The sequence below is a fragment of the Luteimonas qiangzhengi genome (assembly GCF_039548515.1).
Taxonomy (GTDB): Bacteria; Pseudomonadota; Gammaproteobacteria; order Xanthomonadales; family Xanthomonadaceae; genus Luteimonas.
Window position 1 is genome coordinate 110,235 of record NZ_JBCLVE010000005.1, and the last position, 56,857, is coordinate 167,091.

53 protein-coding genes (2 of these 53 only partly in view) are annotated in these 56,857 nt (G+C 67.7%); 15 read left to right on the top strand and 38 right to left on the bottom strand.

What is annotated here, in order from left to right; translation table 11 throughout:
* Positions 1-147 carry the final stretch of a ribosome assembly RNA-binding protein YhbY gene (yhbY, locus tag WCE59_RS04550; RefSeq protein ID WP_343257529.1) on the top strand. 159 nt of this gene lie to the left of the window's left edge, so the window shows 147 of its 306 coding nt (coding positions 160-306); its start codon lies beyond the left edge, outside the window; it ends in the stop codon at positions 145-147.
* Positions 148-181: 34 nt separating this feature from the next.
* Complete coding sequence (locus WCE59_RS04555) at positions 182-553, top strand: Mth938-like domain-containing protein (protein ID WP_343257530.1); 372 nt, start codon at positions 182-184, stop codon at positions 551-553.
* Positions 554-638: 85 nt separating this feature from the next.
* Here WCE59_RS04555 and WCE59_RS04560 read toward each other — a convergent pair whose 3' ends face one another.
* The 3 genes from WCE59_RS04560 to surE form a co-directional block, all read right to left on the bottom strand.
* The gene (locus tag WCE59_RS04560; RefSeq protein ID WP_343257531.1) at positions 639-1,388 is read right to left on the bottom strand and encodes a peptidoglycan DD-metalloendopeptidase family protein; all 750 of its coding nucleotides are present in this window, start codon (positions 1,386-1,388) and stop codon (positions 639-641) included.
* 92 nt (positions 1,389-1,480) lie between these two features.
* The gene (locus tag WCE59_RS04565) at positions 1,481-2,161 is read right to left on the bottom strand and encodes a protein-L-isoaspartate(D-aspartate) O-methyltransferase (protein ID WP_343257532.1); all 681 of its coding nucleotides are present in this window, start codon (positions 2,159-2,161) and stop codon (positions 1,481-1,483) included.
* Entirely contained in the window at positions 2,158-2,940 is a 783-nt protein-coding gene (gene surE / locus WCE59_RS04570; protein WP_343257533.1) for a 5'/3'-nucleotidase SurE, read from the bottom strand. Before surE ends, WCE59_RS04565 begins: the two co-directional genes overlap by 4 nt.
* 91 nt (positions 2,941-3,031) lie before the next feature.
* Between surE and WCE59_RS04575 the strand changes: the two genes are divergently transcribed.
* Positions 3,032-3,577, top strand: coding sequence for a Smr/MutS family protein (locus tag WCE59_RS04575; protein WP_343257534.1), 546 nt, complete (start codon positions 3,032-3,034; stop codon positions 3,575-3,577).
* Positions 3,578-3,600: 23 nt separating this feature from the next.
* Here the strand turns inward: WCE59_RS04575 and truD are convergent, their stop codons facing one another.
* The 8 genes from truD to WCE59_RS04615 all read right to left on the bottom strand — a co-directional run bounded on the left by truD (position 3,601) and on the right by WCE59_RS04615 (position 11,101).
* Positions 3,601-4,659, bottom strand: a complete 1,059-nt coding sequence (truD, locus tag WCE59_RS04580; protein ID WP_343257535.1) for a tRNA pseudouridine(13) synthase TruD — start codon at positions 4,657-4,659, stop codon at positions 3,601-3,603.
* A complete protein-coding gene (gene ispF, locus WCE59_RS04585) occupies positions 4,656-5,147 on the bottom strand; it encodes a 2-C-methyl-D-erythritol 2,4-cyclodiphosphate synthase (RefSeq protein ID WP_343257536.1) in 492 nt (163 codons plus the stop codon). The genes truD and ispF overlap by 4 nt, the downstream gene beginning before the upstream one ends.
* A gap of 616 nt (positions 5,148-5,763) precedes the next feature.
* Positions 5,764-6,447 (bottom strand): 2-C-methyl-D-erythritol 4-phosphate cytidylyltransferase, encoded by a 684-nt coding sequence (gene ispD, locus WCE59_RS04590; protein WP_343257537.1) that lies wholly within the window; start codon positions 6,445-6,447, stop codon positions 5,764-5,766.
* Positions 6,444-6,776, bottom strand: a complete 333-nt coding sequence (gene ftsB, locus WCE59_RS04595; RefSeq protein WP_343257538.1) for a cell division protein FtsB — start codon at positions 6,774-6,776, stop codon at positions 6,444-6,446. Before ftsB ends, ispD begins: the two co-directional genes overlap by 4 nt.
* A gap of 12 nt (positions 6,777-6,788) precedes the next feature.
* Positions 6,789-8,075 carry a phosphopyruvate hydratase gene (gene eno, locus WCE59_RS04600; protein WP_343257539.1) on the bottom strand — a complete coding sequence of 429 codons (1,287 nt, stop codon included), beginning with the start codon at positions 8,073-8,075 and terminating at the stop codon, positions 6,789-6,791.
* A gap of 45 nt (positions 8,076-8,120) precedes the next feature.
* Positions 8,121-8,954: a 3-deoxy-8-phosphooctulonate synthase gene (gene kdsA, locus WCE59_RS04605; protein ID WP_343257540.1), complete on the bottom strand. Its 834-nt coding sequence runs from the start codon at positions 8,952-8,954 to the stop codon at positions 8,121-8,123.
* Positions 8,955-8,988: 34 nt separating this feature from the next.
* The gene (locus tag WCE59_RS04610; RefSeq protein WP_343257541.1) at positions 8,989-10,671 is read right to left on the bottom strand and encodes a CTP synthase; all 1,683 of its coding nucleotides are present in this window, start codon (positions 10,669-10,671) and stop codon (positions 8,989-8,991) included.
* A gap of 172 nt (positions 10,672-10,843) precedes the next feature.
* On the bottom strand, positions 10,844-11,101 hold the full coding sequence (locus WCE59_RS04615; protein WP_343257542.1) for a hypothetical protein: 258 nt from the start codon (positions 11,099-11,101) through the stop codon (positions 10,844-10,846).
* Between the two features lie 306 nt (positions 11,102-11,407).
* Between WCE59_RS04615 and parE the strand changes: the two genes are divergently transcribed.
* Entirely contained in the window at positions 11,408-13,297 is a 1,890-nt protein-coding gene (gene parE / locus WCE59_RS04620; protein ID WP_343257543.1) for a DNA topoisomerase IV subunit B, read from the top strand.
* A gap of 35 nt (positions 13,298-13,332) precedes the next feature.
* Here parE and hutG read toward each other — a convergent pair whose 3' ends face one another.
* The 5 genes from hutG to WCE59_RS04645 all read right to left on the bottom strand — a co-directional run bounded on the left by hutG (position 13,333) and on the right by WCE59_RS04645 (position 18,561).
* On the bottom strand, positions 13,333-14,109 hold the full coding sequence (hutG, locus tag WCE59_RS04625; RefSeq protein ID WP_343257544.1) for an N-formylglutamate deformylase: 777 nt from the start codon (positions 14,107-14,109) through the stop codon (positions 13,333-13,335).
* 31 nt (positions 14,110-14,140) lie between these two features.
* A complete protein-coding gene (gene gorA / locus WCE59_RS04630; protein ID WP_343257545.1) occupies positions 14,141-15,505 on the bottom strand; it encodes a glutathione-disulfide reductase in 1,365 nt (454 codons plus the stop codon).
* The gene (locus WCE59_RS04635) at positions 15,502-16,749 is read right to left on the bottom strand and encodes an NAD(P)/FAD-dependent oxidoreductase (RefSeq protein ID WP_343257546.1); all 1,248 of its coding nucleotides are present in this window, start codon (positions 16,747-16,749) and stop codon (positions 15,502-15,504) included. Before WCE59_RS04635 ends, gorA begins: the two co-directional genes overlap by 4 nt.
* Positions 16,750-16,758: 9 nt before the next feature.
* The gene (locus WCE59_RS04640) at positions 16,759-18,000 is read right to left on the bottom strand and encodes a DUF418 domain-containing protein (protein ID WP_343257547.1); all 1,242 of its coding nucleotides are present in this window, start codon (positions 17,998-18,000) and stop codon (positions 16,759-16,761) included.
* A gap of 81 nt (positions 18,001-18,081) precedes the next feature.
* Positions 18,082-18,561 (bottom strand): FKBP-type peptidyl-prolyl cis-trans isomerase, encoded by a 480-nt coding sequence (locus tag WCE59_RS04645; RefSeq protein ID WP_343257548.1) that lies wholly within the window; start codon positions 18,559-18,561, stop codon positions 18,082-18,084.
* Between the two features lie 73 nt (positions 18,562-18,634).
* Between WCE59_RS04645 and WCE59_RS04650 the strand changes: the two genes are divergently transcribed.
* Together WCE59_RS04650 and WCE59_RS04655 are read left to right on the top strand one after the other, a co-directional pair.
* A complete protein-coding gene (locus tag WCE59_RS04650) occupies positions 18,635-19,216 on the top strand; it encodes a C40 family peptidase (RefSeq protein ID WP_449284105.1) in 582 nt (193 codons plus the stop codon).
* A gap of 149 nt (positions 19,217-19,365) precedes the next feature.
* On the top strand, positions 19,366-20,052 hold the full coding sequence (locus tag WCE59_RS04655; protein WP_343257549.1) for a C40 family peptidase: 687 nt from the start codon (positions 19,366-19,368) through the stop codon (positions 20,050-20,052).
* 66 nt (positions 20,053-20,118) lie between these two features.
* Here WCE59_RS04655 and pdeM read toward each other — a convergent pair whose 3' ends face one another.
* From pdeM to WCE59_RS04685, 6 genes are all read right to left on the bottom strand, one after another.
* Positions 20,119-20,808, bottom strand: coding sequence for a ligase-associated DNA damage response endonuclease PdeM (gene pdeM, locus WCE59_RS04660; protein WP_343257550.1), 690 nt, complete (start codon positions 20,806-20,808; stop codon positions 20,119-20,121).
* Positions 20,801-23,281 (bottom strand): ligase-associated DNA damage response DEXH box helicase, encoded by a 2,481-nt coding sequence (locus WCE59_RS04665; protein ID WP_343257551.1) that lies wholly within the window; start codon positions 23,279-23,281, stop codon positions 20,801-20,803. The genes pdeM and WCE59_RS04665 overlap by 8 nt, the downstream gene beginning before the upstream one ends.
* Complete coding sequence (locus WCE59_RS04670; protein ID WP_343257552.1) at positions 23,281-24,906, bottom strand: ATP-dependent DNA ligase; 1,626 nt, start codon at positions 24,904-24,906, stop codon at positions 23,281-23,283. Before WCE59_RS04670 ends, WCE59_RS04665 begins: the two co-directional genes overlap by 1 nt.
* Positions 24,906-25,931 carry a ligase-associated DNA damage response exonuclease gene (locus tag WCE59_RS04675; RefSeq protein WP_449284111.1) on the bottom strand — a complete coding sequence of 342 codons (1,026 nt, stop codon included), beginning with the start codon at positions 25,929-25,931 and terminating at the stop codon, positions 24,906-24,908. Before WCE59_RS04675 ends, WCE59_RS04670 begins: the two co-directional genes overlap by 1 nt.
* Positions 25,928-26,413 (bottom strand): pyridoxamine 5'-phosphate oxidase family protein, encoded by a 486-nt coding sequence (locus tag WCE59_RS04680; RefSeq protein WP_343257554.1) that lies wholly within the window; start codon positions 26,411-26,413, stop codon positions 25,928-25,930. Before WCE59_RS04680 ends, WCE59_RS04675 begins: the two co-directional genes overlap by 4 nt.
* 72 nt (positions 26,414-26,485) lie before the next feature.
* Positions 26,486-27,748, bottom strand: coding sequence for a dicarboxylate/amino acid:cation symporter (locus WCE59_RS04685; RefSeq protein WP_343257555.1), 1,263 nt, complete (start codon positions 27,746-27,748; stop codon positions 26,486-26,488).
* Positions 27,749-27,882: 134 nt separating this feature from the next.
* On the opposite strand from WCE59_RS04685, the gene WCE59_RS04690 reads away from it, so the two are divergent.
* The 3 genes from WCE59_RS04690 to WCE59_RS04700 are packed head-to-tail and all read left to right on the top strand — an operon-like array spanning position 27,883 to position 31,612.
* The gene (locus WCE59_RS04690; protein WP_343257556.1) at positions 27,883-29,568 is read left to right on the top strand and encodes an alkaline phosphatase; all 1,686 of its coding nucleotides are present in this window, start codon (positions 27,883-27,885) and stop codon (positions 29,566-29,568) included.
* A gap of 56 nt (positions 29,569-29,624) precedes the next feature.
* Positions 29,625-30,410, top strand: a complete 786-nt coding sequence (locus WCE59_RS04695) for a 3-hydroxybutyrate dehydrogenase (RefSeq protein ID WP_343257557.1) — start codon at positions 29,625-29,627, stop codon at positions 30,408-30,410.
* Complete coding sequence (locus WCE59_RS04700) at positions 30,407-31,612, top strand: patatin-like phospholipase family protein (RefSeq protein WP_343257558.1); 1,206 nt, start codon at positions 30,407-30,409, stop codon at positions 31,610-31,612. Before WCE59_RS04695 ends, WCE59_RS04700 begins: the two co-directional genes overlap by 4 nt.
* Positions 31,613-31,633: 21 nt before the next feature.
* Here the strand turns inward: WCE59_RS04700 and WCE59_RS04705 are convergent, their stop codons facing one another.
* The 3 genes from WCE59_RS04705 to WCE59_RS04715 all read right to left on the bottom strand — a co-directional run bounded on the left by WCE59_RS04705 (position 31,634) and on the right by WCE59_RS04715 (position 33,343).
* On the bottom strand, positions 31,634-32,266 hold the full coding sequence (locus WCE59_RS04705; RefSeq protein ID WP_343257559.1) for a DUF2799 domain-containing protein: 633 nt from the start codon (positions 32,264-32,266) through the stop codon (positions 31,634-31,636).
* Between the two features lie 102 nt (positions 32,267-32,368).
* Positions 32,369-32,851: a YajQ family cyclic di-GMP-binding protein gene (locus WCE59_RS04710; protein ID WP_343257560.1), complete on the bottom strand. Its 483-nt coding sequence runs from the start codon at positions 32,849-32,851 to the stop codon at positions 32,369-32,371.
* 75 nt (positions 32,852-32,926) lie between these two features.
* A complete protein-coding gene (locus tag WCE59_RS04715) occupies positions 32,927-33,343 on the bottom strand; it encodes a CopD family protein (RefSeq protein WP_343257561.1) in 417 nt (138 codons plus the stop codon).
* 94 nt (positions 33,344-33,437) lie between these two features.
* On the opposite strand from WCE59_RS04715, the gene WCE59_RS04720 reads away from it, so the two are divergent.
* The 4 genes from WCE59_RS04720 to WCE59_RS04735 all read left to right on the top strand — a co-directional run bounded on the left by WCE59_RS04720 (position 33,438) and on the right by WCE59_RS04735 (position 36,767).
* Positions 33,438-34,031: a class I SAM-dependent DNA methyltransferase gene (locus WCE59_RS04720; RefSeq protein ID WP_343257562.1), complete on the top strand. Its 594-nt coding sequence runs from the start codon at positions 33,438-33,440 to the stop codon at positions 34,029-34,031.
* 95 nt (positions 34,032-34,126) lie between these two features.
* Positions 34,127-35,395 (top strand): polyhydroxyalkanoate depolymerase, encoded by a 1,269-nt coding sequence (locus WCE59_RS04725; RefSeq protein ID WP_343257563.1) that lies wholly within the window; start codon positions 34,127-34,129, stop codon positions 35,393-35,395.
* Between the two features lie 35 nt (positions 35,396-35,430).
* The gene (locus WCE59_RS04730) at positions 35,431-36,381 is read left to right on the top strand and encodes a peptidylprolyl isomerase (RefSeq protein ID WP_343257564.1); all 951 of its coding nucleotides are present in this window, start codon (positions 35,431-35,433) and stop codon (positions 36,379-36,381) included.
* A 92-nt stretch (positions 36,382-36,473) separates the two neighbouring features.
* A complete protein-coding gene (locus tag WCE59_RS04735; protein WP_343257565.1) occupies positions 36,474-36,767 on the top strand; it encodes a hypothetical protein in 294 nt (97 codons plus the stop codon).
* A 162-nt stretch (positions 36,768-36,929) separates the two neighbouring features.
* Here the strand turns inward: WCE59_RS04735 and WCE59_RS04740 are convergent, their stop codons facing one another.
* From WCE59_RS04740 to WCE59_RS04780, 9 genes are all read right to left on the bottom strand, one after another.
* The gene (locus WCE59_RS04740) at positions 36,930-38,726 is read right to left on the bottom strand and encodes a carboxypeptidase-like regulatory domain-containing protein (RefSeq protein ID WP_343257566.1); all 1,797 of its coding nucleotides are present in this window, start codon (positions 38,724-38,726) and stop codon (positions 36,930-36,932) included.
* The gene (locus WCE59_RS04745; RefSeq protein WP_343257567.1) at positions 38,723-40,936 is read right to left on the bottom strand and encodes a hypothetical protein; all 2,214 of its coding nucleotides are present in this window, start codon (positions 40,934-40,936) and stop codon (positions 38,723-38,725) included. Before WCE59_RS04745 ends, WCE59_RS04740 begins: the two co-directional genes overlap by 4 nt.
* Positions 40,933-42,111, bottom strand: coding sequence for a BatA domain-containing protein (locus WCE59_RS04750; RefSeq protein ID WP_343257568.1), 1,179 nt, complete (start codon positions 42,109-42,111; stop codon positions 40,933-40,935). Before WCE59_RS04750 ends, WCE59_RS04745 begins: the two co-directional genes overlap by 4 nt.
* Positions 42,108-42,995: a DUF58 domain-containing protein gene (locus WCE59_RS04755; RefSeq protein ID WP_343257569.1), complete on the bottom strand. Its 888-nt coding sequence runs from the start codon at positions 42,993-42,995 to the stop codon at positions 42,108-42,110. Before WCE59_RS04755 ends, WCE59_RS04750 begins: the two co-directional genes overlap by 4 nt.
* A gap of 15 nt (positions 42,996-43,010) precedes the next feature.
* Complete coding sequence (locus WCE59_RS04760; protein WP_343257570.1) at positions 43,011-44,018, bottom strand: AAA family ATPase; 1,008 nt, start codon at positions 44,016-44,018, stop codon at positions 43,011-43,013.
* Positions 44,019-44,034: 16 nt separating this feature from the next.
* Positions 44,035-44,733, bottom strand: a complete 699-nt coding sequence (locus WCE59_RS04765) for a DUF4159 domain-containing protein (RefSeq protein WP_343257571.1) — start codon at positions 44,731-44,733, stop codon at positions 44,035-44,037.
* Between the two features lie 55 nt (positions 44,734-44,788).
* Positions 44,789-46,117, bottom strand: a complete 1,329-nt coding sequence (locus WCE59_RS04770; RefSeq protein WP_343257572.1) for a TldD/PmbA family protein — start codon at positions 46,115-46,117, stop codon at positions 44,789-44,791.
* A 24-nt stretch (positions 46,118-46,141) separates the two neighbouring features.
* Entirely contained in the window at positions 46,142-47,776 is a 1,635-nt protein-coding gene (locus WCE59_RS04775) for a TldD/PmbA family protein (protein WP_343257573.1), read from the bottom strand.
* Between the two features lie 165 nt (positions 47,777-47,941).
* Entirely contained in the window at positions 47,942-49,576 is a 1,635-nt protein-coding gene (locus tag WCE59_RS04780; protein ID WP_343257574.1) for a TldD/PmbA family protein, read from the bottom strand.
* A gap of 149 nt (positions 49,577-49,725) precedes the next feature.
* Here WCE59_RS04780 and WCE59_RS04785 point away from each other — a divergent pair, with 149 nt between their 5' ends.
* Both WCE59_RS04785 and WCE59_RS04790 read left to right on the top strand, forming a co-directional pair.
* The gene (locus tag WCE59_RS04785; protein WP_343257575.1) at positions 49,726-52,086 is read left to right on the top strand and encodes an FdhF/YdeP family oxidoreductase; all 2,361 of its coding nucleotides are present in this window, start codon (positions 49,726-49,728) and stop codon (positions 52,084-52,086) included.
* Entirely contained in the window at positions 52,079-52,315 is a 237-nt protein-coding gene (locus WCE59_RS04790) for a hypothetical protein (protein ID WP_343257576.1), read from the top strand. Before WCE59_RS04785 ends, WCE59_RS04790 begins: the two co-directional genes overlap by 8 nt.
* A 212-nt stretch (positions 52,316-52,527) precedes the next feature.
* On the opposite strand, the gene fdhE is transcribed toward WCE59_RS04790, so the two are convergent.
* The 4 genes in view from fdhE to fdnG are tightly spaced (at most 56 nt apart) and all read right to left on the bottom strand, a layout consistent with a single transcriptional unit that may run on beyond the window.
* Positions 52,528-53,451 carry a formate dehydrogenase accessory protein FdhE gene (gene fdhE / locus WCE59_RS04795; protein WP_343257577.1) on the bottom strand — a complete coding sequence of 308 codons (924 nt, stop codon included), beginning with the start codon at positions 53,449-53,451 and terminating at the stop codon, positions 52,528-52,530.
* Positions 53,448-54,143, bottom strand: a complete 696-nt coding sequence (locus tag WCE59_RS04800; protein WP_343257578.1) for a formate dehydrogenase subunit gamma — start codon at positions 54,141-54,143, stop codon at positions 53,448-53,450. Before WCE59_RS04800 ends, fdhE begins: the two co-directional genes overlap by 4 nt.
* Positions 54,140-55,066 (bottom strand): formate dehydrogenase subunit beta, encoded by a 927-nt coding sequence (gene fdxH / locus WCE59_RS04805; protein WP_343257683.1) that lies wholly within the window; start codon positions 55,064-55,066, stop codon positions 54,140-54,142. Before fdxH ends, WCE59_RS04800 begins: the two co-directional genes overlap by 4 nt.
* 56 nt (positions 55,067-55,122) lie before the next feature.
* Positions 55,123-56,857, bottom strand: the 3' portion of a protein-coding gene (fdnG, locus tag WCE59_RS04810; RefSeq protein ID WP_343257579.1) for a formate dehydrogenase-N subunit alpha. 1,331 nt of this gene lie beyond the right edge of the window; only the last 1,735 of its 3,066 coding nucleotides appear in the window; its start codon lies beyond the right edge, outside the window — the gene reads right to left on this strand; its stop codon occupies positions 55,123-55,125.

A 56,857-nucleotide genomic window follows, 5' to 3' on the forward strand; every position in this document is an offset into this window, starting at 1 on the left:
GCCGATGACGACCGCGAGCAGCGCAGCGCGATTGTTGCCGAGCTGACCGAGCGCAGCGGCGCCGCCCTGGTGCAGAAAATCGGCAAAGTAGCCGTGCTTTACCGGCCCAGCGTCGGCAAGCGCCAGATCGTCCTGCCCAGGCCCTGACGACGCCCATACGTATATAGGGTGAACCGCTTCCATGCAGCTTCATCTTGAACGACCCGACTACGAGTTCTACCTGCGCAGCGCCAGCGGCAGCTCCGCCCTGGTCAACGAGCGCCGGCTGACCAGCAGCTTTGTGGTCGCCCCGGACGCCCTGATCGAAGGCTGGCCGGTCACTGACGCCACCTCGATGCAGATGCCGGATCTGGAGCAGATCCTGGCCCTGTCTCCTGCCTTGGTGCTGCTGGGCACCGGCGACAGCCAGGCATTTCCTTCTGCACAGATCATGGCCGCCTGCCTGTCACGCGGCATCGGCCTTGAAGCCATGGCCAATGATTCCGCCGCGCGCACCTACCACGTGCTCGCCGGCGAAGGCCGCCGGGTGGTGGCGGGCTTCATCCTCGACTGATCGATGGCCGCGCGTCGGGAGCGTAGCCCCGACCTACAGAAGTCACGCATGCGAGTAGGTCGGCCCTACGTGGCCGACGCGGATTTCAACGCTTGGGCAGGTAGGGCAGCGGATCGACCGGGCGGCCGTTGTGGCGGATCTCGAAGTGGAGCATGTCACGCGCGGCGCCGCTGCGGCCCATTTCCGCGATCTGCTGGCCTGTGCGCACCCGCTCGCCCTCATTGACCAGGCGCGCCCGGTTGTGTCCATAGGCCGACAGCCATTCGTCGTCGTGCTTGACGATGATCAGCTCGCCGTAGCCCACCAGGCCCGAACCCGAGTACACCACCACGCCGTCGCCGGCGGCCTTGACGGGCTGGCCGCCATTGCCGGCGATACCGATGCCCTGCCTGGTCGGATCCCCGGCAGCGAACCGGCTCACCAGCTGGCCATCGGCCGGCCAGCGCCAGCTCACTGAGCTGCGCGCAGGTGCCGGCGCAGGCGTTGCCGACGACTGGGTGGGCGTGGAGGCGGAGGATGAGCTGGACTGGCTCGCAGGTCGCGAAGACGTCGAGGCAGTGCGCGCGGGCGCCCGGCCATCGCCGGGATACAGCCGCAGGCGCTGACCGGGATAGATGGTGTAAGGCGGGGCGATGTTGTTCCAGGTGGCCAGGTCCAGCGGGCTGATGCCGTTGTTGATGGCAAGCCGGTAAACGGTGTCGCCACGCTTGACGGTCACGGTCTGTCCGGGCTGCGCGGTCGATGCACCCGCCGCCCCGCCTTCGCGGACCACCCGGCTGCTGCCGCATGCGCTCAGCAGCATGCTCAGAGCCACCAGCACGATTGCCATCCTCATCAATGCAACTCCATTCTGCCCAACCCCGGGGCGCCTGCCATATCGGCAATGAAAACCATTCTGCCGCATGGGCAATGAAGGAACCCGATACATCAGTCCACCACGCCAGCCAGCAGCGGCACGAACACCACCTGGGCGATCTCGGTGCGCTCCAGCGTGCCATCGGCGCGCTTGCGCAGCTTGACCAGCACCTGTGCACTGCCGCTGCCCACGGGAGCGATCAGCACACCACCCGGTGCCAACTGCTCGGTGAGTGCATCCACCAGGGCGGACGCGCCAGCGGTCACCAGGATGGCATCGAAAGGCGCGTGCTCCGGCCAGCCGATACGGCCATCGTCGTGCCGGCTGCGTACGGTCAGGCCCAGCGAACGGAACCGCTTGCGGGCCACCCGCAGCAGCTCGCCAATGCGCTCGACGGTGTAGACCTTGATCCCCAGCGAGGCCAGGATCGCGGCCTGATAGCCGGAACCGGTACCGATCTCCAGTGCGGTGGTCGGCATGCCGCCGTCCAGCACTTCCTCGGTCATCTTGGCCACCACCCAGGGCTGGGAAATGGTCTGGCCGTGGCCAATCGGCAGCGCACTGTCATCGTAGGCGCGCGTGGCCAGAGCTTCATCGACAAACAGGTGTCGCGGCACCAGCCCCATCGCGTTCAATACGCGCTCGTTGCTGATTCCGCCCTCACGCAGGCGCTCGATCAGCCGGTCGCGCACCCGCTGCGAGGTCATGCCAACGCCGATCGCTTCGGGCTGCAGGCGCAGGCGCGGGCTCATCGGCCGTTCTCCTTGAGCTGGCCGGCCAGCCCGCCAACCCAGCTGGAGACCTGCTCCAGGGCCTGGTAGCGGGTGAGGTCGACCAGGATCGGCGTGATCGAGATGTTGCCCGTGCGCACGGCATGGAAATCCGTCCCGGGGCCGGCGTCCTGCTCCGCGCCGGCAGGCCCGATCCAGTACCAGCTGCGACCGCGAGGATCTTCCAGCGGCACGCAGGGCTCGGCACGGTGACGATTGCCCAGGCGGGTGACTTCAAACCCCTTCACCTCGCTCCAGGGAATATCCGGAACGTTGACGTTGAGGATGGTGTCGGCGGGCAGCGGATCGGCCTTGAGCCGCTGCACCAGCTCCACGGCGGCGCGCGCGGCGGTCTCGTAGTGCTTGCCCACGTGGTCTGCCGTGACCAGCGACATGGCAATCGCGGGCAGCCCAAGGAAGCGCCCTTCCATGGCTGCGGCCACGGTGCCGGAATAGATCACGTCATCGCCCATGTTGGCGGCGTTGTTGATGCCCGACACGACAATGTCCGGCTCGTGCTCCAGCATGCCGCGGATCGCCACGTGCACCGAGTCGGTGGGCGTGCCGTGCACGCGCCAGACATCATCTTCCAGCTGCACAACGCGCAGCGGCATGTCCAGGGTCAAGGAGTTGCTGGCGCCGGACCGGTCGCGGTCGGGCGCGACGATCTGCACGTGGTGACCTGCATTGCGCAACCCTTCGGCGAGGATCCGGATGCCCGGCGCGTCTACGCCGTCGTCGTTGCTGACCAGTATCCGCATGAAACTTTCCGCGCCGCCCCGTGCAGTGAATCGAAGCGACATGATAGCGGATGAGCCCGCCTGGCTGGCCCGGCTCGGGTAATCTGGAGCCATGGCCAAGCGACGCAAGCAGGACGAGGTGGACGCGGACGATGCCGCGCTGTTCCGGGACGCCATCGGCCCGGTCCGGCAGCTGCCGGAGACCCCCGCGACGCCGCGCGCTGCGCGCCCCGAGCCACGCCCGCGCATGGCCGAACAGGACGAACGCGAGGCGCTGAGCGAGTTCGAACGGCTGCTGCAGTCCGGCCCACTGGAAGCCGGCGACAGCCTGCGCTACCGCCGCGATGAAATCAGCCCGCGCATGCTCAAACGGCTGGCCAAGGGCCATTACGCGGTCCAGGACGAACTGGACCTGCATCACGCCGGCACGCGCGTGGCCGAATCCATGCTGCGGCAGTTCCTGGCGGAAGCGCGCGACGCTGGCAGCGGCTGCGTGCGCATCGTGCACGGCAAAGGACTGCACGCCCCCGGCACGCCCGCCTTGAAGAACCTGGTCGACCGCCTGCTGCGCCAGCGCGCCGACGTGCTGGCGTTCCATTCCGCCCCACCCGGCCAGGGTGGGACGGGCGCGGTGCTGGTGCTGCTCAGGCCCCGCTGACCCGGCGATCGCCGGGGCGACAGTCAGCCGGCCTGTGCCGCATCCCGGACCGTGCCCAGCTCCATCAGCACGGCGGTGGCGTAAGTCCCGCGCGAAAGCGAGAACCTCAGCCGCAGGACGTCATCTGCAAGCCACTCCCAGGTCAAATCCTGCGGCCGCAGCCGGGTGGCGCGGCGCTCCTGGCGCAGGCCGGCCGCTTCCAGTCCCTCACGCATCGCGTGGGCGTCGGGCGTATCCAGGGCAGCCAGTTCCAGCGCCCGGACGTCACTTTCACTGCGCAGCTCGCCCTTCCCCCACAGCGGCGCGCTGGGGTGGATATCGAACGCGGCCAATCGTTCGGCCAGCACCTCGTTCCAGGGCTCGGGCCCGAACGCGGCGCGGCTGCTGTCCAGCATCCACGCTTCGCCCTCCACCGGAGTATTCCAGTTGCCGGCCCGCACCCGTTCGGCCAGCACCCTGTTGAACAGCTCCGAGCGCGCCGCGGACAGCAGGTGGCCGCGTTGGTCGCGACGCATCCGGCGGCCGGCAAACATGGCCAGGGCCGCATCGATGTTGCCGCCACCCCGGCCAAAGCGCTGCTCGCCAAACCAGTTGGGCACGCCTTCAGCCGCAGCGCGGGCAAGCCGTTCCTCAATTGCGGCGCGCTCCCCTTCCACTTCGCGCAGGGTCAGTTCAAAGCGGTTACCCACCAGTGCCCCGCGCGGAACTTTCTTCACGTGCCGGGTCTGCTCGATCACCCGCAGGCCGTCGCCCTCGAGTCCGTCGACCGAAGGGGCTTCGCGTCCTGGCAGATGCACGCTGAAGCGCTGCCGGGTGACCGCGTGGCGGTCCTTCAATCCGGCATAGCCCACCGCCATCTCCGGCACGCCGGCCCAGCGCGCCAGGCGGCGGGCCACTTCGGCGGTATTCAGCCCGCGCTTTTCGATCGTGAGCAGCTCGTGCTCACCGCTGCCGGTGGCCTCGAAGCCGTCGATTTCATCAACCCGGAAATCCTCCGCGACGCTGCGCATCACCGCCTGCAGCACAGGCTCTCCCCAGGCTCGCGGCAATCCACGATCGGAGCCGGCCTCCGGCGTGCTCACGCGCGGACCAGCAGGCACACGACGTGGGCGGCGATGCCCTCTTCGCGACCGAGGTGGCCAAGCTTCTCGTTGGTGGTGGCCTTGACGCTGATCGCGTCAACATCCACCTGCAGATCGGCCGCGATCAACTTACGCATGGCCTGGGCATGCGGCCCGATTTTTGGCCGCTCGCACACGATGGTGATGTCCGCATTGCCCAGCCGCCACCCCCGCGCCGCCACCAGCTCGCGGCAGTGACGCAGGAACAGCCGGCTGTCGGTGTCTTTCCACTGCGGATCACTGGGCGGAAAATGCGTCCCGATATCGCCCATGGCCAGCGCGCCGAACATGGCATCGCACAGCGCATGCAGGGCCACATCGCCGTCACTGTGGGCCACAAACGCGCGATCGTGCGGGATACGCACCCCGCCAATCACCACGTGGTCGCCATCGCCGAAGGCATGCACGTCGAAACCCTGGCCAATACAGAATGGAATGCTGTCAGTCATCCTGCAATGCTACCGCCAACCCGGTCAAATGCGATCGCGGGCTTGGTGGTGGCGTCGATCCGGTCGGACGCGATCGCGGGCCGGCAATGGTGGCCAACCCGCTCAAATGCTCATGCCAACCTGAGTGTAGGAGCGCGCCACGCGCGCGAAGCCGCGTGAATATGATCATTGCCGCGGGCCGTCGGTCCCGGTGGACCGGCCGACGCCATTGCCCGAAGCCAATCGTCACGCGGTTTCGCGCGCATGGCGCGCTCCTACAAAAAACCCCCATCCCGGGTCGCAAGCCGCAAGCCGCAAGCCGCAAGCCGCAAGCCGGTACCCCGGTACCCCGGTACCCCGATACCCGGTACCCCGGCACCCCGGCACCAAACCTTCCCGGAGCCGAGCCTCGCCGTGGCCGGGAGGCCTTTGCGCGTAAGTAAAGGAGGAGGTGGGGCCGCAGGCCGACGCCGGGGGACATGAAGCGCAAAGGCCTGCCGGCCACGGCGGGGCCCGTCAGATCGCACCGCAGCCTCCCGGTCGCGGCGAGGCCCCTCAGATCGCGCCGCCGCCCCCGTTCGCGGCGGGACCACTCAGATCACCGCGTCCCCAACGAAGCGTGCCCAGGTCCAGACACTCACCGCCGCGACAGCAGAAACTCGAAATAAGCCAGATCCGCAGGCGTCGTGATCTTGATATTGTCCTCGCGCCCCTCGATCAGCAGCGGGCGCGCACCCTTGCGCTCCATCGCCATCGACTCGTCAGTCACATCGATGCCCGCAGCCCGCGCCTTTTCCAGCGCCTGCGACAGCTGCAGCCGGCGGAACATCTGCGGCGTCAGCGCGCGCCATAGGCGTTCTCGCGGCTCAGTCCGGTCGATCCCGCCCTCATTGCCCGCCCGCTTGAGCGTGTCACGCACCGGCGCGGCCAGGATCGCGCCTACCGGATCAGCGCGCCCGCGCTCGATCAGCTGGTCCAGATCCGCGAACGCGAGATTCGGCCGGGCGGCATCATGCACCAGCACGAAATCATCCGCCCGCACCTCGTCCGGCAGCGCCTGCAGACCGGCCAACACCGAATCCGCTCGCGACTCGCCACCCACGCAGTGCCGCACCGGCTTGCCTTCCAGCTCGTTCCAGCCCGGCCAGTGCGGGTCATCCCCAGCCAACACCACCACGACTCCGGCCACCCCCGGATGGACCAGCAGGGCGCGCAGGGTGTGGGCCAGCAGCGGCTCACCGGCCGCCTGCAGGTACTGCTTGGGAATGTCAGCGCCGAAACGGCTGCCGCTGCCCGCGGCCGGCACCACCGCCCAGATCACGGCGACGGCTCCGGCTGCCGCTGTACCGGCGGTCGCGCGGACGGCGCATCCACGACCCGGTAGAAGGTTTCCCCGGGCCGGATCATGCCCAGCTCGCTGCGCGCCCGCTCTTCCACCGCGGCTTCGCCGACGGGCGATTTCAGGTCCGCCACCTCGGCCGCCAGCGCGGCGTTACGTTCGCGCAGGCCGTCGTTCTGATGCGCCTGCTGCGTCACCTGGGCGTCCAGCTGCGCCACGTCGCCGGCCCCGCCGATGCCGAACCACAGCCGGTATTGCAGCCATCCCAGCAGCAATGCCAGCACCAGCACGACGAGGGCGAGGAGGCGCATGGCGGCCGGGCCTTACCGCGGCAGCGACACGAACGCGTCGCGCCCGGCGTAGCTTGCTTGCCCGCCCAGCGATTCCTCGATCCGCAGCAGCTGGTTGTACTTGGCCACGCGGTCGCTGCGGCACAGCGAACCGGTCTTGATCTGGGTCGCAGTGGTGGCCACGGCGATGTCGGAAATGGTGGTGTCCTCCGTTTCACCGGAGCGGTGCGAGACCACGGCGGCGTATTTCGCCGCGTCAGCCATCGCGATCGCTTCCAGCGTCTCGGTCAGGGTGCCGATCTGGTTGACCTTGATCAGGATCGAGTTGGCGGTGCCCGACTCGATGCCCTGGCGGAAGATCGCCGGATTGGTCACGAACAGGTCGTCACCCACCAGCTGCACCTTGTCGCCCAGGCGCGCGGTCAGCAGGTTCCAGCCGTCCCAGTCGGCCTCGTCCATGCCATCCTCGATGCTGATGATCGGGTACTGGCTGCACCAGTCGGCGAGGAAATCGACAAACTGCTCGCCGCTCAGGCGCTTGCCCTCGCCAACCAGGTGGTACTTGCCGCTCTCGTGGAACTCGCTGGAAGCCACGTCCAGGCCCAGCAGCACGTCTTCGCCGGCGCTGTAACCGGCCTTGCCGATCGCTTCAAGGATCGTGTCCAGCGCTTCCACGTTGCTGCGCAGGTCCGGGGCGAAACCGCCCTCGTCGCCCACCGCCGTCGACAGGCCATGGCCCTTGAGCACCGACTTGAGCGCGTGGAAGATCTCGGTGCCCGCACGCAGCGACTCGGAGAACGAGTCAAAGCCCACCGGCAGGATCATGAACTCCTGGAAATCGACGTTGTTGTCGGCATGCGCGCCGCCGTTGATGATGTTCATCATCGGCACCGGCAGCACCGGCGCGCGGTCGCCGGCCAGCAGCTTCCACAGCGGGATCTTCTTCGACGCGGCCATCGCGTGGGCGTTGGCCATCGACACGCCCAGCAGCGCGTTTGCGCCCAGCCGGCCCTTGTTCTCGGTGCCGTCCAGATCGATCAGGCGCTTGTCCAGCGCCGCCTGGTCGGCAGCGTCAAAGCCCTTCAGGGTGTCGGCAATGCTGCCGTTGACGTTGGCCACCGCCTTGCGCACGCCCTTGCCCATGTAGCGGGTGCGGTCGCCGTCGCGCAGCTCCACCGCTTCGCGGGCGCCGGTGGAGGCACCGGAAGGAACCATGGCGCGGCCGAAACTGCCGTCCTCAAGCGTGACTTCCGCTTCAAGGGTGGGATTGCCTCGCGAATCGAGGATTTCACGGGCATGGATCTTGGCAATCTTGGTCATGGTCTCGCTTTGTTACCTCAGTGAAAGGCGGTTGGGAGTGAATATTCAGGCGTCGCGTTCGAGGAAGCCACCACGCTTGGTGGCGGCATCCAGTTCAACCAGGGTTTCCAGCAGCGCGCGCATCTTTGCCAGCGGCCAGGCGTTGGGCCCGTCGCTGAGGGCCTTTTCAGGCTCCGGATGGGTTTCCATGAACACCCCGGCCACGCCGACCGCCACTGCGGCCCGCGCCAGGACCGGGATGAATTCGCGCTGGCCACCGCTGGAACCGCCCTGCCCGCCCGGCAGCTGCACGGAATGGGTGGCGTCGAACACCACCGGGCAGCCGGTGTCGCGCATCACCGCCAGCGAGCGCATGTCGCTGACCAGGTTGTTGTAGCCGAAGCTGGCACCACGCTCGCAGACCATGATCTGCTCGTTGCCGGTGGATTTGGCTTTTTCCACCACGGGCTTCATGTCCCACGGCGACTGGAACTGGCCTTTCTTGATGTTCACCGGCTTGCCGGCCGCGCAGGCGCGCAGGATGAAATCGGTCTGCCGCACCAGGAACGCCGGGGTCTGCAGCACGTCGACCACCGAGGCGACCTCGTCCATCGGCGTGTATTCGTGCACGTCGGTCAGCACCGGCACGCCGACCTGGCGCTTCACCTCGGACAGGATCCGCAGGCCTTCCTCCATGCCCGGGCCGCGGAAGCTGCCCAGCGAGGTGCGGTTGGCCTTGTCGAAACTCGACTTGAAGATGAAGGGGATTCCAAGCGCCGAGGTGATTTCCTTCAGCTGCCCGGCCACGTCGACCTGCAGCTGCTCACTTTCGACCACGCATGGGCCTGAAATCAGGAACAACGGCCGATCCAGGCCAACCTCGAAACCGCATAGATTCATGACAAAACCTTCTGTCTGCATGGGTCGGCGCAGGTCACGCCGTGGCTTCCTTCAGCAGCTTGCCACCCGCTTTCTTCTCGCGGGCGGCGCGTACAAATCCGATGAACAGCGGATGGCCGCTGCGCGGGGTGGACAGGAATTCGGGATGCGCCTGGCAGGCAATGAACCACGGATGGTCCGGCAGTTCCACCATTTCCACCAGCAGGTCGTCCAGCGACTTGGCGCTGACCACCAGTCCGGCATCCTCAAGCTGCGTGCGGTAGCGGTTGTTGAACTCGTAGCGGTGGCGATGGCGCTCGGCCACCACGTCCTGTCCATACAGAGCATGGGCACGGGTGCCGGGCTTGAGCCGCTGCTCCTGCAGGCCCAGGCGCATGGTGCCGCCCAGGTCGCTGTCCTCGCTGCGCCTTTCAATTTCGCCGCTATTGGTGCGCCATTCGGTGATCAGCCCGATCACCGGATGCGGACTCTGGCGGTCATTCTCGGTGCTGTTGGCACCTTCCAGCCCGGCCACGTGGCGGGCGAAGTCCACCACCGCCGCCTGCATGCCGTAGCAGATGCCGAAATACGGAATGCCCTTTTCGCGGGCGTACTTTGAAGCCAGCACCTTGCCCTCGAAGCCCCGATCGCCAAAGCCACCCGGCACCAGGATGCCGTCCAGGCCGCCCAATACGGACTCGGCCCCGTCGCGCTCGATGTCCTGCGACTCGATCCACTCCAGGTTCACCCGGGTGCGCTGACGCAGGCCGCCGTGGCGCAGCGCCTCGGCGACGGATTTGTAGGCGTCCTTGTGGTCCACGTACTTGCCCACCACGCCGATGGTGACTTCATCAACCGGGTTTTCCGCGGCATCCACCACGTCCAGCCATTCGGTCAGGTCGGCCTGCGGCGCAACGCGATCGGTCAGGCGCAGCCGCTCCACCACCAGATCGTCCAGCCCCTGCGCATCCAGCCACAGCGGGATTTTGTGGATGTTGTCCATGTCCACCACCGAGATCACTGCCTTCTCGGACACGTTGGTGAACGAGGCGATCTTGCGGCGCTCGCTGTCGGGCAGCGGCTGTTCGCTGCGGCACAGCAGCACGTCGGGCTGGATACCGATCGAGCGCAGCTCCTTGACCGAGTGCTGGGTGGGCTTGGTCTTCAGCTCACCGGCCGCGGCGATGTACGGCACCAGGGTCAGGTGGATGAACATGGCCTTTTCCGCGCCGCGGTCGGTGCGGATCTGGCGGATCGCCTCCAGGAACGGCAGCGACTCGATGTCGCCTACCGTGCCGCCGATTTCCACCAGGCCCAGGTCGTAGCCCTGGGTGGCGGCGTCGATGCAGCGCTTGATCTCGTCGGTGATATGCGGGATCACCTGCACGGTGGCCCCGAGGTAATCGCCGCGACGCTCCTTGGCGATCACGCTCTCGTAGATCTTGCCGGTGGTGATCGAATTCTTGCCCGACAGGCGCACGTTGACGAAGCGCTCGTAATGGCCGAGGTCCAGGTCGGTCTCGGCGCCGTCATCGGTCACGTACACCTCGCCGTGCTGGAACGGGCTCATGGTGCCGGGGTCGACGTTGATATAGGGATCGAGCTTCATCATCGTCACCCGCAGCCCGCGGGTTTCAAGGATCGCGGCGAGCGAAGCGGCGGCAATGCCCTTCCCAAGGGAAGAGACAACGCCTCCGGTGACGAAAATAAGCGGTGTGACAGAACTGGGGGATGGCATGGCGCAGCTGGTCGCTGGAAACCCCTATTCTATACCGCGACCGTGGCGCACTGCGCCCGAGGGCGGCGGCACGCGCTGCGATCCTGGCGCCTGGCGCAGGCCGTAAAAGCGCCAGGCAAAAAAAACGCCCCGCAAATGCGGGGCGCTCCAGAACCGGTGTTCCATCCCTGGATCAGGCCGGATCTTCCTCTTCTTCTTCCTCGACCTGCCAGGCCTCGGCTTCAGCCTGCTCGACCGTGTCTTCGGCGACTTCAGCTTCGTCCACGGCGTCGGCAGCCTGCTCTTCAGCAACGGCAGCCGCTGCGGCAGCCTGCTGCGCGGCCTGCTCGGCGTCACGCAGGGCCTGCTGGTCGACTTCCTGGGCGAAAGCGCCCGGCGCGGCGAAAGCGGCGGCAATCAGGGCGGTGAACAGAATATTGCGCTTGGTCATTGTCGTGTCTCCTGAATCATGAAGTGGATCGAAAATGGAAAAGTGGATCAATCGGCCGCTTCCCCTGACTAGCGACGATGCGAACCCTACGCGCCTTCCCCCTGCCAGCAACTGAACAACAATCTCTTAACGCGACAGGCAAGCCACTGTATTGCAAGGGTTTTCCCCAGATGACAAAGCAATCGCAACATGCTCGACGGAATGGCTGCGCTTCAGGTCCGCGGGGCACTGCCAAGCGCCGTTTCCCGCAGCGGGCGCGCCAACGCGGCTGGTAAGCTAGCCGCCCCCTTTTGCAGCATCCACCGCATGAGCGCCCGCTACAACGCCGTCGATATCGAAGTCCTGACCGGCCTGGATCCGGTCAAACGCCGCCCCGGTATGTACACCGACACTTCGCGCCCCAACCACCTGGTGCAGGAAGTGGTCGACAACTCGGTCGACGAAGCCCTGGCCGGGCACGCCAAGGTGATCGAGGTGACCCTCTACAGGGACGGCAGCTGCGAGGTCTCCGACGACGGGCGCGGCATGCCCGTGGATATCCACCCCGAGGAACAGGTTCCCGGCGTGGAGCTGATCCTGACCCGGCTGCACGCGGGCGGGAAGTTCAGCGACCGCAACTACACCTTTTCTGGTGGCCTGCACGGCGTTGGCGTGAGCGTGGTCAATGCCCTGTCCACCCGCCTGGACGTGGCGATCAAGCGCGACGGCAACGAATACGCGATGTCATTCGCGGCGGGCGATCGGGCTTCTGAACTCGACGTGGCCGGCACCGTTGGCAAGCGCAACACCGGCACCCGGCTGCGCTTCTGGCCGGACCCGAAGTACTTCGACACGGCGAAATTCGCGCTGCGCCCGCTGCGCCACCTGCTGCGGGCCAAAGCCGTCCTGTGCCCGGGCCTGACCGTAAAACTGTATGACGAGGCCACCGACGAGCGCGACGAATGGCGTTACGAGGATGGCCTGCTCGACTACCTGCGCGGCGAGCTGTCCGGACGTGAGCTGCTGCCGCCGGAGCTGTTTACCGGCAGCCTGGCGCGCGATACCGAGATCGTGGACTGGGCTGCAGCCTGGGTCATTGAAGGCGAGCTGGTGCAGGAGAGCTACGTCAACCTGATCCCCACCGCCCAGCACGGCACTCATGTGAACGGCCTGCGCTCGGGGTTCACCGACGCGCTGCGCGAGTTCTGCGACTTCCGCAGCCTGCTGCCGCGCGGGGTCAAGCTGGCGCCGGAAGACGTGTGGGACCGGGTGTCGTTTGTGCTCAGCCTGAAGATGACTGACCCGCAGTTCTCCGGCCAGACCAAGGAGCGGCTGAGCTCGCGCCAGGCGGCCGGTTTCATCGAGGGCGCTGCCCACGACGCCTTCAGCCTGTGGCTCAACCAGCACGTGGAGCTGGGCGAAAGAATCGCCCAGCTGGCGATCGAGCGGGCCAGCGCGCGGCTCAAGACTGAAAAGCAGATCGTCCGCAAGAAGGTCACCCAGGGTCCGGCGCTGCCCGGCAAGCTGGCCGACTGCATCAGCCAGGACCTGTCGCGCACCGAGCTGTTCCTGGTGGAGGGCGATTCGGCCGGCGGCAGCGCCAAGCAGGCCCGCGACAAGGATTTCCAGGCCATCCTGCCGCTGCGCGGCAAGATCCTGAACACCTGGGAGGTTGCCTCGACTTCAGTGCTGGCCAGCGAGGAAGTGCACAACCTCGCCATCGCCATCGGCTGCGACCCGGGCAAGGACGACATCTCCGGCCTGCGCTACGGCAAGGTGGTGATCCTGGCCGACGCCGACTCCGACGGCCTGCATATCGCCACGCTGCTGGCAGCGCTGTTCCTGCGCCACTTCCCGGCGCTGGTGGCCGCGGGCCATGTGTTCGTGGCCATGCCGCCGCTGTACCGGGTCGACGTGGGCAAGCAGGTGTTCTATGCGCTCGACGAGGAAGAAAAACGCCTGCTGCTGGAGAAGATCGAGCGCGACAGGATCAAAGGCACGGTCAACGTCACCCGCTTCAAGGGCCTGGGCGAGATGAACCCTTCGCAGCTGCGCGAATCCACCATCCATCCGGACACCCGCCGCCTGGTGCAGCTGACCGTCGACGAGGGCACCGAAACCCATTCACTGATGGACATGCTGCTCGCCAAGAAGCGCTCCGGCGACCGCAAGGCCTGGCTGGAAGAAAAGGGCGACCTGGCCACCCTGGAGGTCTGACCCGCTGCCCTGGCAGGAGCGCGCATGGCGCGCTCCTACACGAGGGTGGCCTGGAGCAGGCGCCGTAGCAGGTCCTGCGCGACCTCGGCTTTCTCCGGCAGATACTTGAAACTGCGCTCATCCATATAGGCGCGCTGGCTGGCCTCCATCTGCACCGCGTCGATCCCGTTGGCAGGGTCGCCGTAATACCGGGTGATATGCCCGCCCTTGAAGCGTCCGTTGACGACGAAGTCGTAGTCGTCCTGCCCGGCCAGCACCGACTCCAGCCGCTGCTGCAGCGCCGGCGAACAGCTCGCCCCGCCCGCCGTGCCCAGGTTCATGTCCGGAAGCCTGCCTTCGAACAGGAACGGCAGCTCGCCGCGGATCGAATGCCCTTCCCACAGCACGACCCGGCCGTGAAGCCCGCGCAGCCTCTCCAACTCGGCCCGCAGCGCCTGGTGGTAAGGCCGCCAATACAGCTCCACCCGCTCCGCGATCTCGTCCGGCGTCGGCTCCTGCCCCTCCAGATACACCGGCTCCTCGCTGAAGCGCACCACCGGGCACAGCCCGGTCGTGTTCTGCCCCGGGTACAGCGACACGTCGTCTTCCGACCGGTTGAGATCAACCACATAGCGCGAATGCGTCGGCACGATCATCGACGCCCCCAACTCACGGGCGAACGCATACAGCCGCGCGATGTGCCAGTCCGTATCCGGCACCTGCCGCGCCTCCGGCGTCAGCCGCGCCGCAATCTCATCGGGAACGAAAGTGCCATCGTGCGGCACGCTCACCAGCAGCGGCGCCGTGCCCCTGTGCAACGTAAAAATGTCCATCCACACATTGTGCCGGAACGGCAGGCACCACTCACCGCATCAGCACAAACTCTTCCGCACTGGTTGGATGGATCGCCATCGTGTCGTGCAGGTCATCCAGGGTCACACCGCGCTTCAGCGCCACCGCGAATCCCTGCAGGATCTCGTCAGCCGCCTCACCAAACGCGTGGATACCCACCACCCGCTGCTCCTCGCCCACGCACACCAGCTTGAACAGACTGCGCAGCGGCCTATCCGCAAGCCCCTGCAGCATTGGCCGGAAGCTGCTGCGATACACCTGCACCGCATCCCCATGCTGCTCGCGCGCCTGCTTTTCGGTCAGGCCGATGCCACCCAGCGGCGGATGGGAGAACACCACGAACGGAACGTCGTTGTAGTCCAGCTTCGAATCGGGCCTGCCGCCAAACACCCGGTCCATCAGCCGGCGCGCCGCGGCGATTGCCACCGGGGTCAGGGTCAGCTGCCCGGTCACATCACCGACCGCGTAGATCCCGGGCGCGCTGGTGTTCTGGTAATCGTCCACCTGCACCTCGCCCTTTTCGCCGAGGGCGACTCCGGCCTGCTCCAGCCCGATACCCGCAGTGCTGGGCTTGCGGCCGATGGCGAACACCACTTCGTCATACGGCCCGCTGGCCGCACCCGATGTATCCACCAGCACCAGCCGCCCGTCGTCACCGCGCTGCAGCTCCTGCAGCTCGTAGTCCAGATGCAGGCCGACACCCAGATGGCGGTAGTTGCCCTGCAACTGCTCCACCACCTCGGCATCCATCTGCTTGAGCAATCGCCCGCCACGCGCGAACACATCCGCCCGGGTGCCCAGCGCCTGCAGCATGCCGGCCAGCTCCACGCTGATGTAGCCGCCGCCGAACAGAGCCACCCGCTCCGGCGCCCGGTCCCAGTCGAAGAAATCATCCGAGACGCCGCCATGCTCCGCGCCGGGCACATCCGGCCTGACGGGATGCGAGCCCGTGGCCAACAGCACGTGCGGCGCGCGCAGCTGTACGCCGCCTGCCTCCACCACGTGCGCATCCACCAGCACCCCACGATGCGGCACCAGGCTCACCCCGGCCTCGTCGAGCCGGCGGCGATAGCTCTCGTGGATCCCCGAGATATAGCGCTGCCGGTCCACCAGGAACTCGCGCCAGTCCAGCTCGGCGCTGGTAGGCACGTTGAAACCCAGCCGCGCGGCAACATCGATCTTCGCCGCCAGGTCCGCGGCCAGCCACATGGCCTTCTTTGGCACGCAGCCCAGGTTGACGCAGGTGCCGCCCAGGTCGGCCGGCTCCAGCAGCGCCACGCGGGCGCCATGTTCGGCAGCGCGGAAGGCGCCGGCCAGGCCACCAGAGCCGCCGCCCACCACGATCAGGTCGTAATCAAAACCGCTTTTGTCATTCATGCAAATCGCGCCGGGTCGAACGGCGCCGGATCCAGGTGTGGGTCGAGCCCGCAGATCAACTCGGCCATCAGCCGACCGGTGGCGGTGCTCATGCTGACCCCGAGCATACCGTGGCCGGTCGCCAACCAAAGGTGACGATGCCCGGGTGCCCGGCCCAGCAGCGGCAGGTCGTCCACGCTCAAAGGCCGCCAGCCGTACCACTCTTCCTGCTTCTCCGGGCCGACCGGCTGGTGCAGGTATTGCGCCGCCCCGCGCTCAAGCGCATCCAGCCGGCGGCGGTTGAGGCTGGTGTCATAGCCGGAAAATTCCATGGTGCTGCCAAGGCGGAAGCCGCTGTCCCAGGCGCTCACGCACACGCTTGGCCCGTGCAGCACCAGCGGACGCTTCGGCACCAGCGCGGGGCGCGAATAGGTGATGGAGTAGCCCTTGCCCGGCTGCACCGGCACCCGGAGCCGCAGCGCGCGTGCCATCTGCCCCAGCCACGCCCCGGTAGCGAGGATCAGATCACGCCCGCGGAAGCTTCCGCCGGAGCTGTTCACGGTGACGCCATCGTCATCGGAATCGATCGCGTTGACGCTGCAGTGCTCCACGATGACGCCGCCGTGCTCCCGCACCGCCCGGGCAAGGCCGGCAACGTAGCGGTCCGGACGCAGGCGCGCATCACCGGGAAAGCGCACGACCTGCACCACGCCGTCGCGCAGCGCCGGTTCGTCGCGCACATACGCGGCGCCGTCGATGCGCTCGTAGGGCACGCCGATCTCATCCAGCAGCGCCAGTTCGGCAGCAAATTCGGCCACGTGCTTTTCCGAGCGGAACACGTAGTCCACGCCGGATGGCTCGTATTCGCAGTCCAGCCCGTAGCGCTCCACCCAGTCGGGCAGCGCATCACGCGCTGCAGTCAGGATTGCGAGCCTGGCTTCGGCTCCGCGCCGCCAGTCGCGCGGATTGCAGCGTCGGGCAAAGCCGAGCAGCCACTTCCACAGGGCCGGGTCGAAGCGGGGTTTCAGGTAGAAGGGCGCGTCCGGCGTCAGCATCCAGCGCAGCGCCATGGTCACCGAACCCGGGGCCGACAGCGGCGCTGCGTGGCTGGGTGTGATGGTGCCGCAGTTGCCGTGCGAGCTGCCGCCGCCCACCCGGCCGGCGTCCAGCACGCGCACGCGGCGCCCCTGTTCAAGCAGGGCCAGCGCGCTGGCCAGGCCAATCACCCCGCCGCCGACGATCAGCACATCATCCGTCGCATCCATGCGCGGAGTTTACGTGCCGGAGGACTGCCTGCGCAGCGCCGGTCGCGTGCCGTAGGTGAGCCAGCGCCACAGCCATTCCAACGGACCGAACCGGTAGCGCTGCAGCCACCAGCGGCTGGCCAGCACCTGCAGCGCGAACACCACCAGCGCCAGCACCACCAGCCCGGCCGGCGGGATCCTCCCCCACATGGCCAGCCCATAGCCGTAGAACACCAGCGAAGCGAGCAGGGACTGACCCAGATAGTTGGTCAGCGCCATGCGGCCGGCCGGAGCCACCGCTGCCAGCATCCGTTGGCCAACGTGTGATTGCCAGGCGAGCGACGCCAGGCCCAGATAGGCCAGCGACAGCGGCAGCGCGCCAAGCTGGTGCAGGCTGGCGGCGAACACGCTGGGCGCATCCACCATTCCATCGGGATAGGTCACCGCGATCGATGCCGACCACAGGGTCAGGCCCAGTCCCAGCGGCAGGCAGGCCGCCGTCAATTTCAGGAGAAAATGCCGGTGGGCGGCGACGTCGCGCAGCAGGCCGGAGCGAAGCAGCCAGCTTCCGATCAGGAACATGGACAGCGCCATTGGAACGATCAGCACGTTCATGGAGACCAGGCTGGAGAAGTCCGCCAACCGCTGTGCGCTGACCGCGGCGAATCCACCGCCGGCATAGATCGCGCCCGCGTGCAGCCCCGCAACCGTCTGCGCGGTGGACTCCGCACGCAGGTTGGCCAAGGCATCCGCGGGCATCGCCATCAGCGCGAGCGCGGTCAGCAGGCTCAAGGCCGCCACGGCGGAAAACATCAGCAGCCCGGCAACAAGCTGGCCGCGCGGCGCAAGGCCACGAAAGGCGAGCATCAGCAGACCTGCAACTGCATAGGTGTGCAGGATGTCTCCCACCCACAGCAGCAGCGCATGGGCCACGCCCAGCACCAGCAGTACCAGCATGCGGCGCACGTACGGCCGGGTGGATGCCCCGGCCGCGGCCGCCCGCTCGGCCATCAGGGCAAAGCCGGCGCCGAACAGAATCGAAAACAGGATCCAGAACTTGCCCGCCACGAATATGTGCAGGCCCCAGGCCGCGGCGTAGTCCAGGCTTTCCAGTCCGGGCAGGATTCCCCGGTCGAACTCCTGCCAGGGCCGGGTGAACCAGGGCAGATTGACCAGGAAGATGCCGAGCAGCGCCCACGCACGCAGCGCATCAAGCAGTTCGATCCGCTCGCCCGCCGCGGTCGGCTTGAACGGCGTCTGGTCCCGGCTCATGGCCGCCCTCCCCTGTGCCAACCCGCTCAAAGTCCCCTCACCCGGTGCACTGACGCACCGGGTGAGGGTCAAAACGCCAGATCAGTGCTGGTGACCGCCATCGCCGTGCACGTGGCCGTGTTCGATCTCGGCCGCATCGGCCTCGCGCACTTCGATGATCTCGATATCGAAGGTGAGGTCCTTGCCGGCCATCGGGTGGTTCAGGTCCACGTCCACCACGCTCATGCCCACCTTCTGCACCGTCACCGGGCGCGGGCCGAAGTTGGTGGTCAGCACCACCTGCTCGCCCGCCGCCAGGCGCTGCTTGCCAAAGTGCTTCTTCGGCACCCGCTGGGTCAGGTCCGGGCGACGCTCGCCGTAGGCATCGGCGGCCACTACGTCGGCGCTGAAGGTATCGCCCGCCTCGTGCCCGTCCATCGCCTTTTCCAGGCCCGGGATGATGTTGCCGTGCCCGAACAGGATTGCCAGCGGCTCACCCTCGCGGGAGCTTTCGACGGGCTCCTGCCCGGTCTCGGAAACGGTGTAGTGGAAGCGGACAACGCGGTCCTTTTCGATCTTCATGGGCAACGGTACCTGGTGGGGCGGCGCTGGGCCGCGCTTGTCATTGAAAGGTGGATTCGGCCAAGATGCGGCCGTGAGTACTGCGCATTATCCGGGCAGCGGCCCTGCCGCGCCAACCCGAACGTCACGGCGCCATTGGCGGCTGGCCTGCCTGCTGGTCGTCGCCGCTGCCGTAACGGCTGGCTGCGGGGGCAAGCAGACCCGCCCCGCTTCCCCGGCCCAGCCCTCCCCATCCGGCAACCAGTGGCCGGTCATGTCGCCCGCTGACCCGGCTGCGGCCAATTCAGTCACCATCCGCGCCATCGGCCTGGTGGGCACGCCCTACCGGTATGGCGGTAACACGCCCCAGGGCGGGTTCGACTGCAGCGGACTGGTCAACTACGTCTACAGCGACATGCTGGGCCTGCGTCTGCCGCGCACCACGCGTGAACTGTTTTCCTGGCAGGGCCCGCGCATTGCGCCAGAGCGCCTGGCAGCCGGCGACCTGGTGTTTTTCGGCAGTCGCGGCAATGTCAGCCACGTGGGCATCTACGTGGGGGAAGGACGTTTTGTCCACGCTCCCAGCAGCGGAGGCACCGTGCGGCTGGATCATCTGGAAGGCCATTACTGGCGCGATCACTACACCGGCGCGCGTCGCGTGCTTGGCGGATCCTGAATACGGGGAGCGGGCTGGATCCTGCAAACGCGCACTGAACCAGAGGCGTGAAGATGCGATACACGTCACGCTTATTAACTTTAAATTAACAAAGAGACGACATTCGTCCGGCACCATCACGCCTCACTGACATCTGTGAATCAAGCCGCGTGACGATCGAAGACCCAAGTCAAGGCCGCCAAGCTGCCGCCCCAACCTCCGCCTCCCGACTTCGTCAACGGGCCGCCACCCTGCTCTTTTCCGCACTGCTGTGTGCCGGTGCAGCGCCGGCGTTCGCCGCCACGGGGCTGGCCACCGACAGCGCGGACGGGTTCCCGATTTCCACCTCGATCAGCCAGCAGCTGTCCGATCCGCTGCCGGCCTCCAGCCGCGAACTGCTGTTCGCCGCCGACGTGAACCAGCTGATCACCACCGCAGCAGACCTGCAGATCGATCTGGACCCCGCGCCGCAGACCGGCGTGCGGCAGAACCTGTTGCAGCGCGGTCTGGCCCTGCTGGGCACGCCCTACCGCTGGGGCGGCACCTCGCCCGAACGTGGCTTCGACTGCAGCGGACTGGTCAGCTACGTTTTCAAGACCACCCTGGGAATTGACCTGCCGCGCGTGTCGCGCGACATGGCGCGCGCCGGCGAGCCCGTGGAACGCACCCAGATGAACCCGGGCGACCTGGTGTTCTTCGCCCTGCGCGGCAGCCGCATCGACCATGTCGGCATCTATCTCGGCGAAGGCCGTTTCCTGCACGCTCCGCGCACCGGCCGCGACGTGTCCGTCTCGGCGCTGGACGGTGGCTACTGGGCCGGCAAGTTCAAGCACGCGCGCCGCGTCGCCACGCAGTAGGCAGACCGGCAACAGCATGACGACAGCAGGCCGCCTTCGGGCGGCCTGTCTGTTTGTGGCTCGCCCTCAGGAGTCCGGGGACTCCGGACCGGAACGCCAGTCAGCATCCCGGTGGCCGACCAGCTCGCTGCGCGCGCAGGCGATCCAGCTGCTGTCCGCCTCCAGCAGCCAGCCGCCGGTAAAGGCGGAAAACGCGGGCAGGATGCTCTGGTGCGGGTCGAGGGCGAGCGCCGGATGACGGCCGGGCAGACCCGGGAGCCGCACCACCGGATGCACGTGGCCGCAGATGACGTGTCCGGCATCCGGCTCCGGGGCTTCGACAGGCATGTGGCGGAAGCGGAACGGACCGTCTGCAACGTCATCGGGCAGGTGCACCACGCCGGCGGCATCCGCCACCAGGGCGCGGTCGTGGTTGCCGGCGATCACGCTGCAGCTGCAGTCCGGATGGGCATCGAGAAAAGCCCGCCAGACCGCTTCTACCCGCGGTTGCCTCGGGCCGTGCAGGAAGTCTCCGAGCACCCATAGCTGGCTGGCGCCGGTTGCCCGAAGCAGGACGCCGAGTCTGGCCAGGTCGTGACTGGTGCCGCCGCTGGGAACCGCAATGCCGGCTGCGCGCAGAATGTCGCCCTTGCCCAGGTGCAGGTCGGCGATCAGCAGCCTCCGGCGCGCCGGCCAGTACAGCGCGCGATCGGCCAGCAGGCGTATCGGTTCGCCGGCGATCAGCAGGTCAACTGCGCTGCGTGAAGGATCATCCATGGCGCTTCTCCAGCTGCTCGGCCGCACGGCGCACGCGGGTGCGCCAGTCCTCGGTGCTGAGCTGGCCGCGCACCGATTCGGCCCACAGCGGGAATGCCAGCGGAGTCAGTCCACGCGGGCGGTGCAGGTCGAGCCGGCGCCCCCGACAGCGTTCCAGCGCCTGGGCCAGGCGGCGCACTTCCAGCTGCGATTCCAGCACTTCGCGCTCGGCCTGGGCCAGCAGAACGTGGCTGGGATCATGCCGCTGCAGCACATCGAACAGCAGGCCGCTGGAGGCCTGCAGCTGGCGCAGCGACCGGGCCGCGCGGCCGGGCAGCGACGGCGGCAGCAGACCGGCAACGCGCGCGATCTCACGGAACTGGCGCCGGGCAAGCTCGCCCAGATTGAGGCTTTCGCGCAGATCTTCCAGCAGGCTTTCGCCGGCCAACATGCGGGCTAGCAGCGCCGACTCCGGCCAGGCTTCCGCCTGGGCATTGAGCACCAGGCCGTAGTCGTTCACCGCCCATGAAAAGGTATTCGGTGCCTCGCGTGCCCAGCGCAGCGCCAGCAGCGGTGCCAGGCCTTCATGTACCGCCCGGCCGGCAAACGGGAACACGAACAGGTGCCAGCCCTGGCGGGTCTTCATCGCCTCCACCAGCAGGGTGTCCGGCGTGGGCAGGGCGGAGATCGCGGCCTGCAGTTTCAACAGCGGGGCAAGCGCCCGCATTTCCGGGCTTTTCACCGGCTCGGCAAGGATCGCTTCCACTTCCTCGCCCAGCTCGCCTGAAAGTGGCATGCGTCCACCCTGCCAGCGCGGCACGGTCCCCTCGCCCTTGCCGGCGATGCGCACGTACGCGGTCATGTCCTTGAACTGCACCAGCTCCAGGGTGCGCCCGGCGAACTGGAAGCGGTCACGCGGGCGCAGCCGCGAAACAAACGTCTCTTCCACCACGCCCAGGTACCCGCCCTTGAGGAAGCGCACCTGCACACCGCCATCGCTGGTGATGGTGCCGATCGACAGCCGGTGGCGGAAGGCGACGCGGCGCTCGTGCACCCGGTAGACGCCGTCGTCGTCTCGCACCACGCGCCGGTAGTCGGGGTAGGACTCCAGCGCGTTGCCGCCGCGCACGATGAAGTCCAATACCGCCTGCCACGCGGAATCGGACAGGCTGGCGAAGGCGTGAGTGCCGCGCACTTCTTCCCGCAGCGCATCCGCCTGGAACCCGCCGCCCAGCGCCAGCGTGACGCAGTGCTGGGCCAGCACATCCAGCGACAGGCGCGGCGGCGGGCGCGATTCGATTCTTCCCGCCGCCAGCGCGCGCCGCGCTGCCGCGTACTCGGCGAGTTCCAGCGCATGGGTGGGCACGCACACCACGTGGCCCGCCTCGCCCGGCCGGTGCCTTGCCCGGCCGCCGCGCTGCAGCAGCCGCACCATGCCCTTGGGACTGCCCACCTGCAGCACCTGGTCGACCGCGGGGAAATCAACGCCAAGATCCAGACTGGAGGTGGCCACCACGCAGCGCACGCTGCCATCGCGCAGCCCCTGCTCGGCGGCACTGCGCAGGCTGGCGTCGAGCGAACCATGATGAAGCGCCAGGGTGGATGGATCATCCAGCCAGACCGACTGCAGCGCGCGATGCCACAGCTCGGCCTGCGAACGCGTATTGGTGAACAGCAGGCTGCTGCCGCTGCGTTGCAGCACCTCGGCGACGCGCTCGAGCTGCGACAGGCCGAGGTGCCCGGCCCACGGAAAGCGTTCACCGCTACCGGGAAGCAGCGTTTCCAGGGTCATCTTCCTGCGACGCGGCGCGGTCAGGATCGGCGCGTCCGGGCGGTGCGGGAGCAGCACGTCGCGCGCCTCTTCCAGGTTTCCAAGCGTGGCCGAAAGGCCCCAGATGCGGGCACCCGGTGCCAATACGCGCAGCCGCGCCAGGCTCAGCTGCAGCAGCACACCGCGTTTGTTGCCCAGCAGCTCATGCCACTCATCCACCACCACGCCGCGCACGCCGGAGAAGATGCCGCCGGCATCGGGATAGGACAGGGCCAGCGACAGCGATTCGGGCGTGGTCACCAGCACGTCGGCCAGCCCGCGCCGGGCCAGGCGGCGGTCGCGTGCACCCGCGTCGCCGGTGCGCATGGCCACGGTCCAGGGCACGCCGAGGGCTTCGATCGGATCGCGCAGCGCACGCGTGGTATCGGCAGCCAGCGCGCGCAGCGGGGTGATCCAGAGCAGGCGCAGGCGCGGCGGCGCGTTGGCTGGCGTGCGCTTCGGCGCGGGTGCATCCCCCAGGCGCAGCGCCTCAAGCAGCGGGCCGCCCGCCGCGGCCAGGGTCTTGCCGCTGCCGGTGGGCGTGACCAGCAGGCCCGATTCGCCGCGCAGATAGTGTTTCCAGGCGGTCCGCTGGAACGGCGCCGGGCGCCAGCCCCGGGCGGCGAACCAGTCTGTCAGCGGCGCCTCGGTCCGGCCGCGCCGTCGTGGCGGCGTTGGGCCCATCACCGCGCCAGTGCCTGCAGGGTCTCCAGACGATCGGCTTCGCCGGCCGGCTCGTCCTCGCGCCAGCGCAGGATCCGCGGGAAGCGCACCGCGATACCTGATTTGTGGCGACGGGACACGTTCACGCCCTCGAAGCCCAGCTCGAACACGTGCACCTGCTGCACCGCGCGCACCGGCCCGAAGCGCTCCAGCGTGTTGGCCCGGATCCAGCGGTCCAGGCGCAGAATCCCGGCGTCGTCGAGCCCCGAGTAGGCCTTGGCCACGGGCACCAGCGCGTCGCCATCCCACAGGCCGAAGGTGTAGTCGGTAAACAGCATGCTGCGCCGGCCGCTGCCGGACTGGGCGTAGATCAGCACCGCGTCGATGGTGAGCGGATCCACCTTCCACTTCCACCAGTCGCCGCGTTTACGGCCGTGGCGGTAGGGCGAATCGGTGCGCTTGAGCATCAGGCCTTCCACGCCCAGATCGCGCGAGCCCTCCCGCAGTCCGGCGGCGCGTTCCCAGCTGGATGTCTCGACGCGGGGTGACAGGACGATACGCGGCTTGTCCTCTCCATCCGCGGTCTGTAAGCCGCCCAGCAGTTCGGTCAGCACCCTGCGCCGCTCGTGCAGCGGGCGCTGGCGCAGGTCTTCGCCTTCCAGCTCCAGCAGGTCATAGGCCAGCACCCGCGCAGGTGCGGCGGATAATGATTTCGGTCCCGGCTTCAGCCGCTGGATGCGGGTCTGCAGCGCGCTGAAGGGCATCGGCATCGACTCGCCCGGCTGCCAGGCCAGCAGCTCGCCATCGATCACGCAGTCATGCGTCAGCAACTCTGCCGCCGCTTCGATCTCTGGAAAGCGGCCGTCCATCCGCTCCTCCCCACGCGACCACAGCGCCACATCGTTATTGCGACGGATCAGCTGCAGGCGGATTCCGTCCCACTTCCATTCCAGCAGCCAGTCCGCGATGGGCCCCAGCGCGTCCGGTTCACCCTCCAGCGGCGAAGCCAGGAAGAACGGATACGGCAGCGCGGCGTCGCCTTTCTGGGGTTCGAGCGAAAGCAGGCCCTGCAGGAAGTCTTCGCTGGGCGTCCAACGCCCGAGCATGCGCTGGGCAATCAGGGCGATATCAACCCCGGACATTTCCGCCAGCGCCCGCTGCACCAGACCCTGCGACACGCCGACCCGCAGTGCCCCGGTGAGGAGCTTGTTGAAGGCCAGCCGCTCGCGGAAGGCAAGGCTGCGCCAGGCACCCACCACTACCGCGCGGCGCACTTCAGGATCGGCGTTCGCCACCGGGACCAGGCGCTGTTCGATCCATTCCGCCAGCCCAATGTCGGCCATCGCTTCATCGGCCGGATCGTCCAGCAGCAGCGCCAGGGTTTCGGCCAGGTCACCCACCTGGTGATGACAGGCTTCCACCAGCCACTCAGGGGTGCCGGCTTCCTCGCCGATCCAGGCACGAAGCTCACCGGTACCGGCAATCTTCCTGCGCGCGCCGCTCACCTTTCCGCCAGCCAGCAGCCACAGGGCCCACGCCGCATCACGGGGTGGCGCGTCACGGAAATAATCGATCAGCGCGCACCGCTTGTCGGTGGTGCCAGTGCTGCGGTCAAGGCGCTCGTAGAGGGCGGCGAAGCGGCGCATCAGTCGTCCTCGCCATACCCGGTGACGCCATACCCGGTGACAAACGTGCCCGTGTCGATGCCGCGCTCGTTGAGCACGCGCACCAAGGCGTCGGTATCGCCGTGGGTGGCAATGACCCGGCGCGCCCCGGTTTCTTCCACGGTGCGCAGCAGCGCCGGCCAGTCGGCATGGTCGGACACCACGAAACCGCGGTCGTAGTTGCGCCGCCGGCGGTTGCCGCGGATTCGCATCCAGCCCGAGGCAAAACCCTGCTGGGCCCGGCGGAAACGCCGGATCCACGGACTGCCGGCCGCCGAGGGCGGCGCGATCACCAGCCGGCCGGCAAAGTCGGCGCCGCGCGCTTCATCAGCGACCCGCTGCGTGTCCAGCATGTGCACACCGGCCTGGCGGTAGACCTGCACCCCGGCATCGATGGCGCCGTGCAGCCAGGCCGGGCGATCGGTGTGCGCGGCCAGCTCGGCCAGCACCCGCTGCGCCTTGCCCAGCGCATAGGAATAGAGGATCGCGACCTCACCATTGGCTTCACACTCCGCCCGCCAGGCTTCAATCTCCGCTGCTACTTCCGAGGCCGGCGGCCAGCGATAGATCGGCAGGCCGAAGGTCGATTCGGTAATGAACACATCGCAGGGCACCACCTCGAACGGCAGGCAGGTCGGATCCGGATCGCGCTTGTAGTCGCCGGAAGCCACCCAGACCTCGCCCCCAGCTTCGATCCGCACCTGGGTCGAACCCAGCACGTGTCCGGCCGGGTGGAATGACACCACCGCATCGCCGATGCGCACCCGCTCGCCCAGCGCGTGCACCCGGTAGTCCTGCTGACCCAGGCGCCACTCAAGGATCGGCAGGCCTTCTTCGGCGACGTAGTAGCAACCCATGCCGCCGCGCGCGTGATCACCGTGGCCGTGGGTGATGACGGCGCGGGGCACCGGGCGCCACGGGTCAATGTGGAAATCACCGGGCGGGCAGTACAGGCCTTGCGGCGTCAGCACCACCAGATCGCCCGGCACGGTCACGCCCTCGCTCAGCGCAGGTCGACCTGGCCGACCTTGTCCTTGAAATCCTTCTTCGGGTCCATGCCGAACAGCATCTTGACGCCGGCCAGCATGCTGCTGGCATCCGTCCACACCTCGGCGTCCTCGGTATCCAGCCGCAGCAGGCGCAGCTTCGGATCGTCCTTGCCCTCATACCAGGCCGAGACAAACGGATTCCAGAGGCGCTCCACCACCGCGCGGTCGGTATCCACGCGCAGGGTGCCGCGGATGCTGGCGAACAGGTCATGGCCTTTGGAAGCGAAGCCGGCAACTGCCCGGCCACCGCCCTGTCCGAGCTGCTGCACCAGCGCGTTGTCGGCCGAGGTGAAGAACCAGATCGGCGAGCGGCGCTCCTCGCACTGGGCGGTCATCGGCCGGGCGTGGCCGTCTTCCTTGCCGTCCAGCCCGAGCATGACTGTGCGGTCGTCTTCCAGGGCCTTCCAGAATTTTTCTTCGAGTTCGCGGGGATCGGTCATCGTTCGCTCCGGGTGGGGGTTGGAGCCCGATGTAATCACCGCGCGGGTGACAGCCGCGTTGGCGCCCGCTGGCTATCTGCTGTCGGAGACCTCTTCCACGCCGATGTTGCTGGAAGCGCGCTCGTAGGCTTCGCGGTCCAGCAATCCGGTCTCCTTGGCCACCAGCACCGGCACCAGCATCTGCCCGGTCACGTTGGTCATGGTGCGCATCATGTCCAGGATGCGGTCGATCGCCAGCAGGATGCCCAGCACCTCCAGCGGCAGCCCGGCAGCGCTCAGCACCACCGTGGCCATCACCACGGCCGTGCCCGGCACCCCGGCGGTGCCGAAGCTGCCCAGCACCGAGGCCAACAGGATGATCATGTACTGGGCGGCGCTCAGCTCGATCCCGTAATACTGCGCGGCGAACACTGCCGCCATCGCCGGGAAAATCGCGCCGCAGCCATCCATCTTGATGCTCGCGCCCAAAGGCACCGCAAAGGCGGCGTAATCCTTGTCCACGCCCAGGTTGTGGGTGGCGCTGCGCAGCGCCACCGGCAGCGACGCAAAGCTGGACGAGCTGGCGAACGCCACCTGCATGGCCGGCGCCGCCCCGCGGAAGAACTTGATCGGGTTCAACCCATGGGTCAGCAGCAGGCCGCCATAGACGAACACGATGTGCAGCGCGCAGGCCACGTAGATCGCGATCACGAAATTGCCCAGCGGCAGCAGCTGTTCGAAGCCGTAGGTCCCCACCAGGGCGCCGATCAGGCCGAAGGTGCCGATCGGGGTCACCTCCAGCACGAAGCGGGTGACCTGGATCATCGCTTCGCTGCCCTGACCGACGACCTTGCGCAGCGCTTCGGTGCGATCGCCCAGCTTCACCAGGGCGAAGCCAAGCAGGCCGGCGAAGAAGATCACCTGCAGGATATTGCCCTCGGCCAGCGCCGCGAACGGGTTGGTCGGCACGAGGTCCAGCACCACCTGGACCGGGGTGGGCACGTCGCGCGGCACGAAGTCCGCCGGTGGCAGCAGGTCCACGCCGTGGCCGAGGCTGATGAACGAGGAGACCGCGAACGCCACGCCCACCGCCAACACCGCGGTGGCCGCGAACCAGCCGAAGGTACGGCCGCCCAGCTCGGCCATCCTGTGCTGCCCGTGCAGCGCCGAGACCGCGTTGAGCACGGCGAAGAACACCAGCGGGACGGCGATCATGCGGATCAGGTTGATGTACAGGGTGCCCAGCGGCTGCAGCCAGGTGCCGGCAGCGGGGCCCATCAGCCAGCCCACCAGCGCGCCCAGCACGAAGCCCGCGGCCACGCGCTGCCAGAAGGGAATTCGGAACCACCAGGCCATGGCACACCGTCGTCATTACAGGGAACAGGAGACCTTAACCCAGCGCCGCGCCCCGGCGCGGTCTTCTAACTGCAACACAGCAGCGCACCAGCGGCGGCATAATGGCCGCTTTACATTTCCCGCCCCCGAGATCGATGCGCATTCCTGTCCTGTGTTGTCTTGCCACCCTGCTCGCCGCCTGCGCCACGCCCGTCCGTGACCAGGCTCCCACCGCCGCCCGGGCACTCAACATCGCACCCATCGCAGTGCCCACCATCGAGCGACCCGCGGGTGAAACTCCGCAGTGGTGGTTCCAGAGCGGTGCGGCCGCGGCCGCCGAACGCGGCGCGATGGAGGGCAATGCCCGCAACGTGATCCTGTTCGTGGGCGACGGCATGAGCCTGACCACCGTGGCCGCCGCCCGCATCCTGGCCGGCCAGCGCGAGGGCGACGCCGGCGAGGAATACCGGCTGAGCTGGGAAGACTTCCCGCACACGGCGCTGTCGCGCACCTACAACACCGACATGCAGACCCCGGATTCGGCCGGCACCATGAGCGCGATGGCCACCGGGGTGAAGACCCGCGCCGGCGTGATCAACGTCGACCAGACCCGCCCGCGCGGCGACTGCAGCGCCTACGGCGAGCGCGGCCTGCTGAGCGTGCTGGAACTGGCCCAGAGCGCCGGCATGGCCACCGGCATCGTCACCACTACCCGCATCACCCACGCCACGCCGGCGGCGACTTTCGCCCGTTCACCCGACCGCAACTGGGAAAACGACGCCCAGGTGCCGGCCGCGGCCCGCGATCTGGGCTGCACCGACATTGCCGCCCAGCTGCTGGAGAACCCCTTCGGCACCGGCCCACAGGTGATTTTCGGCGGCGGCCGCCAGCACTTCCTGCCGCAGGACGCACAGGACCCGGAGCGCGATCGCACCGGCCGGCGCACCGACGGGCGCAACCTGATCAGCGAATGGCAGGCGAACAACCCCGCTGGCGCCTTCGTGTGGAACCGCGAGCAGATGCAGGCTGCCAGCGGTGAAGGCCCGATCCTGGGCCTGTTCGAATACGACCACCTGCACTTTGAAGCCGACCGCGCCGAGCAGGACCCGGACGAGCCGAGCCTGGCCGAACTGACCCGCGAGGCGATCAGCCGCCTGCAGGACAGCGGCGAAGGCTACGTGCTGCTGGTGGAAGGCGGCCGCATCGATCACGCCCACCACTACGGCAACGCCCACCGCGCCCTGGTCGACACCGTGGCCATGGCCGATGCGGTCCAGGCTGCCGCCGAAATGACCGACGAAGCCGACACCCTGATCCTGGTCACCGCCGACCACGCCCACACCCTGACCTTTGCCGGCTACCCGGCGCGCGGCAACCCAATCCTGGGCAAGGTCAGCACCGATCCGGGCAGCGCGGACGGCGACACCCTGGATGCCACCGGCCTGCCCTACACCACCCTGGGCTACGCCAACGGCCCGGGCTACGTGGGCGCCAGCGACAGCCAGGCGGAAGGTCCCAAGACCCATCCGCACCACGGACGCGGCTACCGTGCAGCCGACGGCCGGCCCGACCTCACCGGCGTGGACACCGCCCACCGCGACTACATGCAGGAGGTGACCGTGCCGCTCAGCAGCGAAACCCATGGCGGTGACGACGTTGGCGTCTGGGCGCGCGGCCCCGGCTCGCACGCCGTGCGCGGCAACGTGGAGCAGCATGTGCTGTATCACTTCATGGTCCAGTCCAGCCCGCGTCTGCGCCAGCGCCTGTGCGATGCGGACCTGTGCAACGCCGACGGCGTCCCGGTGAACCTGCCCCATCCCGCAGATTTCATGCGCCCCTGATCCGACCCGCTTCGACCGGTATGCTGCCGGCAATCACCGAACAACGGAGCACCCGCATGAACCGACTCGACGGCAAGGTCTGCATCGTGACCGGCGCGGCCAGCGGCATCGGCAAGCGCATTGCCGAGGTCTATGCGCAGGCTGGCGGCCGCGTCGCCATCGCCGACCTCAAGCTTGAGGCCGCGGAGGCCGCCGCGCAGGCGATCCGCGACGATGGCGGCCAGGCCATCGCCGTGGCCATGGACGTCACCGACGAACAGCAGGTGGTCGATGGCGTGGCGAAAGTCGTCTCCGAATGGGGCCGCGTGGACGTGCTGGTCTCCAACGCCGGCATCCAGATCGTCAACAAGGTCACCGATTTCAGCCTGGCCGACTGGAAGAAGATGCTCGCCATCCACCTGGACGGCGCTTTCCTCACCAGCCGCGAGTGCCTGCGCGACATGGAGAAGCGTCGCGAAGGCGGCGCGATCATCTACATGGGCTCGGTGCACTCGCACCTGGCCTCCAAGCTCAAGGCGCCCTACGTCACCGCCAAGCACGGCCTGCTGGGCCTGTGCCGCACCGTGGCCAGGGAGGCCGCCGAATATGGCGTGCGTGCCAACGTCATCTGTCCGGGCTTCGTGCGCACCCCGCTGGTGGACAAGCAGATTCCCGAACAGGCCAGGGAGTTCGGCATCAGCGAAGAGGAAGTGGTCAAGGACGTCATGCTGAAAGACACCGTGGACGGCGAATTCACCACCGTCGATGACGTCGCCAACGTGGCGCTCAACCTGGCCGCGTTCGAGACCAACGCGCTGACCGGGCAGAGCGTCGTGGTCAGCCACGGCTGGTTCATGCAGTGAACAAGCCGGCGGCGATCCGCGAGCGGGTCGGGCGCTATCCCGTCGTCGCCCTGGTACTGCAGGGCGGCGGCGCGCTCGGCGGCTACCAGTGCGGCGTCTACGAAGGTCTGCACGAGGTCGGGATCCGGCCGAACTGGTTTGCCGGCATTTCAATCGGCGCGATCAACGCGGCGATCCTGGCGGGCAATCCTCCCGGGGACCGCGTCCAGCGTCTGCGAGACTTCTGGGAACTGATCGCCGAGCCCGCCGCCGGCCCGCTGGGGCCGCTGACCGCCGCGGTGCGCGGCACCGTCGCCGCCTTCCCGGAAGATCCCACCCTGCTGTCCTGGGCCCGCGACATGGGAGCAATGGGCGCGATGCTGGCGGGCCAGCGCGGGTTCTTCGAGCCCCGTATGTTCTCGCCGTTCCTGTTCGCCGATGGCAGCCCGCAGGCCACCAGCTTCTACGACACGGCGCCACTTCGCGACACGCTGGCGCGCTTCGTGGATTTCGACCGCATCAACAACGACCGCAGCGTGCGCCTGACCGTGGGCGCGGCCGGCATCACCAGCGGCAACTTCCGCTATTTCGACAGCGACCGCGAAGCCATCCGGGTCGAACACATCCTCGCTTCCGGTGCCCTGCCGCCGGCGTTCCCGGCGGTGGAGATCGACGGCGAGTGGTACTGGGATGGCGGAATTGTTTCCAACACGCCGCTGGAATACGTGCTCGGCTGCCGCCCCGACGGCGACACCCTGGCCCTGCAGGTGGACCTGTTCAGCGCGCGCGGCGCGCGGCCGCAAACCATGCTGGACGTGCTCGAGCGCAGCAAGGACATCCGCTTCTCCAGCCGCACCCGCCACGGCACCCGCATGGTCGAGCTGGAGCAGCAGCTGCGCTCGGCCCTGTACGAGCTGATCGAACGCCTGCCCGAGGGCCAGCTACCGCCGCACCTGGCCGACGTGTTCGCGCCCTACCTGGACGACCGGGTGTTCAATGTCATCCATCTGATCTACCAGAAAAAATCGCACGAGCAACAGCACAAGGACTACGCCTTCGGCCGCATCCCGCTGCGCGAGCACTGGCAGAGCGGCCTTGAGGACATGGCGATGACCCTGGAGCGCCCGGAGTTTTTCGACCTCCCGGATCGCAGCCTCGGCGTCGCTACCCACGACGTGCACCGCATCAGCAACGACTCCTCCCCAGCCACGCCCCCCAAGTAGGCGCTGGGCCATCTGAAGGCCTCACCAGCCGCCGCGATACCGGGGTTCGAGCAGGTACAGCACCCGCTGCAGTTCGTGCTCGGCCATTTCACGCTCGCGCCGTGCCTGGGTCAGTTCGCGTTCGGCATGGCGCAGGTCGCTCCGCAGTGACTGCAGCTCGTCGGCCAGCGCTTTGCGGTTGTCACCGCTCTCCCCTGCCAGGCGCTCGCGTGCGCGATCGATGTCGCGCTGCAGGCGGCGGATCCGCGTTTCCCGGGTGCTGACATCCGAGCGGGCCCGGGAGGCCAGCTGGTCCGCATCGTGAACGTGGCGGCCGTCGGCATAGCCGGTCAGGAACCCACCCTCGATCTCATACGTGCAGACCCCATGGTAGGTGCGACCATTGCGCCCGGCCACGAACCCGCCGTGCGGCGTGCAGTATTCCTGCAGGCCGCGCTCGCGCCCGTCGAAATAGGCGTGCGCGTCCACGCCCACGCCGTGCGCGGCGCAGGCGGCTTCATGATTGCCCAGGCGCGAAGGCGGATGACCGACGGCACCGTCCTGGTAGCCGACGCGCAGCCAGTTACCGCTCAGGCATTCGCCCTGGGTCATGGTGGCGCAGCCGGAAAGGCCAAGCGCCAGCAGGATCACGACCAGTACCGCACTCGAACGCATGCGCGTCCCTCCATGGATACGGGCCGCTCCGGCGTAGGGCGGCCAATGACTGCATGCACGCGGCCCGGCGCCCGAACAGGACATCGGGCGGGGATTACCGTTTCAGTCGCGGAAGTTTTCGAACTGCAGCGGCAGCTCGAATTCCTCGCCGCGCAGCAGCGCAATGGCGGCCTGCAGGTCGTCGCGCTTCTTGCCGTTGACCCGCAGCTTGTCGCCGTTGATCTGGCTGTCGACCTTCAGCTTGGCGGTCTTCATGGTTGTCTGGATCTTCTTGGCCAGCTCGCGGCCGATGCCCTGCTTGACGCTGACCTTCTGCCGGGCGCGGGCCAGGTTGGTTTCCACCTCACCCATCTCAAGGCAGCGCACGTCGATGCTGCGCGCTGCCAGGCGCGCCCGCAGGATGTCCGACATCTGCTGGAGCTGGAAATCACTGGGCGCCGACAGCGTGATGGTCTCGTCCTCCAGCTCGAACGTGGCGTCCACGTTCTTGAAGTCGAACCGGTTGGAGAGCTCCCGGTTGGCCTGGTCCACAGCGTTGGTCAGCTCGTGGGAATCCACTTCGGAAACGATATCGAACGAAGGCATGGCAACACCCTTTGTAGTCAGTCAGCTGGTAAAAAATCCGGTTGGCGGCAGCAGCAGCCACCGCCAACCCGGTAATCAGAACGGCTTGGCCAGCACCAGCCAGATGACGGCCAGCAGCAGGAACACAGGAATTTCATTGAACAGGCGCAGCTTGCCGCTGGTGGTGAGCGCAGCGCCCGCGTTGGCACGCTTCAACCAGCGCCCGGCCACGATGTAGTGGGCCAGCAACAGCGCCACCAGCAGCAGCTTGGCATGCAGCCAGCCGCCCACGACGCTGAACCCCATCCACAACACCAGCCCCAGCACCACCGCCAGCCCGAACATGATGTGCCCGAAGCGGTACAGCCGCTGGCCCATCAGCACCAGCCGCGCACGCACATCGGCGGATTCGCCGGCCTCGGCAATGTTCACCAGGATGCGCGGCAGGTAGAACACAGCGGCCATCCAAGCGATAACGAACAGCAGGTGGAACGTCTTGGTCCACAGATACATTTTTACGACTCCCCGAATTCATCTGACAGGATCGCACAACCCGCTATTCCGATTCACGCTCCTACAATAGACAGTGGTTTCCGGGATCCGATGGATGGAAAAGCAGTACGACCGCGAATATTTCGACCGCTGGTACCGCGGCGCCGGCCTTGGCGGGCCGCAGCGGCTGGCACGCAAAGTGGCGCTGGCGGTGGCCACGGCCGAATACCACCTGGAGCGGCCGATCCGCACGGTGCTCGACATCGGCTGCGGCGAAGGCGCGTGGCGCGCCCCGTTGCTCAAGCTCAGGCCCAAACTCGACTACCTGGGCTTTGACAGCAGCCTGTACGCGATCGAGCGTCATGGCGCCCGGCGCAACCTGCACTGGGCCCGGTTCGCCGATTTCGAACACCTGCGCCCCTGCCCACCCGTGGATCTGCTGATCTGCGCCGATGTGCTGCACTACCTGCCGGCGCGCGAGATCGACCGCGGCCTGGCGGGCCTGGCCGAGCTGTGCGGCGGCGTGGCGTTCCTGGAAACCTTTACCCGCCAGGATCAGACCATCGGCGACGACGACGGCTTCCTGCGCCGCCCCGCCAGCTTCTACCGCAATCGCCTGCACGCCGTTGGCCTGCAGCCGCTGGGCTCGCACTGCTGGCTTTCGCCGGCGCTGGTTGAGGACGCCACGGCGCTGGAACTGCCCACCTGACGCCTTTGGCGACGCCCCGACCCCGGTTCATGCCGCTGTGACGTCGTTCGTATATTCTGCACCGCAGCAATCCTGCAGAAGGGCTTCCCCAACGCATGCTCCTGTATCAGTTCCACGAGCTCGGCCGCGCCATGACCGCGCCGCTCACCTATTGGGCCGAAGCCAACGCCAAGGCGTTTTCCACCTCCAGCAGCTGGCTTTCATCGCTTCCCGGATCCGATGAGCTGTCGGCGGCGAACGAGCTGTTCTACCGGGTCGGCAAGGACTACGAAAAGCCCGAATTCGCCATCCATCAGGTGGAGAAGGACGGCCACGACGTGCCGGTGGTGGAAAAGGTCATTGTCGAGAAGCCGTTCTGCCGGCTGCTGCGCTTCAAGCGCTATACCGACGACGCCGAGAACATCCTGGGCATGAAGGACCAGCCGACGGTGCTGGTGGTGGCGCCGCTGTCCGGGCACCACTCCACCCTGCTGCGCGACACCGTGCGCACCCTGCTGCCCGACCACAAGGTGTACATCACCGACTGGGTCGACGCGCGCATGGTGCCCAGGGAAGACGGCGGATTTACTCTGGATGATTACGTGGCTTACGTGCAGGAATTCATCCGCACCATTGGCGCGGAAAATCTGCACGTGATGGCGGTATGCCAGCCGGTGGTGCCGGTGCTGGCGGCGATCTCGCTGATGGCCACGGCCGGGGAAACCACGCCGCTGTCGATGGTGCTGATGGGTGGACCGGTGGACGGACGCAAGTCGCCCACGGCGGTCAACAACCTGGCCACCGAGAAGCCGCTGTGGTGGTTCGAGAACAACGTGATCCACCAGGTGCCAGTGAACTATCCAGGCAAGGGCCGCAAGGTCTATCCGGGCTTCCTGCAGCACATGGGGTTCATGGCGATGAATCCCGAGCGGCACTTCCAGTCGCACTGGGATTTCTACCAGGACCTGCTCAAGGGAGACGGCGACGATACCCAGGCCCACCGCCGCTTCTACGACGAGTACAACGCGGTGTTGGACATGCCGTCCGAGTACTACCTGGACACCATCCGGATCGTATTCCAGGAATTCCTGCTGCCGCGCGGCGAGTGGGACGTGGCCGGTGAACGGGTCGATCCTTCCGCCATTTCACGCACTGCGCTGCTGACCATCGAAGGCGAGCTGGACGACATCTCCGGCCAGGGCCAGACCCACGCCTCGCACGAGCTGTGTACCGGGATCCCCAAGGCGAAGCGCACGCAGGTGACGATGAAGGGCGTTGGCCACTACGGCATTTTCAGCGGTCGCCGCTGGCGCACGCTGGTGTACCCGCAGGTGCGCGACTTCATTGCCGCACACACCCCGGGCAAGGCCGCCGCGCGCAAATAGTCATTTCTGCCAGAATCGGCCCTTTCCGCATCTGGATGGTCGATATGTCCCACCGCCGCTTTGCCCTGCCCGTCCTGCCGTTGCTGGCCAGCACGCTCCTTGCTGCGATGTTCATCGCGGTTCCCGTCACGGCCGAGGAGCCGCTGCCGCCCACCATGGGCGAGCTTCTGGCGTCATCCAGCGCGGATGACTGGCGCGAACTGGATGCGGACAACACGCTGTATCTGGAGCTCGACGCCGGCCGGGTGATCATCGAGCTGGCGCCGGACTTCGCCCCGGCGCACGTGGAAAACCTGCGCACGCTGGCGCGCGAACACTTCTGGGACGGGCTTGCGATCTACCGCTCGCACGACAACTTCGTGGTCCAGTGGGGCGATCCGGCGGAAGGTGACGCGCGGCGATCGCTTGGCAACGCACGCGAGTCGCTGCCGGCGGAATTCGAGCGCAATGCCAGCGGGCTGGACTTCCTGGACTTCCATCGTCTTCCGGACGCCGACGGCTGGGCGCCGGAAGTGGGGTTTGCTGCCGGTTTTCCGGCCGCGCGTGACCCCGCCACCGGCAAGGCGTGGCTGGCGCATTGCTACGGGATGGTGGGAGCGGGCCGCGGGGCGGAGCCCGATTCCAGCATCGGCACCGAGCTGTACGCGGTGACCGGCCAGTCGCCCCGCCAGCTGGACCGCAATATCACCGTAGTGGGGCGGGTCGTGGACGGCATCGAACTGCTGAGCCCGATGCCACGTGGCTCCGGCCCACTGGGATTCTATGAAGATCCGGCCCAGCGCACCCCGATCCGTACCGTGCGGCTGGCCTCCGATGTCCCGGAATCCGGGCGCACGCCGTTGCAGCTGCTGCGCACCGATACGCCGCTGTTCGACGCGGTGGTGGAATCGCGCCGCAACCGCCGCGACGGCTGGTACCTGCACCCCGCCGGGCACATCGACCTGTGCAACGTGCCACTGCCCACGCGGCTGGCCGGGGAAGGTTGAGAAACGCGGGCAACAGGGTCGCCGCCATCACGGAAGCTTCGCTCCCGCAGCCCTAGCCTGCGGCTGCCCCTGGACCTGCAAGCGAGACCGCCATGCCCATGCTCCACATCCGCCTGACCGGCAACGATGACGCCGTCCGCGGCATCATGAATCTGCTGCAAAGCCTCGACGGCATCGAGCACGTCGAGGAAATCGCCGACCTGATGACGCGCATGGATGATGAAGACTCCAGTTCCGCCGGTCTGCACGACGTGCGCGGACCGGACACGCACGAAATCGAGGTGGAAGCACCGAACCCGGCCACCGCGCGCAAGGTGCGTGAAGCGGTCGAGGCGCTGGCCTTCGATCTGGACGCGATCGTGGAATTCGAGGAAGACGAAGGCTGAGCCTTCGCGCATCCGAGGCCGCACACTCGCATGTGTAGGAGCGCGCCATGCGCGCGAAGCCGCGTGACACCGATTGTCGAACCGGGGCTTCGGTAACGGTGCTGTGTCCGACGCCACGTGGCACCGCCGGGATTCACGCGGTTTCGCGCGCATGGCGCGCTCCTACATCTGGGGGCGACGGCGCTCCAGCCACCACAGCGTGCCGATGGCGCCCAGCCAGGCCAGGAACCAGGGCCAGGACGGTCCGCGACGCACTTCGGCCGATCCCGGGCCTGCCGACTTGATCATTCCTGATCCGGCTATCAGCCGCTGCGTGGCTTCCTGCAGTGCGGCCGCCTCGATTCCGGGCGCGGCGCCCGCGGCACGCACGTGGAAATGCCAGCGCCCGTCTTCCGTTTCCAGCAGGTGCCAGCCAGCGGTTTGCGGCCAGTAGGCAGCGCATCCCGCTGCGCCCGTAGCAGGGTCCACCAGCACGGGGGTCAGCTGCCCATCCGGGTCCGTCACCACTGCCTCCGGTTCCATCAGGCCGCAAACGGCCATCCGCGTTCCGGTTCGCGCGTCAGGCTCGAACCACGGCGCACTGTTGGCCGTCGGCCGCGCCAATAGGGACACCATTGCGCTCCACAGTTGCGCGTGCAGATCCCCGCGCCCGGCCAGCGCCAGAAGATAGCTGTCAGTCAGCGTCCACAGGCCCACCCGACCCCGGCCATGCGGCCGCCACCAGGCGAAGTCGGTGTCAGCCCCGGCCTGCAGCGGCACGGCGTCGGTGGATTCAGGCCGCAGCGCCCGCCGCTCCAGCTCCGGAAGCGCTTCGGAGGCCAGCGCCGGCTCAAACGGGGCTTCGTCGCTGCCCGGGCCCATGCGCGCCCGCAGCAGGCCGGCATCCGCAATTGCCGGCAGCGCCACCGGTTGCACATGACCCTCGCCTTCCACCGCCATGCCCAGCGCTGCCAGCTGGCTGCGGGCTGTCGACGACAGCGGGCCGTCCACCCGTACCAGCAGCCCGAGGCCGGCGGCCATAGCGTCCACGAGTGCTACGCGGCGCGTATCTCCCAGGCCCGCGAGCGCACGCGTGTCGGCAATCACCAGATCGACGTCATCAAATCCCTCCGCCGTAGCCGGTGCCGGGCCATCACCCAACCCCACACCGCGGCCCACGGAGACTTCCACATCCACGTCCAGCCCTGCATCCGTGGCCCAGCGGCGCAGGTGACGGAACTCGGGGTTGGGTGCACCGGCGAGCAGCAGCACCCGCGGCGGCGGATCCGCTGCGATCTGCACAGGCACCGGCACCCGGCCCACGTCTTCCCCGTCGCCATCCAGCGTCTGAACCGAGTACTGCGCCAGCCCGGGTGCGCGCGCGTACCCGGCCAGGCTGAACCGGCCGCTGTCGTCCACAACCACGGTATCCACCTGTTGCCCCGCGGGATCCAGAAGTCGCACCTCCCCACCTGCAACGCCCTCCACACGGCCGCTGACGGAAAATTCCGCCCCGGGCACGACGCGCGTAGGTGCGTACAGATGGCTCAGGCCCGGCGGCAGCGGTGCAGGCTGGAAATCCATCAGCAGGCCACGCGCCGCATCGCGGTCCCGCGGTACCAGCCCGTGGCCCAGCACCTGCAGCGCCATGCCCGGATGACGGCGCAGCGCGGTGGCCAGATCCGGCACTGGCAGCACATCCGGTACAGACGGGGCTTCCGGCAGCGACACCACCACGGCCCCCGTGGCCCGGGCAGGATCCGCGCCGGCGGTCAGCACGCTCAGGGTGGCGCTTTGCACCGGCAGCTGGGGTGGCATCAGGGTCAGGTACAGCAGCCCGGCGGAGAGGGGCTGCAACAGCATCAGCAGAGCGAAGCGGCCGATCGGACCGGGAGTGCGCCGCCGACGCCACAGCAGGCGCGCCCATGCCAGCAGGACGGCCAGCGCAAGCAGCAACGGCAGGATCAAAGTCGCGCTCAAGGCTCATCCTCCATGTGCTGCGCCTCCAGATGCAGCGCCTCCAGGTATCGGCTGCCGGCTGCATCCGCCTCGGCTCGGCGCGGCGCCTGCGCGGCCGGACGCTCAATCAGGGTCCACAGCAATGCACGCAGGCCCTGGCGGCAGGAGGCGCAGTCGGGCTCGCGGCGCAGCGCATCAAGGGCCGCGACCAGCGCCAGCGGATCGTCGAGGCGGTCCGCGTTGGCCGCGGCCCAGGCATCCAGCAGCTCAAGGTCCGCGTCTTCGAACCCCGGGGCGTCCGCCATGGCCTGCCACAGCGACTCAAGCTCGCTTGCCTCCAGATCACGGCGGCTCGGCGCAAGTGGCCGTCGGCCAATGCCGTCGCGCTCGCCTTGCAGGCGGCGGCTTTCATCGATCGGCGGCAGCTGCGTACCGACCCGGGCCAGGTAGATGCGGTCGGCTTCGCGCACCTGCTGGATATACGTCAGCGCGCGATAGGCATACGGCAGCGCCCTGGCCGGATCGCCCTGACGCAGCGCCAGCTCGGATTGCCACATCTCGCCGAGCGCCAGGCGCAGGGTTTCGCGGGTGCGCGGATCCAGCAGGGTCGCGGCCTCGGGCAGGTCATGCAGGTGGGCGTATTCCTCCAGCACGCCGTCCATGCTGCCGAAGGCGGCCGCCTCACGCGGCTGTCCGTCTGCATGGCCGTGGTCGTGTCCGTGGTCGCCTTCGCTATCAACCGGCGCGGGGAGCGGCGTGGGCTCCTGGCCGAAATCGTCGATCGGCAGCAGGGTCGGCGCGGGCACGGGCGACGCATCGTCCACCGGCAGCCCGGGGCCATCTTCGGCCTCTTCACCCATGAACTGGCCGTAGCGCAGGCGCAGGATGCGCTGGTCCACGCCAAGGGCGTCGGAGCGTCCGGAGAACTGTTCCGCCTCCAGTGATGGCCGCTGCTCCAGCAGTGACTCGGCGTCGATGATGATCTGGCGCTGGCTGCGGAAATACGCCGGCAGCACATCGCGGGCAAAGGCATCCAGCCCTTCGACATCCGGCGGCGGCGGCGGGGGCCAACGCAGGATCAGGCTGGGGCTGCGGCCCGTCTGCGGGTTGGGCGCGCGGTTGTCCCGCACCTCCAGCCGCACCACCAGGTCTTCTCCGGGCGCCAGGCCGAGCGCGATCGGATCCAGAGTGGTTTCAAAGCGCCGGCGCGTTGGCGCACCGCTGCCACGCAGGGTGCGGGTGCTCTCGGCGAACGTGATGTTCTCGCCGGTGCCCTGGGCCAGGATGAGGTGCAGGGTGGCGTTGGCAGCCACGCCATAGTCATCGCTGGCTTCGAAGGCGAGCTGCCACTGGCGCTGGCCCGGGTCCATCAGACTCAGGCTGCGCTCGGGCGCCAGAACCTTCACCGAAGGAGGCTGGTCGGTGACGGCCTCCAGCCGGTGCAGCGGGGGGATCGGCTGCCCGGTCCCGCCCTCGGCGACGATCCGGTACAGCACCGAACGCGCCAGCACGTGTTCCCCGCTCCAGTCGCCTTCAATCTGCTCCAGGGAGGTTTCTGCGTCGTCATGGAATACCAGCGCCGCGCTGGCGGGCTCCGGGCTGAAGCGCAGGGTCCAGCGCAGCTGTGATCCCTCCGGTGCCTCGACATCCAGCGTATCGGCGTCCCAGGCTTCCAGACCGGTATAGGCCGGCGGCTCGACGCTGAGGCGCCACGCCTCAAGCTGTGGGGCGCCGGGGGCAGCCGTCTGGGGAGGCACGGATCGCATGCCGTCACGGTCGACCGCACCGGGCCACAGCAGGGCGGCCAGGATCACAAGCACGGCAGCCACGAGCGTGAGCCATGCGGCGCGGCCCGGCCAGGGCGGCCGCATGTCCGGCATGGGCGCGGTGGCGATGCGCTGGCGCAGGCGCTCACGCTGCAGACGCTGCAGGGGTCCGAGTTGTTCACGCGCTGAAAACAGCAGGGCGGCGCTGTCTTCCATGTCGCTGCGGCTGGCATCCAGCTTCTGAGACAGCCAGCGCGCATCAATCCTCCGCGCGCGCCAGACAATGAATGCCACTGCGATGGCCAGGCCCACGCCGGCTGCCAGTACTGCAGCAGCCACCCCTCCCAATCGCCACGCCAGTACGGCGCCGGCGGCGACCGGCGGAAGCGCCAGCAACCCGCTCGACAGCACCACCCGCAGGCGGGCCGCGCGCATTGCCAGTCGAAGACGCAGGGCCGGGCTCATGGCCGCTCTCCGTCCGCCGGCAACTGTCGCCTGGGCGACGTCGCCAGCCAGCGTTCAAGCAGGAACGCCAGCGCAATCAACAGCGCGAACCACGGACGCAGTTCACGGGGATCCTGCGGCCAGGTGGCGCTGACCTGCAGCGGCGCGTGGGTGGCCGCGGCCACCGTTGCTGGAGCGGGTGCCACCCCTTGCAGTACGTCGCGCAGCTGGTCTGGGAAGTCGGGTTCAAGCAGCTGCGGCATGTGGGCAGGCGTGAGCTCGCGGGTGAAACGCAGCACGCGGCCGTGTCCGTAGGACGCGCCTTCCACCAAAGGTTCGCCCGCCTCGTCGCGCCACCAGGCAACAGCGCGCGCAGGCAGTTCAACTTCCGCCGAAGCGTCGAGCAGCAACACCCCTCCGTCGCGGGTCCAATCCAGCACTGTCTCCGGTACGGGACCACCGACCAGCCACGCAAGGTGGGTAGCGGCGGGGTCCAGAGGCGCGTCGACCGGTCCCGGCTGAAGGGCATCGCCGGCCTGCACATCCGGATCGTTCCATGACGCTGCGGCCGCGCGCAGGTAGCGCAGCGCGGCTGCCCTGTCGCCGTCATAGCGCACGTCCAAAACCAGCGGCTCCCGGACAAAAGCTTCGGAAGCCTGCATCGTGCCCGGCAGCACGTGCCAGCCCACCGGACGCGACAGCTGCGGTCGCTGCGCATCCATGCCGTGCAGCCACTCGGGCACCGCCACGGTGAGGGAGGCGCCCGACGGCAGCTCCGCGTCCAGCTGACGCAGCAGGCTGGCGACCGGCACAGCGCCGGTCGGTGCGGAGCTATCCAGCGGCGGGAAGCCCGGTGCCAGCCAGCGCGGCGGCTCCGCGCCTTCGGCCAAGGCCCGCACCTGGGCCGTATCCACGCCAGGCACCGCCACGGTCCAGCCTGCGGCGTCCTGTTCGCCAAACAGCACCGGCCGTGCCAGCCACAGCGCCAGCAGGACCAGCAACAGCAGGCGCAGCAGCAGCAGCGGCCATTCCTCGATCCGCACGCGCCGCTGTGGACGCGCTGCCTGTCGCAGCCAACGCAGGGCCGCAAACGGGGTCGGGACCATCTGGCTGCGCCGTGCCAGGTGAATCAACACCGGAAGCAGCAGCGCGCCGAGCGCCGCCAAGGCAGCGGGCAGCAGCAGGCCGAGGCTCATGGCCGTCCCGCTCCCGCGAACAGCTGCCGCAGCGGCCGCTCCAGCGGCTCATCCAGCACGTACACGGCGTGGCGGATACCGGCTGCATCCAGGCGCGCCCGCAGCGCGCGCTGCGCGGCTCCGAAGCGGGCCAGGAACCCTTCCCGCATCGCCTGGCCATCGCCGGGCAGTTCTGCGCCAGTCTCCGGATCGCGGAAGCGGCGCCCGTCTGTGAACGGGAAATCACGTTCGGCCACGGTCAGCAGCTGTATGGCCAACACCTCGCGCCGCGCTGCCGCCAGCTTCGTGGCCAGCGCCACGGAGGTGTCATCAAAGAAATCACCCAGCAGGACCACCACGTCATCCGGGCCGATCCGCTGGCGCAGCGATTCCAGCCGGTGTTCAGCGGGAAAGCCACCCCCTGCCGTCGCTTCGCGCAGCGCCAGCAGCAGCCGGTCACGCTGGCGCACCCCGGCCGCAGGCGGCATGAACGAAAGACCATCGTTGCCCGCCAACACCAGGCCGAACGGATCACCCTGGGCCAGGGACACTTCGAAAACGCTGGCGGCAAGCGACTTGGCCGCCTCCAGCCGCGACCAGTCGCCACGTCCCTCATCCACCTGCCCCATTGAGGCACTGGTATCCACCACGACCCAGATGGCCAGCGGGCTTTCCCGCTCGGCCTCGCGCACGTAGAAACGGTCGCTGCGGGCGTAGAGCTTCCAATCGATCCGGCGCAGTTCATCGCCCGGCTCGTAACCCCGGTACTGCACGAACTCCTGACCCGCACCACGCTCGCGGCTGCGGTGCTGGCCAAACCCACGCCCGCCCGCGGCACGACGCGCGCCAATCCGCAGCGCACGCAACAGGCCGCGCACCTGCGGCGGGACCGGATCCCAGGCCATCACCGCGCCCGCGGATCAGTCGGCCGCGGTGCCCGGCGGCGGCACCTCGCGCAGCAGCGCCGCGACCACATCATCGGCGTGCACGCCTTCGGCCTCCGCAGCAAACGACAGCAGCAGGCGATGGCGCATCACCGGCGCCGCCAGCGCCGTGACGTCCTCGCGGGTCGCGGCCAGGCGGCCCTGCAGCAGCGCCCGGGCCTTCGCCGCCAGCACCAGTGACTGGGCCGCACGCGGGCCGGCACCCCACTTCACGTAACTGTGCACGGCTTCGGGAGCGCCTTCGCCGGGACGGCTGGCACGCACCAGGCGCACGATCCACTGCATCAGATCCGCACCCACGTGCACCTGCCGCACCAGCGCCTGCAGCTCAAGCACCGCCGCTGCATCCATCACCCGCGGCACCTCGGCCATCCCGGCGCCGGTGGTCTGCTCAACGATGGCCAGTTCCTCGGCCTCGTCCGGGTACTCCACCCGCAGCTGCAGCAGGAAGCGATCCAGCTGGGCCTCGGGCAGCGGATAGGTGCCACCCTGTTCAATCGGGTTCTGCGTGGCCAGCACGAAGAACGGCGCCGGCAGCGCATGGGTCACGCCGGCGTAGCTGACGGTGCGCTCCTGCATCGCTTCCAGCAGCGCCGCCTGGGTGCGCGGCGGGGTGCGGTTGAGCTCGTCGGCCAGCAGCAGATTGGTGAACACAGGTCCCTTCTGGAAGCGGAAGCTGCGATGGCCGGTGCCGTGATCTTCTTCCAGCACCTCGGTGCCGAGGATGTCGCTGGGCATCAGGTCCGGGGTGAACTGCACTCGCCGGAACTCCAGCTCCAGCGCCTGGCCGAGCGTGCGCACCAGCAGCGTCTTGCCCAGGCCGGGCACGCCTTCCAGCATGCAGTGGCCGCCGGCCAGCAGAGCCACCAGCAGCTGTTCCACCACCTCGGCCTGGCCAACCACGGCCTGGCCAATGGCTTCGCGCAGCCCATCGAGCGCGCCCAGGCGCTGCTGCACATCGGATTCGGTCAAGCGGTCGGTCATTGCAGGGTTCCGTGGTTCACGCAGTCAGCGCGTAGATGACGATATTGACCGCGAACTTGGTGTTGTCTTCGGCCAGGAAGCGCTTGTTGCGCCAGTCGTAGTCCCACTCGCAGCCGTAGTCCTTGTTGCTGTAGAGCACCCCCAGTCGGCCATCGATTTCGATGCCCTTGAGGTAATCGTGGACCAGGTCATCGCCCCAGCCGTTGAGCTCGAAGCTGGTGGTGGGCGGACCGTCGGGGAAGCGGAAAAAGCTGTTGTACAGGGCATGGCTGTTGGGCAGCTTGTGCAGCGCATCGTTGCCGAAGATCGACGCCATCTGCGTCTCGAACGACTTGGCAAACAGCCCATCGATATCGTGGTTGCAGTCGTCCACGAACACGAACCCGCCATTGCGCACATAGCGCTCGAAGTTGCGCCGCTCGGCCGGATTGAACTCCACCAGCTTGTGCCCGGCCAGATAGCAGAAAGACGCCTGCAGCATGCGCGGATCGGCCAGGTCCAGCACCTGCTCCTCGGGATCCACCCGCAGGTTGGTGTAATCGATCAGCGAGGTGATGACGTTGGACGGCATCCGCGCGTCCACGTCCCAGTTACCCGATTCATAGCGCAGGCGGGTAAACCGGAAGTCATACCCGCCCGCGGCCAGCAGCGGCCGCGGCAGCAGGGTTGCTGCCGCGCCGCCCAACATCAGCTTCAGGAACTGCGCGCGGTTCATGTCCCTATTGTAGGAGCGCGCCATGCGCGCGAAGCCGCGTGAATCCAGGCGATCTTCACACCGCGTCGGAGAGCGAGGTGAATGTGAAGTCGCGCAGGCGCATCGGCGGCAGCATCATCTGCATGCGACCCTCGCCCACGCGCACCGACCGGCCCAGTTCGTCGATGTTGTTGAGCATGATCACCGGCGACTCATTGAAGCGGAAGTTCTTGATCGGATAGCGGATCTGGCCGTCCTCGATGTAGAACGTGCCGTCACGGGTCAACCCGGTCAGCAGCACGGTCTGCGGATCAACCATGCGGATGTACCAGGTACGCGTGACCAGCACGCCGCGCTCGGTACCGGCGATCAGCTCGGGGGTCGACTTGTCGCCACCGGACATGATCAGGTTGCCGGGGCTGCCCGTCGCCCGCTGGCCCTGCTGCTGGGCCCAGTAACGCGAATAGTTCAGCGAAGCGACCTTGCCGTTCTCGATGATCGGCATCCGTTCGCGCGGCATGCCCTCGCCGTCCCACGGCATCACCGGCACGTCCTCGTTCCACGGATCTGCAATCACATTGACCCGCGGGTCGAACAGCTGCTCGCCCAGCCGGTTGCCGCCACCGCGCTTGGAAAGGAAGCTGCGGCCCTCATCGGCGGTACGCGCATCGAAGAAGCGCATCATGAACGACACCAGCCCGGCCACCGCGGCCGGCTCCAGGATCACCGTGTACTTGCCCGGCTCCAGCGCGCGTGCACTGGCCGAGGAGGCCGCCTTGCGCATCGCCACGGCGACGTCGCGCCCGGCGTCGAACTCGTTGGCATGGCGCAGGTTGCGACCCACCCAGCCCGAGCCCTGCCCGTCTTCGGTACGCACGGTGCAGGTGTAGTCGAAGCTGGTGCCGCGCTGGTAGCCGAAGTTGCCGTTGCTGTTGGCAAACGCGGTAAAGCTCTGTCCGTCTTCCAGGAATCCCGCCGCCACCAGGCCCTGCTCACGGCTGGGCGCGATGGAGTCGGCCGCCACGCCGGCGCGGAAATCCGGGGTGATCGCCGCGGTGGATTCACTGAACGTCGGGCTCGGACGGTACTGCTGCGGCCCGATGGCGGGCATGAACTCCGCGTTCTCCGGGGCCAGGCGCGCCAGGTCTTCGGCCCGGCGCACCACGCGCTCCAGGGCCTCATCGCTGAACTCGTTGATCGTGGCCGTGCCAACGCGCTTGCCGAACGCCACCTGCACGCTCAATTCGGCGTTGGCGACTTCGCCGCTGGTGGACACGCTGTTGCGGGCAAAGCGGATGTTGCCCTCGACCGACCCGCTCAGGGTGGCGGTGCATTCGTCGGCATTGGACAGGCCGACGACCTTGTCGAGGATCGCGCGGGCCTGCTCTTCGGTGAAGATAGTCATGTTGTGAAAGTCTCCCTGGTTCCGTCAGCCGAGCGAGCGGGCGGTATTGATGACGTTGATGCCGTCGAAGCGGGCGGTGGACGAACCGTGCGACACGGCCGAGACCTGCGAAGGCTGGCCCTTGCCGTCGAAGAACGAGCCGCCCAGGCGGTAGTCGCTTTCATCGCAGATCGCACTGCAGGCATTCCAGAATTCCGGGGTACGGATCTGGTAGGCCACGTCCTCGACCATGCCGGTGATTTCGCCGTCCTTGATCTCGTAGAACAGCTGCCCGCCGAACTGCGCGTTGTAACGCTGCTGGTCGATCGAGAACGAGCCGTCGCCGATGATGTAGATGCCGTTCTCGACGTCCTTGATCATGTCTTCGACCGACAGCGGCGCCTTGCCCGGTGCCATCGACACGTTGGGCATGCGCTGGAACTGCACGGTCGACCACGAGTCGGCATAGCAGCAGCCATCCGACGCGTCCTTGCCGAGGATGTGGGCCTGGTCGCGGATGGTCTGGTAGTCGACCAGGATGCCGTCGCGGATCAGGTCCCAGCGCTTGCACTCAACGCCTTCGTCGTCGTACGCCACCGCACCGAGGCTGCCCGGCTGGGTCTTGTCGGCGAACATGGTCACCAGGTCGCTGCCGTAGCGGAAGGCTTCCTCGCGCTTGTCCAAAGTCGCGAAACTGGTGCCGGCGTAGTTGGCTTCGTAGCCGAGCACGCGGTCGAGCTCCAATGGGTGGCCGACCGACTCGTGGATGGTGAGCCAGGTGTGCGAGGGGTCGAGCACCAGGTCGTAGCGGCCCGGTTCGACCGAAGGTGCGGACAGCTTCTCCTGCGCCTGCTTGGCGGCAGCCACCGCATCCTCGACCATGTCGTAGGAGTGGCCGTAGTTGACCACGCCGTTGGGCGAGATGAATTTCTGCGCGGGGTCGGCATCGAAGTATTCGTAGCCCAGGCCCATCGGCGCGGACAGCCCGGACCGGGTGCGGAACTTGCCGCTCGCCTGGTCGATGGCGGTGACCGTCATCGGCGCCCAGATCCGGTGCACGTCCTGATCGATGTAGGAGCCATCGGTGCTGGCGAAGTACTTCTGCTCGTTGACCGCGAACAGGGTGGAATTGACGAAGCTGGCGCCGGCGCCCATGGCCGCGGCGTTGACGCCCAGCAGCAGGTCCACCTTTTCCTTGACCGGCACTTCCATGGCGTTGCGCTGGATCGGGGTGCGCCAGCTCATCTCGCCCACGCCCTGCACCGGCGCCAGCTGTACCGGCTCGGCCTGGATGCGGGCGTTGGCCTTGGCGATCGCGGTGGCCTGGCGCGCGGCGCGGGCCACAGCGTCAGGGCTGATGTCGTTGGTGGCGGCAAAGCCCCAGGCACCGTCAGCGATCACCCGCACGCCGACGCCGGTGGATTCAGCGTTGACCACGTTCTGGACCTTGTCCTCGCGGGTCATCACGAACTGGCGCAGGTAGCGGCCGATGCGCACGTCGCAGTAGCTGGCGCCAGCGCCGGTGGCGGCCTGCAGGGCGGTGTCGGCGAGCCGCTTCTTGATGGCGGGATCGAGGACGGTCATCAGCTCATCGGCGGCAACGGCCTTGCCAAGCCACGATGGCAGGACCAGCCCACCCAGTCCGAGGCCGCTCAGGGCCAGGAAGTCACGTCTGTCCAAGACAGGTCTCCAGTGCTGGATCGTTGCCGCGTGCGGCGGGTGACGATCGGGATGGGTGGTTGCGGATTGACGCCGTGACGGATGGCATCAGGCCGCATCGATTCTTGCGGTCGGCTGGTTGAGCGTCAAATGGCTTTTGGCATGGTGCGCTGCTACCGGAGACGGTCATCCAAGGCTGCGCGCCGTGTTGATCACGTTGATGCCATCAAAGCGTGTGGTCGACGAACCATGTGACACCGCCGACACCTGCGAAGGCTGTCCCTTGCCGTCAAAGAACGAGCCGCCGAGGCGGAAGTCCCGCTCATCGCAGATCGCGCTGCATGCATTCCAGAACTCCGGCGTGCGGATCTGATAGGCCACGTCCTCCAGCATCTCTGCCACTTCGCCGTTGCGGATCCGGTAATACAGCTGGCCACCGAACTGGGAGTTGTAGCGCTGCTGGTCAATCGAGTACGAGCCGCGCCCGTGGATGTAGATACCGTCCTCCACGTCGGCGATCATCTCCGCCACCGTCAGCGGTTCCTTCCCCGGCGCCAGTGACACGTTGGGCATGCGCTGGAACTGCACCGTCGACCACGAATCGGCGTAGCTGCAGCCATCGGATTCGGTCTTGCCCAGAATGTGGGCCTGATCGCGGGTGGCCTGGTAGTCGACCAGCATGCCGTCCTTCACCAGATCCCAGCGCTTGCACTTCACGCCTTCGTCGTCGTAGGCCACGGCGCCCAAGCTGCCAGGCTGGGTCTTGTCGGCGAAGAAATTCACCCGCTCGCTGCCGTATTTCAGGCCTTCGCGCATGCGCTCCAGGGTGGCGAAACTGGTGCCGGCGTAGTTGGCCTCGTAGCCGAGCACGCGGTCCAGCTCCAGCGGGTGGCCCACGTTCTCGTGGATGGTGAGGAACAGGTGGCTCGGGTCGAGCACCAGGTCGTATCGGCCGGGTTCGACCGAAGGCGCGGACAGCTTCTCGCGCGCCTGGCGGGCGGCCGCCACGGCATCTTCGCGCATGTCGTAGGAGGTGCCGTAGGCCACCACCCCACCGGGCAGTTCGATGCGCCCGGCCGGGTCGGCATCCAGGTATTCATAGCCCAGCCCCATCGGCGCCGACAGGCCGTCGCGGGTGCGGAATTTGCCGCTGACCTTGTCCACCGCGGTGACGGTGAACGGCGCCCAGATCCGATGCACGTCCTGGTCGATGTAGGAGCCGTCGGTGCTGGCGAAGTACTTCTGCTCGTTGACCGCAAACATGCGCGAGCTGACGAAGTCGGCGCCGGCGTTGATCGCATCGGCGTTGACGCCCAGCAGCAGTTCGACTTTTTCCTCCACCGGTACTTCCATCGCGTTGCGCGCGATCGGCGTGCGCCAGCTCACCTCACCCACCCCGCTGACGGGCGCAAGCTGCACCGGCTCGGTCTGGATGCCGGCGTTGGCGCGGGCGATCGCGGTGGCCTGGCGGGCGGCCTGCACGACGGCCTGCGGCGTGAGTTCGCTGGTGGCGGCAAAGCCCCAGGCGCCGTTGGCGATCACCCGCACGCCGACGCCGGTGGACTCGGCGTTGACCACGTTCTCGACCCGGTCTTCGCGGGTCATCACAAACTGGCGGAGGTAGCGGCCGATGCGCACGTCGCAGTAGCTGGCGCCACCGCCGGTGGCCGCTTCCAGCGCGGCGTCCGCAAGGCGGCGCTTCAGTCCGGGATCCAACGCCAGCATCAGCTCTTCGGCAGCGATCGCGCGGCCGATGAAGGGCGGCAGCATCAGGGCACCGATGCCAAGCCCGCCCAGGGTCAGGAAATCACGTCGATGCAAGGCCGTCCTCCGTCGTCACAGTGGATCGAGCGTGCACGTTGCCGCGGGACAGCGCATGGGTCAAACGGCATGGAGGTGCGGTCGAATGGACTTGCCCCGGCCCCCGCGGGAAGATGGAAGGCAGGCTTCAAGGTGTTGAATTACCCGCAATGAGCAACAAACCGATCCAGCCGTTCGACGGCCCCGCCGGGGGCTGGCAGTCGCTGCGCAGCGTGGCCGCGCACCTTCGCAAGGAGGAAGTGGCGGTCAAGGGTGCGAAGACGCTGCTGTCGATGAACCAGCCGGACGGCTTTGACTGCCCCGGCTGCGCCTGGCCGGACCGCGACCATACTTCCACCTTCGAGTTCTGCGAGAACGGCGCCAAGGCGGTGGCCGCCGAGTCCACGCGCCACCGCGCCGGGCCGGACCTGTTCGCCAAATACACGGTGGCCGAGCTGTCCGGCTACAGCGACCACTGGCTGGAAGGCCAGGGCCGGCTGACCACGCCGATGCGCTACGACGCCGACAGCGACCGCTATGTGCCAGTGGAATGGGATGACGCCTTCGCACTGATCGCCCGCCATCTCAACGGCCTGGAATCGCCGGACGAGGCACTGTTCTACACCTCCGGGCGCACCAGCAACGAAGCCGCGTTCCTGTACCAGCTGTTCGTGCGCGAGTTCGGCACCAACAACTTCCCCGACTGCTCCAACATGTGCCACGAGCCTTCGGGCGTGGCCCTGGGCGAGCAGATCGGCGTGGGCAAAGGCACGGTGTCGCTGCAGGATTTCGAGCAGGCCGATGCGATTTTCATCTTCGGCCAGAACCCGGGCACCAACCATCCGCGCATGCTGGGCGAGCTGCGCGATGCGGCCAAGCGCGGCGCGGCGATCGTGTCGTTCAACCCGCTGCGCGAGCGCGGGCTGGAGCGATTCGCCGATCCCAAGGACAAGGCGGAGATGCTGCGCGGAGGCTCCACCCGGATTTCCTCGGACTACCTGCAGCTGAAGATCGGCGGCGACCTGGCGGCGCTGAAAGGCATCATCAAGCATGCCCTGGAGCGCGACGCCGAGGCGCTGCGCGAGGGGCGTCCCTCGCTGCTGGACCGGGACTTCATCGCCCAGCACACCAGCGGCTTCGAGGCATTCGCCGCCGATGTGACGGCGGAATCCTGGGACACCATCGTCACCGAGTCCGGGATTGAAGAGGATGCGATCCGGCGCGTGGGTGACACCTACCTCGCGGCCAAGCGCCTGATCTGCTGCTGGGGCATGGGCATCACCCAGCACCTGCACTCGGTGGCGACCATCCAGATGATCTGCAACCTGCTGCTGCTTGGCGGCCATATCGGCCGCACTGGCGCCGGCGCCTGCCCGGTGCGCGGGCACAGCAACGTGCAGGGCGACCGCACCATGATGATCTGGGAGAAGCCGCCACAGGCATTCCTGGATCGGCTGGAGGAAGTGTTCGGCTTCACGCCGCCGCGCGCTCCCGGCCATGACACGATCGGTGCGATCGAAGCCATGCGCGACGGCCGGGCGAAAGTGTTTTTCGCCATGGGCGGCAACTTCGCCGCAGCGACTCCGGACACCGCCGCCACCCACGCGGCGCTGCGCCGCTGCGACCTCACCGTGCACGTGGCCACCAAGCTCAACCGCAGCCACCTGGTGCACGGGCGCGAGGCGCTGATCCTGCCGTGCCTCGGTCGCACCGAAATCGACATGCAGGTCGCCGGCCCGCAGCAGGTGACGGTGGAGGATTCGATGAGCATGGTGCACCTGTCGGGCGGCATCAACGCGCCGGCCGATGCCGGCCTGCTGTCGGAGTCCGCCATCGTCGCGCGCCTGGCCGAGGCCACGCTGGGCGCACGCAGCAAGGTGCACTGGCGCTGGCTGTTGGACGATTACGACCGCATCCGCGACCTGATTGCGCGTGTGTTCGACGACTTCCACGATTTCAACCAGCGCGTGCGCGTGCCGGGGGGCTTCCGCCTCTCCAACGGCGCGCGCGAGCGGCGCTGGAATACCGCCGGTGGGCGGGCCGCGTTCAAGCCACACCCGGTGCCCACCAGCACGCCGGCCCATCGCGCCCGTGCGGGTCGCAAGGCGAGTGGACAGCCCGTGTTCGTACTGAGCACCGTGCGCTCGCACGACCAGTACAACACCACCATCTACGGGCTCGACGACCGCTACCGCGGCGTGCACGGGGAACGGCGGGTGCTGTTCGCCCATGCCGAAGACATCGCCGCGCTGGGCATGAAAGCCGGTGACCGCGTGGATCTGGAAAGCCTGGCCGACGACGGCGTGCAGCGCATGGCCAGACACTTCCTGCTGGTCGCCTATGACATCCCGCGCGGCTGCCTGGCAGCCTATTACCCGGAAACCAACGCGCTGGTGCCGCTGTCCAGCTTCGCCGAGCGCGCCCGCACGCCCACCTCCAAATCAATTCCGGTGCTGGTGCATCCGCATCGCCCTGACCCCCACACCAAGGGCCCGAGCCAGCGTGACATCCCCGCAGCTGTCATTGCCTGAAACTGTACTGGCCGAACTGGCCCGGCACCCGGAAGGCATCGCCCTGCCACGCCTGCGCAAACGTCTGGACGTGCGCATGAGCCTGCTCATGCGCACGCTGGCCTGGCTGGGGGAAGACAGCATCGGCGGCGTCGAAGCCGCCGGCCTGGTGCGGATCGAAACCCGCAACGGCACCGAGATCGCCGTACTCACCGACCGCAACTTCGCCGCAGCCAGCCCACTCCCGTAGGAGCGCGCCACGCGCGCGAAGCCGCGTGAATCCAGTTCCAAGTCGATCACCGCGAACTCAAGAGCCCGTTGGTCGCCGGGCCGGCGGCGTGGCTCCGTCGACCAACGTCGTGACCGATTTACCAGGACCACAACGCTGTTCACGCGGCTTCGCGCGCGTGGCGCGCTCCTACAGGGGTGACCGGCACCGAAGGCCGGTCAGTAACCCACCAGTCAGTAACCCACCAGATACGGGTTGAAGCCGCCGCGGGTGAATTCGGTGTCCTTCATCAGCACGTCCAGGCCCAGACTGCCGACGTCATCGGCCACCGGGTCCAGGCTGGCGTTCTTCACCTGGTAGAGGATCTTCACCCAGCGGTTGCACTCCCGGCAGGTCTCCGCCTTGACCGTGGCATCGGTCGTTTCCACCGAACGGTAGCGGACGTCCTTGTTGGATCCGCAGCACAGGCATTTGACCCGCACCTCGTTCCACTGCGTGGCGCAGCCGGCGCAGGTGGCGTAGCGGATGCTTTCGATCCCCTGCGCTCCCATCACCGATGAGGTCACCGGCCGGCCGCCGCAGGCGGGGCAGATCCCCGTGCTGACGGGCACCAACGCATCCACATCCAGCGTGGCCGCCAGCCGGGCCAGGTGCACCTGCACCGCAGCCGCCGCAAACAGATGCGGCGCGGTGGCATCGTCTGGAATATCGTCGCCCAGCACGTTGGACAGCAGCCACAGCCGCTGCTCCACATCGGCACCGCGCACCGCCTCCAACGCCTGCCGCGCCTCGTCCGGCATCTCCAGTCCAACAGCTTCTTCAGCCAGGGCCTGGAGCACCGCATCCAGCGCTGGGTCGGCAGCCAGCTTTTCCCGGTCGATCGGCGGCATCGCGCCATCGGCGGCCTTGGCCAGCCGTTCCGCAGCCAGCGGCTCGACCGGTGGCAGGGTCACCGCCAACCTTGCCTGGAGCCGGGAAAGTTCCGCCAGGAACTCCAGGTACGGCGCCAGCTCGTTGCTTTCGGCAAGGAATGCGAACCGCTTGGCGCGGGTCTGGAACAGCTTCACCGGCTGGGGCAGAAACGCCAGCGGCGGCGTGGGTACGCCGCCGATCATGGACGGATCCGGCTTCAGCGCTTCTTCCGCTTCGTCGTTCACAGGCGCTCCGAACCGTCGGCCTTGCGCCCACCGGCCAGTTCCCGCAGCCACTTGCGATGGTGACGGAAGGCCCAGCCCCCGGTCACCGTGCCGCGGGTCATGGCGCGGATGGTGCCGCGGGTCCAGATGGCCGCATACACGTGAGCAATAAACACCAGCACCGAAAGAACGGCCGCCACCGCGTGCACCGCTACCGCCACCCGGCGTACCGGGATCGAGAACAGGTGCGCGGTGTACTGCTCCCAGATCATGACGCCGGTGATCACCATGGTCAGGATCAGGAAGGCCATGGCCCAGAACACCAGCTTCTGGCCGGCGTTGTACTTGCCCACTTCGGGCAGGGCCGCTTCATTGGCCTTGAGTACATCGCCGATCTTCCGGCTCCACTCGGCGTCTTCCGAACGTGGCATGTTGAGCCGCCACATCTGCACGAACAGCCCCAGGAAGCTCAGCGTCAGCACCACGCCCACGATGGGATGCAGCCAGCGCGTGGTCTGCCCACCTCCGAACAGGTTGGTCAGCCCGTACAGCGAGTGGTGGAAGAACGCGAAGCCCGACAGCAGCAGCACGATCATGCACACCGCGGTCAGCCAGTGGTTGGCCCGGGTGAAGCCGCGGTAGCGATTGACCACGACGGGACGACGGGATTCGATCCTGTCGCCGGGCGCGGAATAAACGCGTTCGTCACTCATGGTGCCCGCCTCCCATCGTCGTCATGGCTGTCAACCAGCTGCTGTGCCTGCTCCTCTTCCTCGGCGCTGACCTTGTTGGCACGCGACACCAGGCCGTGCAGCGCGGCGCCAGCCAGGGCCACGCCCGCCGCCACCAGCCCCACTTCCTTGGCCGGGCCCTTCCAGCCTGCCACCACCGGGGAGATCCTGGGATCATCCGGCAGGCCTGCATAGATCGACGGCTTGTCGGCGTGGTGCAGCACGTACATCACGTGGGTACCACCCACGCCCTGCGGGTCGTACAGACCGGCGTTCTCGAAACCGCGCGACTTGAGATCGGCCACGCGTTCCTGGGCGAAGGCCACCTGCTCGTCCTTGGGGCCGAAGGTGATGCACTCGGTCGGACAGGCCTTGGCACAGGCCGGCCCCTGCCCCACCGCAACGCGATCGGAGCACAGCGTGCACTTGGTCGACACCTGCGCGGTCTTGTGGATGCGCGGGATATCGAACGGGCAGCCGGCCACGCAGTAGCCGCAACCGATGCAGTTCTCGGAGACGAAATCGACGATGCCGTTGGAGTACTGCACGATCGCCCCCGGGGCCGGGCAGGCCTTCAGGCAGCCCGGATCCTCGCAGTGCATGCAGCCGTCCTTGCGGATCAGCCACTCCAGATTGCCGGTATCGGGGTTCTCGTACTCGCTGAAGCGCATCAGCGTGAACATCTCCGGCGTGAGGTCGTGCGGGTTGTCGTAGACACCCACGTTTTCCTCGATCTCCGGCTCCAGGTCGTTCCACTCGATGCATGCCGACTGACAGGCCTTGCAGCCAATGCAGCGGGATACGTCGATCAGCTTGGCCACCTTGGTCAGCTGCCGCTCCGGCGCGGGCAGGTCGGCCGTGGCCGACGACCGCACCAGATCGCTGGGCAGCAGGTTGGACGCCATCGGCTGGACCGGTGGATTGGCCGCCGCCGTCACCGGCTGGGGGGCGCGTTGGTCACTCATGCCGGCACCTCCTGGTCTGCGGCCCGCTCAATGTTCACCAGGTACGCCTTGAACTCCGGGGTCTCAATGTTGGCATCGCCAACGAACGGGCCCAGCGAATTGGAGCCGAAGCCCTTGCGCGCCGCGCCCTTGAAGCCCCAGTGGATCGGGATACCGACGATGTGCACCGGTTTGCCGTCACACACCAGCGGCTGGATCCGCTTGGTCACCACCGCCTTGGCCCAGATCTGGCCGCGCGAGGACCACACCCGGACCCGGTCACCCTTGGTGATCCCGCGTTCGGCCGCCAGCTGCTCGCTGATCTCGACGAAGAACTCGGGCTGGGTCACCGCGTTGGTGCGGTTGTGCTTGGTCCAGTAGTGGAAATGCTCGGTCAGGCGGTACGACGTGGCCACGAAGGGGAACGCGTCGCTTGAGCCGAGGCCTGCCAGATCTTCCGGGAAAATCCGGGCGACCGGGTTGCCGCGCATCCTGCGGTTGAACGGGTTCTCCACCGGGCTTTCGAACGGTTCCATATGGGTCGGGAACGGCCCGTCACGCATCAGCCTGCGGCTGAACAAGCGACTGCTGCCTTCCGGATTCATGATGAACGGACCCACGTCGTGCGGATGGGCCGTCACGCCGATGTCGGGCACATCCGGCCCCACCCAGCGCTCGCCATTCCACTCCAGGATCACCCGCTCCGGATCCCACGGCCGGCCGTCCAGGTCGCAGGAGGCGCGGTTGTACAGGGTCCGGCGGTTGGCCGGCCAGGCGAACGACCAGTTGGCGTGCACGCCCATGCCGCTGGGATCGCTGTTGTCGCGGCGGGCCATCATGTTGCCGTCCTCGGTCCAGCTGCCGGTGTAGACCCAGCAGGCCGCGGCGGTCGTGCCGTCATCGCGCAGCTCGCCGAAGCTCGACAGCTGATCGCCACTGCGGCGGCCACCGTCCAGGTCCACCAGCGCCTTGCCGTTGAGCTCCCGGGCCAGTTCGGCCGCGGTCGGATGCAACGGATCAGCGTAGTCCCAGGTGAGGTTGAGGATCGGCTCGGGCACCTTGCCGCCCTCTTCCTCATACAGCTTGCGCACCCGCTGGAAGATGTTGGCCATGATCCAGTTGTCGGTCTGCGCCTTGCCCGGCGGGCTTGCGCCCGGCCAGTGCCACTGCAGCCAGCGGCCCGAGCTCACCGTGGCACCTTCGTCCTCGGCGAAACACGTGGTCGGCAGCTCCAGCACTTCGGTCTGGATGGACGCTGTATCGACATCGTTGTAGATGCCGTGGTTTTCCCAGAACGCAGCGGTTTCCGTTTCCAGCGGATCCATCACCACCAGCAGCTTGAGCTTGGAGAAAGCCTCGGTCATCTTGCCGCGGTTGGGGAACGCGAGGATCGGGTTGAAGCCCTGGCAGAAGTAGACGTTGACTTCGTCGTTCTTGAGCATGTCGAACATCTTCATCGCGTCGTACTGCGCGATGTCGAGCTTCGGCAGCCAGTCATAGCCCCAGCCGTTCTCGGCCGTGGCCGCATCGCCCCACATCGACTTCATGAAACTGACGAAGAACTTGCTGTAGTTCTGCCAGTAGCTGATCTGGTTGGGACGCAGCGGCTTGTTGCCGCGACTGGAGATGTAGGTTTCGAAGTCCGGCTCGGTCTCGGTCGGGATCGCCAGGTAACCCGGGATCAGGTTCGACATCAGACCGACGTCGGTCAGACCCTGGATGTTGGAGTGCCCACGCAGCGCGTTCATGCCG

Coding starts and splice junctions, on each gene's coding strand:
- WCE59_RS04555 (WP_343257530.1), top strand. CDS start 182: ATGCAGCTTCATCTTGAACGACCCGACTACGAGTTCTACCTGCGCAGC.
- WCE59_RS04560 (WP_343257531.1), bottom strand. CDS start 1,388: ATGAGGATGGCAATCGTGCTGGTGGCTCTGAGCATGCTGCTGAGCGCA.
- WCE59_RS04565 (WP_343257532.1), bottom strand. CDS start 2,161: ATGAGCCCGCGCCTGCGCCTGCAGCCCGAAGCGATCGGCGTTGGCATG.
- surE (WP_343257533.1), bottom strand. CDS start 2,940: ATGCGGATACTGGTCAGCAACGACGACGGCGTAGACGCGCCGGGCATC.
- WCE59_RS04575 (WP_343257534.1), top strand. CDS start 3,032: ATGGCCAAGCGACGCAAGCAGGACGAGGTGGACGCGGACGATGCCGCG.
- ispF (WP_343257536.1), bottom strand. CDS start 5,147: ATGACTGACAGCATTCCATTCTGTATTGGCCAGGGTTTCGACGTGCAT.
- ftsB (WP_343257538.1), bottom strand. CDS start 6,776: ATGCGCCTCCTCGCCCTCGTCGTGCTGGTGCTGGCATTGCTGCTGGGA.
- eno (WP_343257539.1), bottom strand. CDS start 8,075: ATGACCAAGATTGCCAAGATCCATGCCCGTGAAATCCTCGATTCGCGA.
- kdsA (WP_343257540.1), bottom strand. CDS start 8,954: ATGAATCTATGCGGTTTCGAGGTTGGCCTGGATCGGCCGTTGTTCCTG.
- WCE59_RS04610 (WP_343257541.1), bottom strand. CDS start 10,671: ATGCCATCCCCCAGTTCTGTCACACCGCTTATTTTCGTCACCGGAGGC.
- WCE59_RS04615 (WP_343257542.1), bottom strand. CDS start 11,101: ATGACCAAGCGCAATATTCTGTTCACCGCCCTGATTGCCGCCGCTTTC.
- parE (WP_343257543.1), top strand. CDS start 11,408: ATGAGCGCCCGCTACAACGCCGTCGATATCGAAGTCCTGACCGGCCTG.
- hutG (WP_343257544.1), bottom strand. CDS start 14,109: ATGGACATTTTTACGTTGCACAGGGGCACGGCGCCGCTGCTGGTGAGC.
- gorA (WP_343257545.1), bottom strand. CDS start 15,505: ATGAATGACAAAAGCGGTTTTGATTACGACCTGATCGTGGTGGGCGGC.
- WCE59_RS04635 (WP_343257546.1), bottom strand. CDS start 16,749: ATGGATGCGACGGATGATGTGCTGATCGTCGGCGGCGGGGTGATTGGC.
- WCE59_RS04640 (WP_343257547.1), bottom strand. CDS start 18,000: ATGAGCCGGGACCAGACGCCGTTCAAGCCGACCGCGGCGGGCGAGCGG.
- WCE59_RS04645 (WP_343257548.1), bottom strand. CDS start 18,561: ATGAAGATCGAAAAGGACCGCGTTGTCCGCTTCCACTACACCGTTTCC.
- pdeM (WP_343257550.1), bottom strand. CDS start 20,808: ATGGATGATCCTTCACGCAGCGCAGTTGACCTGCTGATCGCCGGCGAA.
- WCE59_RS04665 (WP_343257551.1), bottom strand. CDS start 23,281: ATGGGCCCAACGCCGCCACGACGGCGCGGCCGGACCGAGGCGCCGCTG.
- WCE59_RS04670 (WP_343257552.1), bottom strand. CDS start 24,906: ATGCGCCGCTTCGCCGCCCTCTACGAGCGCCTTGACCGCAGCACTGGC.
- WCE59_RS04680 (WP_343257554.1), bottom strand. CDS start 26,413: ATGACCGATCCCCGCGAACTCGAAGAAAAATTCTGGAAGGCCCTGGAA.
- WCE59_RS04685 (WP_343257555.1), bottom strand. CDS start 27,748: ATGGCCTGGTGGTTCCGAATTCCCTTCTGGCAGCGCGTGGCCGCGGGC.
- WCE59_RS04690 (WP_343257556.1), top strand. CDS start 27,883: ATGCGCATTCCTGTCCTGTGTTGTCTTGCCACCCTGCTCGCCGCCTGC.
- WCE59_RS04695 (WP_343257557.1), top strand. CDS start 29,625: ATGAACCGACTCGACGGCAAGGTCTGCATCGTGACCGGCGCGGCCAGC.
- WCE59_RS04705 (WP_343257559.1), bottom strand. CDS start 32,266: ATGCGTTCGAGTGCGGTACTGGTCGTGATCCTGCTGGCGCTTGGCCTT.
- WCE59_RS04710 (WP_343257560.1), bottom strand. CDS start 32,851: ATGCCTTCGTTCGATATCGTTTCCGAAGTGGATTCCCACGAGCTGACC.
- WCE59_RS04715 (WP_343257561.1), bottom strand. CDS start 33,343: ATGTATCTGTGGACCAAGACGTTCCACCTGCTGTTCGTTATCGCTTGG.
- WCE59_RS04720 (WP_343257562.1), top strand. CDS start 33,438: ATGGAAAAGCAGTACGACCGCGAATATTTCGACCGCTGGTACCGCGGC.
- WCE59_RS04725 (WP_343257563.1), top strand. CDS start 34,127: ATGCTCCTGTATCAGTTCCACGAGCTCGGCCGCGCCATGACCGCGCCG.
- WCE59_RS04730 (WP_343257564.1), top strand. CDS start 35,431: ATGGTCGATATGTCCCACCGCCGCTTTGCCCTGCCCGTCCTGCCGTTG.
- WCE59_RS04735 (WP_343257565.1), top strand. CDS start 36,474: ATGCCCATGCTCCACATCCGCCTGACCGGCAACGATGACGCCGTCCGC.
- WCE59_RS04745 (WP_343257567.1), bottom strand. CDS start 40,936: ATGAGCCCGGCCCTGCGTCTTCGACTGGCAATGCGCGCGGCCCGCCTG.
- WCE59_RS04750 (WP_343257568.1), bottom strand. CDS start 42,111: ATGAGCCTCGGCCTGCTGCTGCCCGCTGCCTTGGCGGCGCTCGGCGCG.
- WCE59_RS04755 (WP_343257569.1), bottom strand. CDS start 42,995: ATGGCCTGGGATCCGGTCCCGCCGCAGGTGCGCGGCCTGTTGCGTGCG.
- WCE59_RS04760 (WP_343257570.1), bottom strand. CDS start 44,018: ATGACCGACCGCTTGACCGAATCCGATGTGCAGCAGCGCCTGGGCGCG.
- WCE59_RS04765 (WP_343257571.1), bottom strand. CDS start 44,733: ATGAACCGCGCGCAGTTCCTGAAGCTGATGTTGGGCGGCGCGGCAGCA.
- WCE59_RS04770 (WP_343257572.1), bottom strand. CDS start 46,117: ATGACTATCTTCACCGAAGAGCAGGCCCGCGCGATCCTCGACAAGGTC.
- WCE59_RS04785 (WP_343257575.1), top strand. CDS start 49,726: ATGAGCAACAAACCGATCCAGCCGTTCGACGGCCCCGCCGGGGGCTGG.
- WCE59_RS04800 (WP_343257578.1), bottom strand. CDS start 54,143: ATGAGTGACGAACGCGTTTATTCCGCGCCCGGCGACAGGATCGAATCC.
- fdxH (WP_343257683.1), bottom strand. CDS start 55,066: ATGGCGTCCAACCTGCTGCCCAGCGATCTGGTGCGGTCGTCGGCCACG.